The sequence below is a fragment of the Saccharopolyspora karakumensis genome (assembly GCF_004349225.1).
Classification (GTDB): Bacteria; Actinomycetota; Actinomycetes; order Mycobacteriales; family Pseudonocardiaceae; genus Saccharopolyspora; species Saccharopolyspora endophytica.
On sequence record NZ_SMLA01000018.1, the window covers coordinates 1 to 57,671 of the forward strand.

At 69.9% G+C, this 57,671-nt stretch carries 51 protein-coding genes (1 of these 51 running past the window's edge); 30 read left to right on the forward strand and 21 right to left on the reverse strand.

What is annotated here, in order from left to right:
• Positions 1-144: 144 nt before the first annotated feature.
• A complete protein-coding gene (locus E1202_RS14230) occupies positions 145-1,002 on the reverse strand; it encodes an ABC transporter permease subunit (protein WP_132683613.1) in 858 nt (285 codons plus the stop codon).
• A 65-nt stretch (positions 1,003-1,067) separates the two neighbouring features.
• On the reverse strand, positions 1,068-3,692 hold the full coding sequence (locus tag E1202_RS14235; protein ID WP_235878376.1) for an alpha/beta fold hydrolase: 2,625 nt from the start codon (positions 3,690-3,692) through the stop codon (positions 1,068-1,070).
• Positions 3,693-4,368: 676 nt separating this feature from the next.
• On the opposite strand from E1202_RS14235, the gene E1202_RS14240 reads away from it, so the two are divergent.
• Entirely contained in the window at positions 4,369-5,334 is a 966-nt protein-coding gene (locus E1202_RS14240; protein WP_207918633.1) for a TerC family protein, read from the forward strand.
• Between the two features lie 65 nt (positions 5,335-5,399).
• Here the strand turns inward: E1202_RS14240 and E1202_RS14245 are convergent, their stop codons facing one another.
• Together E1202_RS14245 and E1202_RS14250 are read right to left on the reverse strand one after the other, a co-directional pair.
• A complete protein-coding gene (locus tag E1202_RS14245; RefSeq protein WP_207918630.1) occupies positions 5,400-6,056 on the reverse strand; it encodes an RES family NAD+ phosphorylase in 657 nt (218 codons plus the stop codon).
• A gap of 32 nt (positions 6,057-6,088) precedes the next feature.
• Positions 6,089-6,673, reverse strand: a complete 585-nt coding sequence (locus tag E1202_RS14250) for a DNA-binding protein (protein WP_132683537.1) — start codon at positions 6,671-6,673, stop codon at positions 6,089-6,091.
• A 269-nt stretch (positions 6,674-6,942) separates the two neighbouring features.
• Between E1202_RS14250 and E1202_RS14255 the strand changes: the two genes are divergently transcribed.
• The 5 genes from E1202_RS14255 to E1202_RS14275 all read left to right on the forward strand — a co-directional run bounded on the left by E1202_RS14255 (position 6,943) and on the right by E1202_RS14275 (position 12,459).
• Positions 6,943-8,634, forward strand: a complete 1,692-nt coding sequence (locus E1202_RS14255) for a class I adenylate-forming enzyme family protein (protein ID WP_235878355.1) — start codon at positions 6,943-6,945, stop codon at positions 8,632-8,634.
• On the forward strand, positions 8,631-9,383 hold the full coding sequence (locus E1202_RS14260; protein ID WP_132683538.1) for an SDR family oxidoreductase: 753 nt from the start codon (positions 8,631-8,633) through the stop codon (positions 9,381-9,383). Before E1202_RS14255 ends, E1202_RS14260 begins: the two co-directional genes overlap by 4 nt.
• A gap of 61 nt (positions 9,384-9,444) precedes the next feature.
• Complete coding sequence (locus tag E1202_RS14265; protein ID WP_132683616.1) at positions 9,445-10,149, forward strand: SDR family oxidoreductase; 705 nt, start codon at positions 9,445-9,447, stop codon at positions 10,147-10,149.
• 47 nt (positions 10,150-10,196) lie between these two features.
• Entirely contained in the window at positions 10,197-10,808 is a 612-nt protein-coding gene (locus E1202_RS14270; RefSeq protein ID WP_132683539.1) for a TetR/AcrR family transcriptional regulator, read from the forward strand.
• Positions 10,809-10,899: 91 nt separating this feature from the next.
• Positions 10,900-12,459, forward strand: coding sequence for an AbgT family transporter (locus E1202_RS14275; RefSeq protein ID WP_207918631.1), 1,560 nt, complete (start codon positions 10,900-10,902; stop codon positions 12,457-12,459).
• 61 nt (positions 12,460-12,520) lie between these two features.
• Here E1202_RS14275 and E1202_RS14280 read toward each other — a convergent pair whose 3' ends face one another.
• The 7 genes from E1202_RS14280 to E1202_RS14310 all read right to left on the reverse strand — a co-directional run bounded on the left by E1202_RS14280 (position 12,521) and on the right by E1202_RS14310 (position 19,065).
• On the reverse strand, positions 12,521-12,973 hold the full coding sequence (locus E1202_RS14280; RefSeq protein WP_132683541.1) for a MaoC family dehydratase: 453 nt from the start codon (positions 12,971-12,973) through the stop codon (positions 12,521-12,523).
• Positions 12,970-14,067, reverse strand: coding sequence for an acyl-CoA dehydrogenase family protein (locus E1202_RS14285; RefSeq protein WP_132683542.1), 1,098 nt, complete (start codon positions 14,065-14,067; stop codon positions 12,970-12,972). The genes E1202_RS14280 and E1202_RS14285 overlap by 4 nt, the downstream gene beginning before the upstream one ends.
• Positions 14,064-15,251 (reverse strand): acyl-CoA dehydrogenase family protein, encoded by a 1,188-nt coding sequence (locus tag E1202_RS14290; protein WP_235878357.1) that lies wholly within the window; start codon positions 15,249-15,251, stop codon positions 14,064-14,066. The genes E1202_RS14285 and E1202_RS14290 overlap by 4 nt, the downstream gene beginning before the upstream one ends.
• A complete protein-coding gene (fabG, locus tag E1202_RS14295) occupies positions 15,248-16,003 on the reverse strand; it encodes a 3-oxoacyl-ACP reductase FabG (protein WP_235878360.1) in 756 nt (251 codons plus the stop codon). The genes E1202_RS14290 and fabG overlap by 4 nt, the downstream gene beginning before the upstream one ends.
• Before the next feature lie 123 nt (positions 16,004-16,126).
• Positions 16,127-17,344 (reverse strand): acyl-CoA dehydrogenase family protein, encoded by a 1,218-nt coding sequence (locus E1202_RS14300; protein WP_132683544.1) that lies wholly within the window; start codon positions 17,342-17,344, stop codon positions 16,127-16,129.
• A 3-nt stretch (positions 17,345-17,347) separates the two neighbouring features.
• Positions 17,348-18,385, reverse strand: coding sequence for a phosphotransferase family protein (locus E1202_RS14305; RefSeq protein WP_456238808.1), 1,038 nt, complete (start codon positions 18,383-18,385; stop codon positions 17,348-17,350).
• Positions 18,382-19,065 (reverse strand): HAD family hydrolase, encoded by a 684-nt coding sequence (locus E1202_RS14310; protein ID WP_132683545.1) that lies wholly within the window; start codon positions 19,063-19,065, stop codon positions 18,382-18,384. The genes E1202_RS14305 and E1202_RS14310 overlap by 4 nt, the downstream gene beginning before the upstream one ends.
• Before the next feature lie 347 nt (positions 19,066-19,412).
• Here E1202_RS14310 and E1202_RS14315 point away from each other — a divergent pair, with 347 nt between their 5' ends.
• Entirely contained in the window at positions 19,413-20,048 is a 636-nt protein-coding gene (locus tag E1202_RS14315; protein ID WP_132683546.1) for a cyclase, read from the forward strand.
• Between the two features lie 35 nt (positions 20,049-20,083).
• Here the strand turns inward: E1202_RS14315 and E1202_RS14320 are convergent, their stop codons facing one another.
• A complete protein-coding gene (locus E1202_RS14320; RefSeq protein WP_132683547.1) occupies positions 20,084-21,250 on the reverse strand; it encodes a benzoate/H(+) symporter BenE family transporter in 1,167 nt (388 codons plus the stop codon).
• Positions 21,251-21,301: 51 nt separating this feature from the next.
• Between E1202_RS14320 and E1202_RS14325 the strand changes: the two genes are divergently transcribed.
• Positions 21,302-21,859, forward strand: a complete 558-nt coding sequence (locus E1202_RS14325; protein WP_132683548.1) for a helix-turn-helix domain-containing protein — start codon at positions 21,302-21,304, stop codon at positions 21,857-21,859.
• A 182-nt stretch (positions 21,860-22,041) separates the two neighbouring features.
• On the opposite strand, the gene E1202_RS14330 is transcribed toward E1202_RS14325, so the two are convergent.
• The 3 genes from E1202_RS14330 to E1202_RS14340 form a co-directional block, all read right to left on the reverse strand.
• Positions 22,042-23,595, reverse strand: coding sequence for a GMC family oxidoreductase (locus E1202_RS14330; protein ID WP_132683549.1), 1,554 nt, complete (start codon positions 23,593-23,595; stop codon positions 22,042-22,044).
• Positions 23,596-23,613: 18 nt separating this feature from the next.
• Complete coding sequence (locus E1202_RS14335; protein ID WP_132683550.1) at positions 23,614-25,158, reverse strand: APC family permease; 1,545 nt, start codon at positions 25,156-25,158, stop codon at positions 23,614-23,616.
• Between the two features lie 156 nt (positions 25,159-25,314).
• Complete coding sequence (locus E1202_RS14340; RefSeq protein ID WP_132683551.1) at positions 25,315-26,808, reverse strand: aldehyde dehydrogenase family protein; 1,494 nt, start codon at positions 26,806-26,808, stop codon at positions 25,315-25,317.
• A 526-nt stretch (positions 26,809-27,334) separates the two neighbouring features.
• On the opposite strand from E1202_RS14340, the gene E1202_RS14345 reads away from it, so the two are divergent.
• The 4 genes from E1202_RS14345 (at position 27,335) to E1202_RS14355 (ending at position 30,629) form a co-directional block, all read left to right on the forward strand.
• Complete coding sequence (locus tag E1202_RS14345; RefSeq protein ID WP_132683552.1) at positions 27,335-27,910, forward strand: TetR/AcrR family transcriptional regulator; 576 nt, start codon at positions 27,335-27,337, stop codon at positions 27,908-27,910.
• 31 nt (positions 27,911-27,941) lie between these two features.
• On the forward strand, positions 27,942-28,100 hold the full coding sequence (locus E1202_RS31445) for a hypothetical protein (protein WP_165943857.1): 159 nt from the start codon (positions 27,942-27,944) through the stop codon (positions 28,098-28,100).
• Positions 28,101-28,182: 82 nt separating this feature from the next.
• Positions 28,183-29,118: a coiled-coil domain-containing protein gene (locus tag E1202_RS14350; protein ID WP_132683553.1), complete on the forward strand. Its 936-nt coding sequence runs from the start codon at positions 28,183-28,185 to the stop codon at positions 29,116-29,118.
• A gap of 149 nt (positions 29,119-29,267) precedes the next feature.
• Entirely contained in the window at positions 29,268-30,629 is a 1,362-nt protein-coding gene (locus E1202_RS14355; protein WP_132683554.1) for a S28 family serine protease, read from the forward strand.
• On the opposite strand, the gene E1202_RS14360 is transcribed toward E1202_RS14355, so the two are convergent.
• Positions 30,617-31,723, reverse strand: coding sequence for an acyltransferase family protein (locus E1202_RS14360; protein WP_132683555.1), 1,107 nt, complete (start codon positions 31,721-31,723; stop codon positions 30,617-30,619). The two genes, E1202_RS14355 and E1202_RS14360, sit on opposite strands and share 13 nt — an antisense overlap.
• 67 nt (positions 31,724-31,790) lie before the next feature.
• Positions 31,791-32,612, reverse strand: a complete 822-nt coding sequence (locus E1202_RS14365) for an SAM-dependent methyltransferase (protein ID WP_132683556.1) — start codon at positions 32,610-32,612, stop codon at positions 31,791-31,793.
• A 385-nt stretch (positions 32,613-32,997) separates the two neighbouring features.
• Between E1202_RS14365 and E1202_RS14370 the strand changes: the two genes are divergently transcribed.
• From E1202_RS14370 to E1202_RS14390, 5 genes are all read left to right on the forward strand, one after another.
• Entirely contained in the window at positions 32,998-34,335 is a 1,338-nt protein-coding gene (locus E1202_RS14370) for an ATP-binding protein (protein WP_132683557.1), read from the forward strand.
• 67 nt (positions 34,336-34,402) lie between these two features.
• Positions 34,403-34,807 carry a roadblock/LC7 domain-containing protein gene (locus E1202_RS14375; RefSeq protein WP_132683558.1) on the forward strand — a complete coding sequence of 135 codons (405 nt, stop codon included), beginning with the start codon at positions 34,403-34,405 and terminating at the stop codon, positions 34,805-34,807.
• On the forward strand, positions 34,804-35,163 hold the full coding sequence (locus E1202_RS14380; protein ID WP_132683559.1) for a DUF742 domain-containing protein: 360 nt from the start codon (positions 34,804-34,806) through the stop codon (positions 35,161-35,163). The genes E1202_RS14375 and E1202_RS14380 overlap by 4 nt, the downstream gene beginning before the upstream one ends.
• Before the next feature lie 10 nt (positions 35,164-35,173).
• The gene (locus tag E1202_RS14385) at positions 35,174-35,737 is read left to right on the forward strand and encodes a GTP-binding protein (RefSeq protein WP_235878364.1); all 564 of its coding nucleotides are present in this window, start codon (positions 35,174-35,176) and stop codon (positions 35,735-35,737) included.
• Between the two features lie 11 nt (positions 35,738-35,748).
• The gene (locus E1202_RS14390) at positions 35,749-36,939 is read left to right on the forward strand and encodes a cytochrome P450 (RefSeq protein WP_235878366.1); all 1,191 of its coding nucleotides are present in this window, start codon (positions 35,749-35,751) and stop codon (positions 36,937-36,939) included.
• A gap of 133 nt (positions 36,940-37,072) precedes the next feature.
• Here E1202_RS14390 and E1202_RS14395 read toward each other — a convergent pair whose 3' ends face one another.
• On the reverse strand, positions 37,073-37,756 hold the full coding sequence (locus E1202_RS14395; protein ID WP_132683562.1) for a response regulator: 684 nt from the start codon (positions 37,754-37,756) through the stop codon (positions 37,073-37,075).
• Positions 37,753-39,315 carry a sensor histidine kinase gene (locus tag E1202_RS14400; protein ID WP_408006442.1) on the reverse strand — a complete coding sequence of 521 codons (1,563 nt, stop codon included), beginning with the start codon at positions 39,313-39,315 and terminating at the stop codon, positions 37,753-37,755. Before E1202_RS14400 ends, E1202_RS14395 begins: the two co-directional genes overlap by 4 nt.
• A 290-nt stretch (positions 39,316-39,605) precedes the next feature.
• Here E1202_RS14400 and E1202_RS14405 point away from each other — a divergent pair, with 290 nt between their 5' ends.
• The 5 genes from E1202_RS14405 (at position 39,606) to E1202_RS14425 (ending at position 44,085) form a co-directional block, all read left to right on the forward strand.
• On the forward strand, positions 39,606-40,592 hold the full coding sequence (locus E1202_RS14405) for a Bug family tripartite tricarboxylate transporter substrate binding protein (protein ID WP_132683563.1): 987 nt from the start codon (positions 39,606-39,608) through the stop codon (positions 40,590-40,592).
• Positions 40,589-41,125, forward strand: coding sequence for a tripartite tricarboxylate transporter TctB family protein (locus tag E1202_RS14410; protein WP_132683564.1), 537 nt, complete (start codon positions 40,589-40,591; stop codon positions 41,123-41,125). Before E1202_RS14405 ends, E1202_RS14410 begins: the two co-directional genes overlap by 4 nt.
• Before the next feature lie 3 nt (positions 41,126-41,128).
• Entirely contained in the window at positions 41,129-42,655 is a 1,527-nt protein-coding gene (locus E1202_RS14415; protein WP_132683565.1) for a tripartite tricarboxylate transporter permease, read from the forward strand.
• Positions 42,656-42,902: 247 nt separating this feature from the next.
• The gene (locus E1202_RS14420) at positions 42,903-43,664 is read left to right on the forward strand and encodes a MerR family transcriptional regulator (protein ID WP_132683566.1); all 762 of its coding nucleotides are present in this window, start codon (positions 42,903-42,905) and stop codon (positions 43,662-43,664) included.
• Positions 43,665-43,890: 226 nt separating this feature from the next.
• Entirely contained in the window at positions 43,891-44,085 is a 195-nt protein-coding gene (locus E1202_RS14425; RefSeq protein WP_132683567.1) for a DUF397 domain-containing protein, read from the forward strand.
• 55 nt (positions 44,086-44,140) lie between these two features.
• On the opposite strand, the gene E1202_RS14430 is transcribed toward E1202_RS14425, so the two are convergent.
• Positions 44,141-46,546: a Tex family protein gene (locus E1202_RS14430; protein ID WP_132683568.1), complete on the reverse strand. Its 2,406-nt coding sequence runs from the start codon at positions 46,544-46,546 to the stop codon at positions 44,141-44,143.
• A 227-nt stretch (positions 46,547-46,773) separates the two neighbouring features.
• On the opposite strand from E1202_RS14430, the gene E1202_RS14435 reads away from it, so the two are divergent.
• From E1202_RS14435 to E1202_RS14455, 5 genes are all read left to right on the forward strand, one after another.
• Entirely contained in the window at positions 46,774-47,772 is a 999-nt protein-coding gene (locus E1202_RS14435; protein ID WP_132683569.1) for a tripartite tricarboxylate transporter substrate binding protein, read from the forward strand.
• Between the two features lie 5 nt (positions 47,773-47,777).
• Complete coding sequence (locus E1202_RS14440; protein ID WP_165943858.1) at positions 47,778-48,239, forward strand: tripartite tricarboxylate transporter TctB family protein; 462 nt, start codon at positions 47,778-47,780, stop codon at positions 48,237-48,239.
• Complete coding sequence (locus tag E1202_RS14445) at positions 48,239-49,735, forward strand: tripartite tricarboxylate transporter permease (protein ID WP_165943859.1); 1,497 nt, start codon at positions 48,239-48,241, stop codon at positions 49,733-49,735. Before E1202_RS14440 ends, E1202_RS14445 begins: the two co-directional genes overlap by 1 nt.
• 184 nt (positions 49,736-49,919) lie before the next feature.
• Complete coding sequence (locus E1202_RS14450; RefSeq protein WP_235878369.1) at positions 49,920-51,005, forward strand: lysozyme; 1,086 nt, start codon at positions 49,920-49,922, stop codon at positions 51,003-51,005.
• 192 nt (positions 51,006-51,197) lie between these two features.
• The gene (locus E1202_RS14455) at positions 51,198-55,208 is read left to right on the forward strand and encodes a tetratricopeptide repeat protein (protein WP_165943860.1); all 4,011 of its coding nucleotides are present in this window, start codon (positions 51,198-51,200) and stop codon (positions 55,206-55,208) included.
• 13 nt (positions 55,209-55,221) lie between these two features.
• On the opposite strand, the gene E1202_RS14460 is transcribed toward E1202_RS14455, so the two are convergent.
• On the reverse strand, positions 55,222-55,536 hold the full coding sequence (locus E1202_RS14460) for a hypothetical protein (RefSeq protein ID WP_132683573.1): 315 nt from the start codon (positions 55,534-55,536) through the stop codon (positions 55,222-55,224).
• Between the two features lie 224 nt (positions 55,537-55,760).
• Between E1202_RS14460 and E1202_RS14465 the strand changes: the two genes are divergently transcribed.
• From E1202_RS14465 to E1202_RS14475, 3 genes are all read left to right on the forward strand, one after another.
• The gene (locus E1202_RS14465; RefSeq protein ID WP_132683574.1) at positions 55,761-56,921 is read left to right on the forward strand and encodes an acetyl-CoA C-acetyltransferase; all 1,161 of its coding nucleotides are present in this window, start codon (positions 55,761-55,763) and stop codon (positions 56,919-56,921) included.
• 63 nt (positions 56,922-56,984) lie between these two features.
• Positions 56,985-57,446, forward strand: coding sequence for a MaoC family dehydratase N-terminal domain-containing protein (locus E1202_RS14470; protein WP_132683575.1), 462 nt, complete (start codon positions 56,985-56,987; stop codon positions 57,444-57,446).
• Positions 57,447-57,448: 2 nt separating this feature from the next.
• Positions 57,449-57,671 carry the 5' portion of a MaoC family dehydratase gene (locus E1202_RS14475; protein ID WP_132683576.1) on the forward strand. 206 nt of this gene lie beyond the right edge of the window, so only the first 223 of its 429 coding nucleotides appear in the window; the start codon lies at positions 57,449-57,451; its stop codon lies beyond the right edge, outside the window.

A 57,671-nucleotide genomic window follows, 5' to 3' on the forward strand; every position in this document is an offset into this window, starting at 1 on the left:
CCACCCCGTCGCACTCCCACCCAGGTGCCGTCCCCGACCGCAGAAACCCCGATCTCAGTGGAAATCAGGTTCTGAGTTCCACTGAAATCGGGTTCGGGTTCCCACTGAAATCCGGCAGGCCGTCTGGGCGGGTCGCGCGAGCGGCTAGCTGGTGATGTCCTTTCGGTTGAAGCGCCAGATGGCGAGGGTGGTGAAGACCGCGGCGTAGGACAGGGCCGAGAAGCAGCCTGTGATCATCGACGAGGGGTCGATGTCCTCGCTGAGCAGGTCCGAGTACGCCGTGGAGAAGTGGGTGGGCAGGTAGTTGCGGAGATCGCCCAGGGCGGAGATCTGGTCGATGATCTCCGAGAGGATGGAGATCAGGACCGCTCCACCCACTGCACCCAGCGGAGCGTCGGTGTTGACGCTGAGGAACAGGGCGAGCCCGGCGATCCAGCTGAGGTGGACCGCGACGTAGAGCGTCGCGGCGGCCAGGCTCAGCACTCCGCGCGGGAAGGTCAGGGCTTCGCCGGTGGTGCTGATGAGGTCGCCGGTTCCGAACCAGAGCACGCCCACCGCCAGCGCCACCCCGACCAGCAGGACCACGCCGAGGACCGACAGCAGCGCGGCGACCTTCGCCTTCTGCCGCAGCAGCCGCATCCGCGGAACCGGGGCGGCGAGCAGGTATTTCAGGCTCGACCAGGACGCCTCGCTGGCCACGGTGTCGCCGAAGAACAACGCCACCACCACGACCAGCAGGAACCCGGTCGAGGCGAACAGCGTGAACACCGCGAAGTTCAGACCGCTGGCGGTGGCCATGTCGGCGAAGCTCCGCCCGCCGCGCGAGTCGTCCTCGCCGAGCTCGAACGCGGCGAGCAGCAGCAGCGGCAGCAGCACCAGGAACGTCAGGGTCAGCCGGGTGCGCGCCCGCCGCAGCTGGCGCGCCAGCTCCACCCGCAGCGGCAGCGTGCGCTTGGCCGAGTAGCCCTCCGCGGCGCCGTCGGCCTGCGGGACTCCCAGCATCGGCGCGCGCACCAGAGCGGTCTCCGCCTTCGGTACCGCGACCTCGGTCGGGGTTTCGTCGTCGCTCACCGCTGTTCCTCTCCGACGAGCTGCAGGAAGGCGTCCTCCAGGCGGCGTCTCGGACCCACCTGGTGCACCGAGACACCCGATGCGACCAGCACGTTCACCGCGACCGCCGCCTTGTGCCCGGCGAGGTCGGCGTGCACCAGGTCGTCTTCGATCTCGACCAGGCCCAGCCCCTCGATGGTGCGCAGCGCCTCGGCGGCCTCCTCCGGGTCGTCGACCCGGAAGGTCGCCTCCCCGTTGACGGCCATGATGTCGGCGACGCTGCCCTCGGCCACGAGCGTGCCGTTCTGCATGACGATCACGTGCGTGCAGGTCTGCTCGACCTCGGCGAGCAGGTGGCTGGAGACCAGCACCGCGCGGCCGGTGGCGGCGTAGCGGCGCAGGATCTCGCGCATCTGGTGGATCTGCGGCGGGTCGAGACCGTTGGTCGGTTCGTCGAGCACCAGCAGCTCCGGCAGGCCGAGCATCGCCTGGGCGATCGCCAGCCGCTGCTTCATGCCCTGGCTGTAGGTGCGCACCTTGCGCTTCGCGGAGTTCTCCAGGCCGGAGATCTGCAGCACCTCGTCCAGGTGCGCGCGCAGCATCGGACGGCCCGTCGCCGCCCAGTAGTGCCGCAGGTTGTCCAGGCCGGACAGGTGCGGCAGGAAGCCGGGTGACTCCACCAGCGCACCCACCCGCGACAGCACCGGAGCACCGGCCTCCAGCCGGTGGCCGAAGACGCGGACCTCGCCGCGACTCGGCCGCAGCAGACCCAGGAGCATCCGCAGCGTCGTGGTCTTGCCCGCCCCGTTGGGTCCCAGCAGACCGACGATCTGACCGCGCTCCACCTGGAAGCTCAGGTCGTCCACCGCGGCCTTCTTGCCCGGGTAGGACTTCGTCAGCCCGGAGATCACCAGCGGCGTCTCCGCCAGCCGCGGGTCCGGGTCGTCGTTGAACTTGCGGCGGATCGCCGAGATCACCCACAGCAGCAGGGCCAGCACGAACACCAGCCCGATGCCCACCAGCGGGCCGACCGGGACCGAACCGGCGCTGGAGGACGCCGCGCGCACCGACGGGATCGACACCGCCCGGTCGCCGGACAGCGCCACCAGGTGCGCCGACGGTTCCCTCGGCAGCGCGTACGCCTGGTCGGTGGTGGCGACCGCGAGCTCGATGCGGTGACCCGTCTCGATCGGGTGCACGACACCGGGCAGCGCGACGTCGAACTCGATCGGGCTGCCGTCCGCGGGCACGTCCCTGATGTGCAGCGGCGACACGGCGTTGCCGAGCAGCTGGCGCTGGCCGTCGGGGCCGACGTCGTAGAGCTTGGCGAACAGCACCGCGTCGGTGGGCTGCGGTTGGCCCGGCACCGCGGCGATCGCCAGCCGCGTGCGCGGCGTGCCGGAGATCAGCGTCTGCTCCTCCAGCGGCTGGGTGCGGAACACCGCCACCTGGCCGGGCAGGTCCCGGGCCAGGGACTGGCCGAGGCTGCCCGCCGCGTCGAGCACCTGGCCCGCGCCGGGCAGCGCGCTCGTGGCCGCCGGGGACCCGCCGGGCGGGTTGATCACCGGCGTGACCGGGCCGTCCAGCGGAAGCGAGTAGCGCGGCGTCCGGGAGTCCCGCAGCCCCGGGTAGGACGGCGCGGTCATGGTGCGCACCGGGATGTCGCCGTCGCGCTGCGGACGCCCGGCGATGTCGAACTGGAAACCGGTGCCGGGGTCGGGAACCGGTGGCACGCCGCCCAGGTGGAAGGCGAACCAGTCGGCGATGCGCCCGCGCACCTCGGGGCCGGGCGGATTGCCGTCGTGGCCTCCGGCGAACCAGATGGTCTTGACCTCGCCGCCGGCGGCGGAGATCTGCCGCGCGTTGGCGTCGGACTGGTCGAGCCCGAACAGGGTGTCGCGCTCGCCCTGCACCAGCAGCGTCGGCTGGGTGACCCGCGAGTTGTAGGTCTTGGGGGAGGACTTCGCCAGCAGGTCCAGCGTCTGCTGGCTCGCGCGTCCGTGCTGGGCGACCTCGGAGTAGGCCGCGCACACGGCGGGGATGAAATTCCCGCAGGTCAGCGGCGTTCCCGCTGTGGGGCGGGGTGCGCCTCCGGCGGAGAACAGCAGCCCGGTCCACGCTTGCTTGAACACGCCCTCGGGGTTGAACGAGCCGCCTGCCGGGGTGGCTCCGCCGATGCGGACCTGGCTGGCGTTGTTGGGCAGCAGCGCCTGCCCGAGGTCGTTGTAGGTCATCACCGGCGAGATGGCGTCCACGCGCGGATCGGTGCCGGCCAGCATCAGCGCCAGCGCGCCGCCGTAGGAGGCGCCGGTGACGCCGACGCGCGGATCACCGTCGCGGTCGCGCTGCACCTCCGGCTGGCGGGCCATCCAGTCCAGCAGCTGCCGGGCGTCGGCGACCTCGTAGTCCGGGGAGTTCAGCGCGATCTGCCCGGTGCTGCGGCCGAACCCGCGCGCCGAGTAGGTCAGCACCGTGAAGCCGCGTCGGACGAGTTCCCGCGCCTGCTCGTCGGTGTCGGCCTTGCTGCCGCCGAAACCGTGGGCCAGCAGGATCGCCGGAGCCGGGGTGTCGACGGGGGAGTGGAGCGTGACGTCGATCTGCACTCTCTCGGTGCCGCCGGGGCCGTCGAGGACGTCGACCATGGCCTCTCGGGGGGCCGGGGGCTGCGCCGCCGGTTGCAGCGGTTGCACCTGGCCGGACCACAGGAACGCCCCCAGAACCACTAAGAGGACGCAGGGCAGGGCGAGCAGGTACAGGCCGGTTCGGCGACGGGGGGAGGCGGACACGCCATTGACAGTAGGTGAACGGAGCGGCACCGGTTTCATCCAGACGCGGAGGGAAGGCAAGACGCTATGAACCAGAGACCAAAGCGCAATCGGACACCTCGTCGTGCCCGTCGTCGTGTGGTCTTGGCCGCATCCCCGCGTGCGGTGCCCGAGTGATCAGGCCGACGCGATACTAGCGATCATCGGTGTGAACGCAATGCCCCCGGAACGGGGAGCGTGCGCCACCCGCATTGCCCCGTTCAGCGGTCCCACTTAGGTTCGATCCGTGACTTGCGTTGCAAGTGGTCACCCCACCTGGTGCGGGGACCCCGGCATAAGTGACAATCTTGACGAGTGGTGGAGGGGAGTATTCCTTCGCGACGGTGTCGTCATCACGGAACTTGCCTGGTCAAGCCCGGTGCCGTCGACCGATAAAGCAGATCGGTGGAAGAGACCTCCGGTCCCGGACGTGTTCGCCCTGAACCGGAGGTGATTGATGGGTGCCGACCTGATGTTGCGCGCGGCCCCTGCGCAGCAGCCCGCAGTCGACACTATGCACGTGCACTGGTGGGTGTGGGCAGCCACGCTCGGCGGGCTCGCCCTGCTGTTGCTGCTCGACCTGGTGATCGTCGACCGCAAGCCGCACGAAGTGACCACCGCCGAAGCGGCGAAGTGGGTCACCTTCTACATCGGCTGCGCGATCCTGTTCGGCATCGGTGTGTGGATCTTCGGCGATCAGCACTTCGCCATCGAGTTCTTCACCGGTTACATCACCGAGTACTCGCTGAGCGTGGACAACCTGTTCATCTTCATGGTGATCATGTCCAGCTTCGCGGTGCCGTCGATCCACCAGCACAAGGTGCTGCTGATCGGCATCCTGCTCGCGCTGCTCATGCGCGGCATCTTCATCGCCGTCGGCGCTGCGCTGATCGCGCAGTTCGTCTGGGTGTTCTTCATCTTCGGCGCCTTCCTCATCTGGACCGCCTTCAGCATGGTCCGCAAGAAGGACGAGGAAGAGGAGTACAAGGAGAACGCGCTCGTCCGCTGGGTTCGCAAGATGTTCCCGGTGACCGACGACTACCACGAGGCAAAGTCGACGGTGAAGATCGACGGCAAGCGGTACCTGACGCCGATGTTCGTGGTCATCGTGGCCATCGGCAGTGCCGACCTGCTGTTCGCGGTGGACTCGATCCCGGCGATCTTCGGCATCACCCAGGACCCGTTCCTGGTGTTCACCGCCAACGCCTTCGCGCTGATGGGCCTGCGGCAGCTGTACTTCCTGCTCGGCGGCCTGGTGGACAAGCTGGTCTACCTGTCGGTCGGCCTGGCGGTCATCCTCGGCTTCATCGGCCTGAAGCTGATCCTGCACGCCTTCCACGAGTACCACCTGGTGCCGGAGTGGGCGGAGATCAACAACTGGATGTCGCTGGGCTTCATCGTGCTGACCCTCGCGATCACCACGTGGGCCAGCCTCGCCAAGTCCAAGCGGGACGCGGCGGCCGAGGCCAACCAGAGCTGACGCTCGAGCGGCAAGACCAGGAGATCCCCTTCGGACACCGTCCGGAGGGGATCTTCTCGTTCGCGTCAGTCCAGCAGGGTGTAGCTGAGCTCCTGGCAGACGCGTCCCAGCGGGACGTCGAGACCGGGATGGCTCAACGGGAGCAGGACATCCGGGTCGTCCGGGAGCGCGGTGTCCGCGGGCGGGTCCCAGAGGCAGACCGAGGGCTTGCCGGAGTCCATCGCGGACCGGTACCAGAGGCCGTCGAGCTCCGGGTAGGACGCGCGGATCGCGCGGGCCCACGCCTGGGTGCGGGATTTCGGCCCACTGCTGATGGCCTGCGAGGCGCCGGCCCTGGTGGGCCAGAGCCCGGTGAGGTCGAGCAGCCGCAGCGTCCGGCGTGGACGGAACAGCACCAGGTGCGGGCTGCGGGTGCGCCGGTCCACGGTGGACGTCGCCTGGTACACCTCCGCGATGCAGGTCTGCACCGACAGCGAGAAGTACAGGACGCCGTGCTCGCGGGTGATCGTCGGCCCGCCTTGGGAGTTCGGCAGGTGCGGATCGAACCGCGCGTGCGGCAGCGGTCCGGCGTAGCGGAAGCTGTTCCACTGCTGCGGGTGGTTGCCGCCGGAGGTGAACACGCGCGTGAGCCTGGTGCCCGAGGGCACCGCGATCACGTCCTCTGTTCGGCGGAGGATCGCCTGCAGCGCTGCAGGAGCAGGCGGCTGGGGTAGCCGTGCCAATGTGTGGTCCCAGGTGGTCGCGGTGGGGCTGGTCAGGCGGGGGTGCCGATGGCGGCGGCGAGCTCGGCGACCCGGTGCGGATCGCCGCCGGCCAGCAGCCACTCTCGCGGACTCACCGGTCTGTCGTGGATCTCCAGATCCTCCTGGGGTGTGGTCATGAAGTTCGCCAGCACGAGCGCGGGTTGGTCCGCGGGCATCCACGCGAGCACGACGTCCAGGCCGGGCAGCGCGTCGGAGTCGGTGAACTGCCACGCGGGCAGGCGCCAGCCGCCGCGATCCTTCCAGCCGATCAGGCGGCGCTCGCCGATGCGGTGGCGGATCCGGCTGGTGTCGACCCCGATCCGCGCGGCGGCCTGACCGACCGACAGCGCGGTGTCGCGCAGCACCGTCTGCTCGGCGACGGTGCGGGCCCGCGGGTCGACCTCGGTGTCGCCCAGCGGCGACAGGTCCAGTCCGGTGGCCGCGAGCGCGGCGCGCTCCGAGTCGGTGAAGTGCGCGGCTGGGTCGACCTGCGGCGAGGTGAGCTTTCGGGCTGCGTCCTCGACGAGGGTGAGGAATTCGTTGGCGGTGACCTTCAAACCGGCCCTGGCCAACACGGTCTCCAGCGCGGCTGACATATGCCGAGGATACCGCAGAGCGCACGAAATGCGTGCGCGAACGTGCGCGGCCCCACCTGAACGTCACCGCCGGTGTCACCGATGTTGCAGATGGTGACGGTGTGGTTGCTCTGACCGGATTTCCCGGGCTGCGGCGTCCGTGTGCTCGATCGCCCGGCAGGAGGGGGGTCGCCGACTGCGGACTGTCGGCGGATCGCCTCTTGACGGGAGCGCCGAAGGATCGTTGACTGGCCGTACCGACTGGTCGGTCTCACAGTGGAGGTGGCGCGTTGGGCAGCGTGTACGACGAACGACCGTGGTTGGAGCTCTTCGACGACGATCTCCCCGCGGAGATCGAGCCCGAGCACGCCACGATGCTCGACCTGCTCGCCGACACGGTCCGGGAGCACCCCGACGAGGTCGCGCTCACCTACTTCGACGGGCTGCTGACCTTCGCCGAGCTCGACGAGCTCAGCGACGGACTCGCCTGCCACCTCGTCGAACGCGGGGCCGCCCCAGGCGACCGGGTCGCGGTCTACCTGCAGAACGTCCCGCAGTTCGCCATCGCCGTGCTCGCCGGGTGGAAAGCCGGGGCCATCGTCGTCCCGCTCAACCCGATGTACCGGACGCACGAGCTCACCAAGATCCTCGGCGACTCCCGGCCGACCGCCGTGATCTCCTCCGAGCAGGGCTGGCACGAGGTCGTCGGCGGAGTCGCGACCGCGCTGGAGATCGGCATCGCGGTCACCACCAGCGAACTGGACCTGCAGACCCGCGACGACCAGCGGCTGTTCGCCAAGTCGCAGCGCGCACCCGCCGAGGGCTGCGCCGACCTGCTGGCCGTCGCCCGCTCCTACGCCGGCCGGCGCCCGCCGGCGGTCTCGCCGTCCGCATCGGACATCGCGCTGCTGGTGTACACCTCGGGCACCAGCGGAGTCCCCAAGGGAGCCACCAACACCCACGGCAACGTCGTGTTCAACGCCGAGGGCACCGCGCTGCGGCTGGACGAGGACACCCCGGGCGGGATCTTCGCGCTCGCCCCGCTGTTCCACATCACCGGCCTGGTCGTGCAGTTCGCCGCCGCCCTGGCTGCCGGGCGGCAGCTCGACCTGGCCTACCGCTTCGAACCCGGAGTCGTGCTCGACGCCCTCGCCGAGCACGCACCCGCGTTCATGGTCGGTCCGTCCACGGCCTACATGGCGCTGATGAACCACCCCGAGGTCTCGCCGGAGCACTTCGCCTCGCTGAAGATGGTGCACTCCGGTGGAGCTCCGCTGCCCTCGGCGGTCGTCGAGGCGTTCCGCGAGCGCTTCGGGCTCTACATCCGCAACGGTTACGGCCTCACCGAGACCACCGCCACCGCCACCTCCGTCCCGCTGGGCAAGGAAGCGCCGGTCGACGCCGCGTCCGGGACGCTCGCGGTCGGCGTGCCCACCTACAACACCGTGCTGCGGGTGGTCGGCGAGGACGGAGCCGACCTGCCCGTCGGCGAGGTCGGTGAGATCGTCATCGAGGGCCCGATGGTGGTCCCGGCCTACTGGAACAAGCCCGAGGAGACCGCGGCGAGCATCCGGGACGGCCGGCTGCACACCGGCGACGTCGGGTTCATGGACGAGCAGGGCTGGTTCTACGTCGTGGACCGGAAGAAGGACATGATCAACGCCTCCGGCTTCAAGGTGTGGCCGCGCGAGGTCGAGGACGTCCTCTACGGACACCCGGCCGTGCGGGAAGCAGCGGTCGTCGGCGTTCCCGACGCCTACCGCGGCGAGACCGTCAAGGCCTTCATCAGCCTCTCCCACGGCAGCACCGCCACCGGCGAGGAGCTCGTCGAGCACTGCAAGCGGCAGCTGGCCGCCTACAAGTACCCCCGGAGCGTCGACATCCTCGACGAACTCCCGAAGACCGCAACCGGGAAGATCCTGCGCCGACAACTGCGCGACACGGCGCGCGCGGGCGAGCAACACGGAAGGAACGAACAGTGAGCAAGCGTTTCGACGGTCGAGTGGCGATCGTGACCGGAGCCAGCCGCGGAATCGGGCTGGCCATCGCCGAGCGCCTGGTCGCCGAGGGTGCCAAGGTCACCATCACCGCGCGCAAGCCCGAACCGCTGGCCGAAGCCGTCGAGAGCCTCGGCGAGGGCAACGCGCTGGGCATCGCGGGCAAGGCCGACGACCTGGAGCACCAGGCCGAGGCCGTGGCCAAGACCGCGGAGGCCTTCGGCCGGGTGGACCTGCTGGTCAACAACACCGGCATCAACCCCGCCTACGGCCCGATGATCGACCTCGACCACGGCGTCGCGCAGAAGACCTTCCAGGTCAACGTGCTCGCCGCGCTGTCGTGGACCCAGCAGGTCTTCCGCGCCGGGATGGGCGAGCACGGCGGATCGGTGCTCAACGTGTCCTCGGTGGCCGGTCTCAACCCCGCGCCCGGCATCGGCTTCTACGGCGCCACCAAGGCGATGCTGGCGCACATGACCCAGGAGCTGGCCGTGGAGCTCGCGCCGAAGGTGCGCGTCAACGCGATCGCGCCGGCCGTGGTCAAGACGAAGTTCGCCACCGCGCTCTACGCGGACAACGAGGCCGAGGTCGCCGCCGGATACCCGTTGGGGCGCTTGGGAATCCCGTCGGACATCTCCGGCGCGGCGGCGTTCCTGCTCTCCGACGAGGCGTCCTGGATCACCGGTCAGATCCTCGTGCTCGACGGCGGTTCGACCCTGAAGGGCGGTATGTGACGTGCAGTTCGCCGATTCGGTCGTGATCATCACCGGCGCCGGCAACGGCATCGGTGCCGCGATGGCCCGCAAGTTCGCCGCGCTCGGCGCGAGAACGGTTCTCGGTGACCTCGACGCGGACGCCGTCCGCGCGGTCGCGGGCGAGGTCGGTGGCATCGCCGTGCCCGGTGACGCCGCCAGCGAGCAGGGCGTGGCCGAGCTCGTCGACGCCGCGATGGGAGAGCACGGCCGGATCGACGTCTTCTGCGCCAACGCGGGCATCGGCCGCAACGGCGGACCGGAGGCCGACGAGGAGGCATGGGCCGCGTCGTGGGAGGTCAACGTGATGTCCCACGTGCGCGCGGCCCGCGCGGTGCTGCCGCACTGGCTGGAGCGCGGCGAGGGCCACTTCCTGGGCACCGCCTCGGCCGCCGGGCTGCTCACGATGCTCGGGTCCGCGCCGTACTCGGTGACCAAGCACGCCGCGGTCGCCTTCGCCGAGTACCTCAACATCACCTACGCCGACAAGGGCGTCACGGCGCAGGCGCTGTGCCCGCAGGGCGTGCGCACCCAGCTGCTGGAGGCCACCGGCGAGACCGGGCGGATCCTGATGGGCGCCACCGCCATCGAGGCCACCGACGTCGCCGAGATGGTGGCCGAGAAGCTGGGCGGGGAGGAGTTCCTGATCCTGCCGCACCCGGAGGTCGCCGACTACTACGCGTTGCGGGCGGGCCAGCCGGAGCGCTGGCAGGCGGGCATGCGCAAGCTGCAGCGAAAGGTCGAGTAGCGGCCCGACTAGGCTTGCCCGAGGGCATCGACAAGGGGAGGAACGAGATGGCGCGGTCGGCCAACGCACGCACGGGCACGGAGGCGGGCACCGAGCCGGTTCCGCAACGATTGCTGGCCGTAGCCACCCGGCTGTTCGCCGAGCAGGGCTTCGAAGCCACCTCGGTGCAGCAGATCGTCGATGCCGCGGGCGTCACCAAGGGCGCGATGTACCACTACTTCGGCTCCAAGGACGACCTGCTCTACGAGATCTACGCCCGCGTGCTGCGCGATCAGCAGGCGCGGCTGGAGAGCGCGGCCGACAGCGACTCGCCGGTCAAGGAGCGGCTGCACGCCGCGGCTTCGGACGTCGTGGCCACCACGACGGCCAACCTGGAAGACACGATCATCTTCTTCCGGTCGATGCACCTGCTGCACGCCGACAAGCAGGCCGAGGTGCGCGCCGAGCGCCGCCGCTACCACGAGCGCGTGCGCGGCCTGATCGAAGAGGGCCAGAAGACCGGGGTGTTCCGCACCGACAAGTCGGCGGACCTGGTGGTGGACTTCTTCTTCGGCGCCGTGCACCACCTGGGCACCTGGTTCCGCGAGGACGGCAAGCTCACCGGTCAGGAGGTCGGCGAGCACTTCGCCGACCTGCTGCTGGACTCGCTGAGACCGTAGTTCTCGGTCGTGTTTCGTTCCGCCTGCGGGCCTTGTGGCTCCGCTGTGCGGAGGGGTTGGCTGACGCCGGCATGTCGCGAGGCCGACGGGAGTGACCTTGACCGAGACCGAAGCGGCGCGCTCACCGCGCCTGGACCGCGTGCTCAACCTGATCGAGCGGATCGGCAACAAGCTGCCCGACCCGTTCATCCTCTTCGGATCGCTGTTCCTGCTGGTCGCGGTGGTGTCCACGGCGATATCGGCGTTCGGGGTCTCGGTCACCATCCCCGGTTCCGACGAGGCGACGCCGGTGCGCGGAGCCTTCACCGGCGACGGCCTGGAGTTCCTGTTCACGACGATGGCGGAGAACTTCATCGGGTTCCCGCCGCTGGAAACGGTCGTCACGATCATGCTCGCGGTCGGGCTGGCCGAGCGCACCGGCATGCTGACCGCCCTGATCAGGTCGTCCTTCGGCAACGCCCGGCGTTCGGTCCTGCCGTACGCGGTGGGCCTGGTCGGGGTCAGCGCGAGCGTGATGGCCGACACCTCGATGATCATCGTCCCGCCGCTGGCAGCACTGGTGTTCAAGGCCGCCGGCCGCCACCCGGTGGCCGGTCTGCTGGGCGGGTTCGCCGCCACCGGCGCCGGGTACTCGACGTCGATCGTGGTCACCAGCCTGGACGCGCTGTTCTCCGGGATCAGCAACAAGGTCGCCGAGACGCTGCCGAACCCGGGAACGCTCGTCACCCCGGTGTCGAACTACTACTTCAACGCCGTCTCGGCGGTGCTGCTCGGGCTGCTGGCCGGGTTCCTCATCGACCGGCTCATCGAACCGCGCCTGATCCGCAACGGCGTTCCCACCGAGGTTTCCGACGGCGAGGAGTCCGACCTCAAGGTCGCGCTGGAGCCCGCCGAGCGCCGCGGCCTGCTGTGGGCCGGGGCGTCGTTGCTCATCGCGGCCGCGCTGGTGCTGGTGCTGGTGTTCTGGCCGGACTCACCGCTGGCCAACGCCGACGGCGGGTTCCTGCCGGACTCCCCGCTGATGGACTCGGTGACCACGCTGATCTTCCTCGGCTTCGCCGTCCCGGCGATCGCCTACGGCGCCAAGGCCGGGTCCATCACCCGGGCCGCGGACGTGCCGCGGCTGATGGCGCTCGCGCTGCGCGACCTGACCGGGTTCCTGGTGCTGGCGTTCATGCTCGGGCAGTTCATCGCGCTGTTCAACTGGACGAACCTCGGTTCGCTGGTGGCGGTCTCGGGCGCGGACCTGCTGCAGTCGATGCACCTGGACGGGTATCCGGCGTTCCTCGGGTTCATGCTGCTGGCCTCGCTGCTGAACCTGTTCATCATCTCCGGGTCGAGCCTGTGGACGCTGATGGCGGCGGTGTTCGTGCCGATGTTCGCGCTGCTGGGCTTCGAACCCGGCTTCGCCCAGGCGGCGTTCCGGGTCGGTGACTCGGCCACGCAGATCATGACGCCGCTGAACCCGTACATGATCATCATCCTGGGCTACCTGCGCCGCTACGAACCGAGCGCGGGCATCGGCACCCTGGTCGCCCGCATGGTGCCCTTCGTCGTCCCGTTCTGGCTGCTGTGGGCGTTGGTCATGACGGTCTTCTACTTCGCCGACCTCCCGCTGGGCCCCGGCATGGACATCCACATCCAGCCGTGAGGCCGAAACGAGAAGTGGGGAGGTTTCCGCGGAAACCTCCCCACATTCCCCAGAACCGCCGCTAGAGCAGGACGCGGGAGAGGAACTCCGCGACGCAGGCGGGCTTGTCGGCGCCCTCGATCTCCACCGTGGCCTTGACCGCCAGCTGGAGGCCGCCCTCGATCTCGGTGGCGCTGATCAGCTCGGTCGTCGCGCGCACCCGTGCGCCGATCGGGACGGGGGAGGGGAACCGGACCTTGTTCAGGCCGTAGTTGATGCCCATCTTGACGTTGTCGACCCGGAAGGTCTCCGAGTTCAGCTTCGGCAGCAGGCTCAGCGTCAGGAAGCCGTGCGCGATCGGCGTGCCGAACGGTCCCTGCTTCGCCTTCTCGACGTCGACGTGGATCCACTGGTGGTCGTGGGTCGCGTCGGCGAAGGTGTTGACCTGCTCCTGGGTGATGGTCAGCCACTCGCTGGTGCCCAGCTGCTCGCCCTGGGCGGCGAGGATCTCTTCCTTGCTGGTGAAAACCTTCATGCGCTTCCTCCGGGAAGGTCGACGAGTTCGGCGATGCGGGCCCGGTGGGCCTCGGCGATGCCGAAGGTGAGCTGGGAGCTCTTCGCGCGCCCCAGGTACAGGTGCGCGGGGTGCTCCCAGGTCATGCCGATGCCGCCGTGCAGCTGGAGGTGCTCCTCCGCCGCGTGGACCACCAGGTCGGAGACGTAGGCCTGCGCCATCGCCACCGCCAGCTCCTCGTCGGTGCCCGAGGCCAGCGCGTCGGAGGCGTTGCGGGACACCGCACGCGCCATGCTGATCTTGGTCCACAGGTCGGCCAGCCGGTGCTTGATCGCTTGGAAGGAACCGATCTGCCTGCCGAACTGGTAGCGGGTCTTGCCGTACTCCACGGTGGTGTCCAGGCAGTGCTGGGCGAGCCCGACCTGCTCGGCCGCCAGCATCCCCGCCGCCGTGAGCAGCGCGTGGCGCAGCACCCGTTCCGCCTCCGCACCGGAACCGATGCGCTCGCCCGCGGTGCCGTCGAGGACGAGCGTGCCGAAGCGGCGGGTCAGGTCCAGCGGCGTCGCCGGCGTGCGGGTGGCCGCCGAGGTCTCCACCAGGTACAGCGCCGAACCGTCGGTGTCGACGGCCGGAACCACCGCGTAGTCGGCCACTTCCAGGTCCACCACGGCCGACACCGCGCCGGTCAGCGCCGAGTCCTCGGCCTTCACCGACTGCGGGAACGACGCGTGCGGAAGGGTCGTCAGGCCGACCGCGAGGGTGCCCACCTTCGAACCGTCCACCAGCTGCGGCAGCGCGGTCCTCTCCGCGCAGCCCGCCAGCGCCGCGGTGGCCAGCACGGTGCTCAGGAAGGGCACCGGAGCGACCGCGCGGCCGATCTCCTCGGCCACCACCGACAGCTCCCGAGCGGTGGCGCCGGAACCGCCGATCTCCTCGGGCACCAGCAGTCCCGCCAGGCCCATCTCACCGGCCAGCGACCGCCACAGGTCCAGGTCGTAGGGCTCGTCGGTCTCGACGCGGGCCAGGACGGCCGTCCAGTCGCAGCGGTCCCGCAGCACCCGGCGCACGCCGGAGCGCAGGTCCTCCTCGACCTCGGTGTAGAGCAGGTCCGTCATCGCGGCAGCTCCTTCCACGGCTTGTCCTTGTCGGTGCGGATCTCCGGCGGCAGCCCGAGGATCCGCTCGGCGATGACGTTGCGCAGGATCTCGGTCGTGCCGCCCTCGATCGTGTTGCCCTTGGCCCGCAGGTAGCGGAAACCGGGCCCGCGCTTGGTGAAGTCGGTGAACTCCGGCTGGCGGAACGTCCAGTCGTCGTACTCCAGGCCCTCCTCGCCCAGCAGCTCCAGCTGGTAGCCGGTGAGCCGCTGGTTGAGCTCGGCGAAGGCCGACTTGATCGCCGAACCCTCCGGTCCCGGCTCGCCGACGGCCATCTGCTGCCGCAGGCGGATGCTGGCCAGCCGCAGCGCCTCGGCCTCCACCCACAGCTCCAGCAGCCGGTCGTGCAGGCCCGGCGTGCGCTTCTCCGGGTGGCTCCGCCACTGCTCGGCCGCGGCACCGATCAGGCCGCTCTCGCGCGGGGGCGTGCGCCCGCCGATGGCGACGCGCTCGTTCATCAGCGTGCCCAGCGCCACCGACCAGCCCTGGCCGACCTCGCCGAGCCGCTGCGAGTCGGGGATGCGCACACCGGTCAAGAAGACCTCGTTGAACTCGGCCTCGCCGGTGATCTGCCGCAGCGGGCGGACTTCCACGCCCGGCGCGGTCATGTCGCAGATGAAGTAGGTCAGGCCCTTGTGCTTGGGCTGGTCCGGATCGGAGCGGGTCACCAGGATCGCCCACCGGGCCTGGTGCGCCAGCGACGTCCACACCTTCTGCCCGTCGACGACCCAGTCGTCCCCGTCGCGCACGGCCCTGGTGGACAGCGCCGCCAGGTCCGAGCCCGCGCCCGGTTCGCTGAAGAGCTGGCACCAGATCTCCTCGCCGGTCCACAGCGGACGGAGGAAGCGCTCGCGCTGCTCGTCGTCGCCGAAGCGCAGGATCGTCGGGGCCGCCATGCCCAGGCCGATGACGTTCATGTGCGGTTCGTTGTCCGGCGCGCCCGCCTCGGCGAACGCGGCGTCGACGTCGGCCTGCAACTCGCGGGCCGCGCCCAGCCCGCCCAGTCCCTCCGGGAAGTGCACCCACGCCAGCCCGGCGTCGAACCGGGCGCGCAGGAACTCCAGCCGGTCGGTGCTCTTCGGGTCGTGCGCGGCCAGGAACTCCTGGACCCGGCCGCGCAGCTCGGTGGCGTCCACGGTGCTCACGCCTTCGGTCCGCCGGCAACGTAGATGACCTGGCCGGAGACGAATCCGGACCGCTCGTCGGCGAAGAACGAGACGGTGTTGGCGATGTCCTCGGGCTTGCCCGCCCGCGCGACCGGGATCTGCGAGATCGCGGCGGTGGTGAAGTCCTCGAAGGACATGCCGACGCGCTCGGCCGTCGCCTTGGTCATGTCGGTGGCGATGAATCCCGGGGCGATCGCGTTCGCGGTGATGCCGAACTTGCCCAGCTCGATCGCCAGCGTCTTCGTCAGGCCCTGCAGGCCGGCCTTGGCCGTGGAGTAGTTGGCCTGGCCGCGGTTGCCCAGCGCCGAGGTCGACGACAGGTTCACGATCCGGCCCCACTTGGCCTCGACCATGTGCTTCTGCACCGCGCGGGCCATCAGGAACGAGCCGCGCAGGTGCACGTTCATCACGGTGTCCCAGTCGTCCTCGGACATCTTGAACAGCATGTTGTCGCGGAGCACGCCGGCGTTGTTGACCAGCACGGTCGGTGCGCCCAGCTCGGCGGCGACCCGGTCGACGGCGGCCTGCACCTGCTCCGCGTCGGCGACGTCGGCCCCGATGGCCAGCGCCTTGCCGCCGCCGGACTCGATCGCCGAAACGGTGTCACCGCAGGACTTCTCGTCGAGGTCGATGACGCCGACGGCGAACCCGTCTTCGGCCAGCCTCTTCGCGGTGGCGGCGCCGATCCCGCGAGCGGCACCCGTGACGATCGCGACACGACTCTCAACCATGGACAACTCCTCGCTGCTCTGTGCGTTTCCAACCCCGCCCCGCCGACCCCCGGACTTCCACTGAAATCCGGTACCAGGTTTCCACTGGAGTCAGGTACCCGATTTCCACTGAAATCCGGTGGGTTACTTCTTCTTGTACTTGCCGAGCTCGCGGCGAGCCAGGGAGCGGCGGTGGACCTCGTCGGGACCGTCGACCAGGTGGAGGGTCCGGGCGTGCGCGTAGAGCGCCGCCAGGGGGAATTCCTGGGAGACGCCGCCCCCGCCGTGGGCCTGGATGGCGCGGTCGACGACCCAGGTGGCCACCTCGGGAACGGCGACCTTGATGGACTGGATCTCGGTGTGCGCGCCCTGGTTGCCGACGGTGTCCATCAGCCACGCGGTCTTGAGCACCAGCAGCCGGGCCTGCTCGATCTTCACCCGGGACTCGGCGATCCAGTGCTGCACCACGCCCTGCTCGGCCAGCGGCTTGCCGAACGCGACGCGCTCGGAGGTGCGCCGGCACATCAGCTCCAGCGCCCGCTCGGCCATGCCGAGGGCGCGCATGCAGTGGTGGATGCGGCCGGGCCCGAGTCGGGCCTGCGCGATCGCGAAGCCCTCGCCCTCGCCGGAGATGACGTTGTCCACCGGCACGCGGACGTCGTTGAACACGATCTCGGCGTGACCGCCGTGGTCGGCGTCGTCGTAGCCGAAGACGTGCATGCCGCGCTTGACCTCGACGCCCGGGGTGTCCTTGGGCACCAGCACCTGGCTCTGCTGGCGGTGCCGCTCGGCGTCCGGGTCGGTCTTGCCCATCACGATCAGGATCTTGCAGCGCGGGCTCATCGCACCGGAGGAGAACCACTTGCGCCCGTTGATGACGTAGTGGTCGCCGTCGCGGGTGATGCGGGTGCCGATGTTGGTGGCGTCGGAGGAGGCGACGTCGGGCTCGGTCATGCAGAACGCCGAGCGGATCTCGCCGTCGAGCAGCGGCTGGAGCCATTGCTTGCGCTGCGCGTCGGTGCCGAACTGCGCCAGCACCTCCATGTTCCCGGTGTCCGGCGCGGCGCAGTTGGTGGCCTCCGGCGCCAGCTGACCGGAGCGGCCCATGATCTCCGCCAGCGGCGCGTACTGCAGGTTGGTCAACCCCGCACCGTGCTCACCGGGCAGGAAGAGGTTCCACAGGCCGCGCTTGCGCGCTTCGGCCTTGAGCTCCTCCATGATCGGAGGGTGCGCCGACCAGCGGTCCGGTCCTTCGTTCATCTGCTCGGCAAACACCGGCTCGGCCGGGTAGATGTGCGAGTCCATGAACTCCAGCAGCTGACCGCGCAGCTCCTCGGTTCGTGCGTCGAACGCGAAATCCATCTCTCATGCCTCCTTGAGGGTCGCCAGGCCCTGCGCGACGAGCGGAGCGACCAGGCCACCGACGTGCTCGAAGCCCTCGCCGACGGTCTGGTCGTGGATGAAGCGGTAGTGGATGCCTTCCAGGATCACCGCGATCTTGAAGTAGCCGAACGCCAGGTACCAGTCCACAACGGACAGATCCAGTTCGCTGCGCTCGGCGTACCGGGCGAAGAGCTGCTTGGCGCTGGGGAATCCGTGCTCCGGCCCGACGCCCTTGGTGATCGGGTTGTTCTCCAGACCGCTGAAGCCCTCCCAGTACACCGCCAGCAGCCCGAGGTCGGTGAGCGGATCGCCGATGGTGGCCATCTCCCAGTCCAGGACGGCCTTGATCCGCTGGTCGTCGCCGACGATGACGTTGTCCAGCCGGTAGTCGCCGTGCACGATGCCCACGCGCCCGCTGGTCGGCACCGAGTCCGCCAGCCGCTGGGAGAGCTCGTCGATGCCCTCGACCTCGCGGCTGTGGGAGGCCTTGAGCTGCTTGGTCCACCGGCGCACCTGGCGTTCCAAGAAGCCCTCCGGCCGGCCGAACTCGGCCAGCCCCACCGAGGTGGGGTCGAGGGAGTGCAGGTCGGCGAGCACGTCCATCAGCTGGAAGGACAGGTCCTGGCGCTGCTGCTCGCCGAGCGTCTCGGTCTGCTCAGCGGTGCGGAAGACGGTGCCGCGCACGTACTCCATGACGTAGAACGGGGCGCCCAGCACCTCCTCGTCCTGGCACAGCAGCTCGGTGCGCGGCACCGGCACGCTGGTGTCGGCCAGGGCGGTGAGCATCCGGTGCTCGCGGCTCATGTCGTGCGCGGTGGCCAGCACGTGCCCCAGCGGTGGGCGGCGCACGACCCACTCGCGGGTGCCGTCGCCGACGATGTAGGTCAGGTTCGAGCGGCCGCCCTGCACCAGCTCGCCGGTGAGTTCGCCGGTGACCATGCCGGGCATCTCGACGTCGAGGTACGCCCGCAGCCTGTGCAGGTCGAGGCCGGGCAGCTCGTCGGGCTCGGGTGCGTTCACCTGGTCTCCTCGTCTTGCGGTACGGATCCGGTCGGCAGCAGTTCCGCCAGCCGGGTTCGGGTCTCCGCCGGGCCGGTGTGCAGCACGGCGTGCATGCCCAGGGCGCGGGCGGCGTCGACGTTGGGCGCGCCGTCGTCGACGAAGGCGGTCTGCTCGGCGGGCAGGCCGAGCTCGTCCAGGCTCATCCGGTAGATGCTCGGGTCGGGTTTGCGCAGCCCGACCTGGCCGGAGAGGACGGTGGACTCGAACAGCCCCGTCAGCTGCTCCCACGGGTAGGCGTCGATGTTCCCCCAGCTGTTGGACAGCAGTGCGGTGCGGATTCCGCGCTCGCGCAGTCCTCGCACCAGATCAAGCATGGCCGGTTCCGGGCGCACCCGCGCGAAGAGGCGTCCGAGCAGGTCATCGGGTGCGACGGGCTGATCGTCGAGGGTCCGCAGCCGGGCCGCCATGGCCTTGTTGAAGCCGTCGGCGTCGAGCTCCCCGGTCTCCAGCAGGTGCACGGGCGTCCCCGCGGGCGCGTCGCGGGAGAGCCACTCCTTGAGCGCGGCGGAGAACAGCTCCGGGCGGATCTGCTCCTCGGTCAACCAGGCGTTGATCGAGTCGCGGGTGGGTGTGGTCAGCACACCTCCGTAGTCGAAGACGACCGCGCGGACGGTCGGGCCGACAGCACTGGAACCCATGGACAGGACCGTACCGACTAGACGGTATGTCGCGCTAGCCCCAGTTCGGAGGGGGCGGTCGGGCGGTGCGCGGGGGGTGATGTCGGGGTCGCCCGGTCGGAGGTCGTGCGATCACGGCGGGTCAGCGGGCGTCCGTTTCCTCCCGGTCGAACGGGGCTGGTCAGGCCAGTCGCGCTCGTCGAGGTGGCGGTTGCGGGCACTCGTTTCGCCCAATTCGGTGACCCTGGGTCAAAGGTGGTAAGTCCGGCAAAAACGCCGTCGTTGACCTGGTATTTACTCGTGGGTAGGTTACGAATTCGCCGCGCGGACAGCACTTTTCGACTCCACCGAACGTGCAGGAGAGGCCAATGAAGTCCGTCCTCAGTGGAAAGCGCGCCGCGATCGCGGCCGCCTTCGCCGCAACCGCAGCCCTCGCCGTCGCCCCGCAGGCGGTGGCGGCCCCCTTCGACATCAACTTCGACTGCAACGGTGATGCTCCGACGGGAGCCCAGCAGTTCGCCCTGCAGCAGAGCACCGACGTCTCCGCTCCCGAGACCGTCGCTCCCGGAGCGGCTTTCGACGTCGTCGTCGACCCGGCCGTGAACACCATCCCGGGCGAGGTCAACGGCAACACCGTCAAGGAGGTCGGCGGTTTCGACCTGAGGCTCCCGATCCCGGCGAACTCCACCTACGTCTCGGCCGAACTGGCCGGTGGCTCGAACCTGGGCCCGAACCCGCCGACCATCAACGTCGAGAACGGCGTCGCCACGGTGCACCTCGACGGCCCGATCGCCGGTGGCAGCGAGTTCGAGCTCCCCACCATCACCGTGCACCTCACCGCGGGTGAGTCCGGCACGATCGAGACCAAGCTGGCGGGGACCAGCTACGAAGACCCGGGCCTGACGTTCACGGCGGTCGTGTCCTCGATCATCGGCGACGTCGACGTCCCGTCGGCGTGCTTCCCGAACCCCAACCCGACGCTGACCACGACGACCATCGGCTGATGCCGGGAGTGGCGGGGCGCGACGGTGTCCCGCCACTACTTCCGGGTGATCAGGTGCGCGCCGATCCCGGCGATCAGGCCCCAGAAGACCGAGGCGATGCCGAACGCCGTGACGCCCGAGGCGGTCACCAGGAAGGCGATCAGCGCGGCGGTGCGGCTCCCGGTGTCGGCGGTGGCCTTGGCCATCGAGCCGCCGATCGTGTCCAGCAGGCCGATGCCGGCCAGCGCGGCGATCAACGCGCCGGGGAACGCCGCGATGAGGCTCGCCAACGTCGCACCGAACACCGCGATGACCAGGTAGAGCGCCCCCGAGGTGATCGCGGCCTTGTAGCGCTGGCCGGGATCGGAGTGGACCTCCTCGCCCATGGCCAGCGCGGCGGTGATCGCCGCCAGGTTGATGCCGAAGCACCCCAGCGGCGCCAGCAGCACGTTGACCGCTCCGGTCCACGACAGCACCGGCGAGATCGGCGTGGTGTAGCCGTGGGTCCGCAGCGTCACGACACCGGGCAGGTTCTGCGAGGTCATGGTGATCACGAACAGCGGGATCGCGATGCCGACCACCGAGTGCACCGAGAAGTCCGGCCACGTCCAGACCGGAGTCGCCAGCGCCAGGTCGACCTCACCGGCCCGCAGGCCACCTCCGAACGCGGTCCCGGCCACGCCGATGACCAGCGCGATCAGCACGGAGTGGGGCGGTAGGAAGCGCTTGCCCAGCAGGTAGCCCACGAGCATCGCCGCGATCAGCGCGAACTGCTCGCGCATCGTGGTGAACAGGTCGATGCCGAACCGCAGCAGCACACCGCCCAGCAGGGCGGCGGCGATCGCCGGCGGGATCAGGTTCACCGCCCGCTCGAACAGCCCGGTCACGCCCACCAGCAGCGACAGCGCCGCGGCCAGCAGGAACGCGCCGACGGCCTCGGGCATCGACAGCCCGTGCCCGCTCGCCGCCAGCAGCGCCGCGCCGGGCGTGGACCAGGCGAGCACGATCGGCGCGCGGGTGCGCAGCGACAGTGCGATCGAGGTGACGCCGATGCCGATGCCCAGCGCCAGGATCCACGAGGAGATCTCGGCCGGTGTGGCTCCCAGCGTGCGCGCGGCCTCGAAGACGATGGCGGCCGAGCTCACCACCCCGACCAAGGTGGTGATGGCCCCGGCGACCAAGGTGGAGACCGGTGCGGCGGAGATCCGCTGACGCAACTGCACGAGACCCGTCCGTTCTGTATATGGAACGATCGGGGATGGTAGGAGGTGCCCGTGGAACCGGTCAAGCTCGTCGGGGAGAACCTGCGCGCGGCCCGCACCCGCCGCGGCCTGTCGCTGTCGGAGGTCGCCAGGCAGGCCGGGATCGGCAAGGGCACGCTCTCCGAGCTCGAAGCGGGCAACCGCAACCCGACCCTGGAAACCCTCTACGCCCTCGCCGCGGTGCTCGGCCTGCCCCTCGGCAGGCTCCTGGCCGCCGAGCCCGAGCCGCGAGACGGGGGAGCGCTCCTCGTCCACCGCTCGGCCGGGCCCGAGATCTCCGGCCACGCCGCCGACGTCGAGCTGCTGGACAGCGTCGACGACGGCCGGACTCGCCTGGAGGTCTACCGGCTGCACGTCCGCGCGGGCACCCGCTACACCTCCCCGGCGCACCACCCCAGGGTCATCGAGCAGCTGCACGTCCACACCGGAACCCTCGTCACCGGACCGGAATCGGACCCGCAGACCCTCGGCCCCGGCGACTACATCCGCTTCGACGCCACGGTCCCGCACGTCTACGAAGCCCCCGACGACGCCACCACGGCCACCCTCGTCATGCGCTACCCGGCCTGAGGTGTTCGAACGCCCCCACGCGGTCGGGTGCGTTGTGCCCAGGCTGTGGGGCAGGAAAGCGAAAGTCCCTCCGGGACGGGGGACCGGAGGGACTTCCAGGGGGTGAGCACCTGGCCGTGTCGGGGCGGTTCAGGGGCCCGGGTGCGGGTGCGCTCGCCGGAGAGCACCCGCGTCGTGCGTGCTCAGGCGTTGTCCTGCTTGAGCATGTCGGAGCACTTCTCGCCGATGGCCATGGTGGTGATGTTGGGGTTCACCGCCACCAGGAACGGCATCACCGAGGCGTCGGCGACGCGCAGGCCCTGCACGCCCTTGACGCGCAGGCGCGGGTCCAGCGGCTTCGAGTTGTCGTCCACCGCGCCCATCTTCACCGAACCGGCGGGGTGGTAGACGGTGTTGTGGGTGCGCTTGATGTAGTCGGCGATCTCGTCGTCGGTCTGTACGTCCTCGCCCGGGAACAGCTCCTGACCGGCCCACTCCTGCATCGCCGACTGCGCGACGATCTTGCGGGCCAGCTTGATGCCCTCGGTCATGACGCGGATGTCGTGACCGTCCGGGTCGGTGAAGTACTTCGGGTCCACCTTGGCCTTGTCCCGGAAGTCCTTGCTGCGCAACCGGACCGTGCCGGTGGAGCGCGCGCGGGTGACGTTCGGCGTCAGGCAGAAGGAGTTCTCGGAGGTCGGGTAGCCTTGCCGCACGGTGTGCATGTCGAACGGCACCGAACCGTAGTGGAACATCAGGTCCGGCCGGTCCAGGCCGTCCTCGGTCCGGGTGAAGATGCCGATCTCCCACCACTGGGTGGAGTCCTCCACCATCGGCTTCTTGGCCTCCCAGCTGATCACGCCCTCGGGGTGGTCCTCCAGGGTGGAGCCGACGCCGGGGGAGTCGACCAGCACGTCGATGCCGAACTCGCGCAGGTGCTCGGCCGGTCCGATGCCCGAGAGCATCAGCAGCTTCGGCGTGTCGATCGCGCCGGTGGACAGCACGACCTCCTTGCGGGCGGTGATCGTCCGCGAGTGGATGAGGTCGTCGCTGAGGTACTCCACACCGGTGGCGCGGGTGCCGTCGAAGGTGACCTTCTTGGCCCAGGCGTTGGTGCGGATCTCCAGGTTCGGCCGGTCCATGATCGGGTGCAGGTAGGACACCGACGAGGAGGAGCGGGTGCCGTCCTGCTTGGCGTTGATCTGGAACCAGTTGGCGCCGTGGGTGACGGTCTTGCCGGAGTTGAACTCGGTGGTCGGAATCCCCTGCTGCTCGCAGGCTTCCAGCAGCGCTGTGCCGGTGGGGTCCTTCGGCGGGACCGAGCGGATGGTCACCGGGCCGGTGCGGCCGTGGTGGTCGCCCGGTCCGTCGTTGGTCTCCAGCCGCTTGTACAGCGGGAACATGTCCGCCGAGCCCCAGCCCGGCAGGCCCATCGACTCCCACTCGTCGAGGTCCTCGGCGGGCGCCCAGAACGCGATGCAGGAGTTGTGCGAGGAGCAGCCGCCCAGCACGCGGGCACGGGCGTGCCGCATGAAGGAGTTGCCGTTCTCCTGCGGCTCGATCAGGTAGTCCCAGTCGTAACCGGACTCCAGCAGCGCCATCCACTTCTTGAGCTCGAGGATGTTGCTGTCGCCGACGTCGGACGGGCCGGCTTCGAGCAGGCACACGGTGGTGTCGGGGTCCTCCGACAGCCGCGCGGCGACCGCCGCGCCCGCGCTACCGCCGCCCACCACGACGTAGTCGAACTGATCGGTCATGGTCATTCCTTTCAGAACTCAGACGAGGGAGGTCTTCTCGCTGCCTTCGGCGTCCTTCTCGGACGCCGCGTGGTCGGCGAGCACACCCACCTTGTGCCGCTGGATGAACCAGTAGTAGGCGAATCCGCCCACGGCCGCGATCCCGACGAACAGCACCGAGCTGTACTGCAGGTACCAGTGGTACGGGGGTTCGGCGTTGTAGACGTCCTTGCGCGGCCACGCGAGGTTGATCGACATCCCGAGGCCCCACAGCACGGCCAGGACGTTGATCGGCAGCCCGAGCTTGCCGAGGCTGAAGCGGCCCTCCTCCTTGGTCGACTTCCACTTGCCGCGCAGGCGCGCGACCAGCATCGGGACCGTCACCAGCAGGTAGGAGATGTAGATGAGGATGATCGCCAGCGAGGTGATGGCGGTGAAGATCTGCGGCTGACCGATGTTGACCAGCAGCAGCACGACCGCGACGACACCGATGAACACCGCGGGGGCGACCGGCGTCTGGAACCGCGGGCTCACCCGGGCCAGCAGCTTGCCGGCGGGCAGCGCGTTGTCGCGGGCCATGGCGAACATGATGCGGATCGCGGCGGTGTGCACGGCCAGCACGCACACGGTGATCGCCACGAAGATCGCCAGCAGGAACAGCCGGCCGACGAACGGGCCGAGCGCGTCGCTGAGGACGAACTGCAGGCCGGATTCGGCCAGTTCCGGCGCGCTGAAGTCGCGGGTGGCCATCATGCCGAACAGCAGGATCAGGCCGCCGAGGACGAACGAGGCGATCAGCGCCCGCAGGATGGCGCGCGGCGCGTTCTTGTGCGGGTCGATCGACTCCTCGCCGAGCGAGGCGGCGGTGTCGAAGCCGTACATGACGTAGGACGAGGCGATGCCGGCGACCAGGAAGGCGCTCAGGTAGCTGCCGCCGTAGGCGGCCTCGGTGCCGTTGGTGTCGAGGATGACCGTCGGCGGGTTCACCACGACCAGCGCCAGCGCGATGATCAGCAGCACCGCCGCGGCCAGCTCGATGAACACACCGGTGGAGTTGATCTGCGCCATCAGCTTCACGCCGTAGGCGTTGACCAGCGTGGTGAACAGGATCAGCACCAGCGCCAGCAGCACCGCGTTGACCGCGGAGTCGGTGGCGTCGGACCCGTCACCGACCAGCTGGAAACCGGCCCAGATCTGCGGCAGCGTGTTCTGGTAGGCCAGCGCGGTGGCCGAGATCGACACGATCGACGCCAGCAGCATCATCCACCCGGCCAGCCAGCCGACGTGGGGACCACCGAGCTTCTTGGCCCAGTTGTAGATGGAACCGGCGATCGGGTAACGCGATGCCAGCTCGGCGAAACTCAACGCCACCAGCAACTGCCCCAGGAACACGATCGGCCAGGACCACACGTAGGCGGGTCCGCCGAAACCGATGCCGAAGTACGACAGTTGGAAGGCGCCGGTGAGCACCGAGATGTAGCTGATGCCTGCGGCGAAGGTGTGGAAACCGCCCAGGCTTCTCTTCAGCTTGTTGGTGTAGCCGAACTCGTTGAGCTCGGCGTCGTGATTGGTGGGCGCGCTCATGCCCCGAACTCCTTCCCCGGCCGACCTCTCCCGCCGGATGGCAGGAGCGGCGACGCGGGTTGGTTGTTTGCGTAGCGCGAAATCCCGCTTCCCGCAGTCGGTCTGCGGGCGGTGCGGCGGCGCGTCCGGCCGCCGCACCGGCACAAGATTCCTTCCTTACTTCGAGGAGAACCAGTTCTGCGGACCGGGCCGCAGGTTCTGGTAGACGTGCTTGGCCTCCTGGTACTCGCCGAGCCCTGCCCGGCCGAGTTCGCGTCCGATGCCGGACTGCTTGAACCCACCCCACTCGGCCTGCGGGAGGTAGGGGTGGAAGTCGTTGATCCACACGGTGCCGTGCCGCAGCCGGTTGGCCACCCGCTGCGCCTTGGCCGGGTCGCCGGTGAACACCGCGCCCGCCAGGCCGTAGTGGGTGTCGTTGGCGACGCGGATCGCGTCGTCCTCGTCGGTGAACCGCTCCACGGTCAGCACCGGCCCGAACGATTCCTCGTTGACCGCGTGGGTTCCCTGCTTCACCTCGTCGAGAACCGTGGGCAGGTAGTAGTGCCCGTTGGCGTAGCGCTCGCCCTCGGGGCGCTTGCCGCCGGTGCGCAGCACCGCGCCCTCGGCGACCGACTTGGTGACGTAGTCGTCGACCTTCTGCAGGTGCGCGGCGGAGATCAGCGGGCCGGTCTCGGCGTCGTCGTCGAACGGGCCGCCGATGCGGATCTGCTCGGCGCGGCGCACGATCTCGTCGACCAGCGCGTCGTGCAGCTCGTCCTGCACGATCAGCCGGGCGCCCGCGGAGCAGACCTGGCCGGAGTGCAGGAAGATCGCGGTCAGCGCGAAGTCCACGGCGGTGTCGAAGTCGGCGTCGGCGAAGACCACGTTGGGGTTCTTGCCGCCGAGCTCCAGGGCGACCTTCTTGACGGTCGGAGCCGCCATCGCGGAGATCTTGCGGCCGGTGTGCAGACCGCCGGTGAACGAGATCAGGTCGACGTCGGGGTGCTCGGCCAGCACGGAACCGACCTCGGCACCGGCGCCCAGCACCAGGTTCCCGACGCCGGCGGGCAGCCCGGCTTCCTCCAGGGCGCGCATCAGCAGGATCGCGGTGGCCGGGGTCAGCTCGCTGGGCTTGAGGATGAAGGTGTCGCCCGCGGCGATGGCCGGCGCGACCTTCCAGGCGACCTGCAGCAGCGGGAAGTTCCAGGGGGTGATCATGCCGCAGACGCCGACGGGCTCGTACTGCACGCGGCTGATGGCGTCCGGGGTACCGGTGTCGACGAGGCTGCCCGCGTCGGTGCCCGCGATCTTGCCGAAGTAGCGGAAGCACGCGGCGATGTCGTCCATGTCGTACTCGCTCTCCACCAGGCGCTTGCCGGTGTCGAGCGATTCGGCGCGGGCGAACTCGTCCTTGTCGCGGACGAGGATGTCGGCGACGCGCAGCAGCAGATCACCCCGGTCCCAGGCCGAGCTGGTCGACCAGACGCCCTCGTCGAAGACCCGGCGGGCGGCGGCGATGGCCTGCTCGGCCTCGGCGCGGCCGCCCTCGGAGACGGTGGCGACCAGTGTTCCGTCGGCGGGGCAGTGGATCTGCCGGGTGCGGCCGTCGGCGGCCGGGACCCACTTGCCGTCGATGAACAGCGTGGCTGCCGAATTGTCTGCTTGCGGCATGGCTTTTCCCCGTTTGTCGCTCGTTTGTCCGCGTTCGCGGCCATCGTGAACAAGCCTCGCGAGAGGCGGCTGGTTCACAATGCGGCGGACGCCGATTCATCGCCACACGAATCCGCACCGGATGATGCGGAGCAATTCGCCGAATTGTGCCTCCCATCGGCACGATTCGGTCTCCGAATTCACCTCCTGGTGGTCCATTCGGTGGCTTTCTGGCGCGTTTCTCGTCCAATTCGCACGACGCATTTGCCCGTCGCGCACGTCCATTGGCTGCGGTGCCGGGAGAAGACACTAACACCAGGCATGTACATCTGTACATCATCAGATGTTCAGCATCGGTCGAGCCCGTGGAAAAATGTGCGTTGAACTGGTCAAACGCGTGGCCGGTGACGTGGACCGCATCGCGTTCGGGGCGGACGTGGCAAGCTGGATCTCCGGATGCCGGGCCGACCACCCCACCCCGAATCGGTTCGCCACCCGGATGCCGGAGAACGTTCACGCGCTGTGACAGGGGAGGAACACCGAGCGCATGTCGAGCACCCAGCCCGCGTCGCCCGCTCGCCGCAAGGACCCCGATCGTCGCGAGCGCATCGCCCGCGCCGCGATCGAGGTGGTCGCCGAGCGCGGCGTCGAGAAGCTCACGCACCGCAGCGTGGCGGCTGCCGCGGGTGTCCCGCTCGGGTCCACCACCTACTACTTCGCGACCCTCGATGACCTGCTCGCCAGCGCTCTGCGGCAGGCCGCCGAGGACGACGTCGAGCACATGCGGAAGTGGGCCGCCGGCCTGGAGCCGGGCAACGACCTCGCCCAGGCGCTGACCGACCTGGTGCTGCACTACCTCGGGCCCGCCCGCGCGCAGACGGCCGTGGAGCACCAGCTCTACATCGCCGCGCTGCACAAGCCGGCCTTGCGCCAGGTCAGCCAGGAGTGGGACACGTGGTTGGCCGAGCTGTTCGCCTCCTACACCGACGAGGCGACCGGCCGGGCCCTGTCGGTGCTGTTCTGCGGTTGGCAGCTGCAGGGGATCGTCCGGGAATCGGTGCCGAGCCGAGACGAAATCGAGATGACTTTTCGGCGGATGCTGGAACCGGACGCGAAAACCTGATTTCAACAGGCATTTCAGGGCGGGTGTCCGGGTGGTCAACATCGGATGTCCGTTGGATTGCACTGGAATCAGGGCAGTTGATCTCAATGCTGTCTGCGAGGAAGATGTAGGCATAGCGATCCGTGGCATCGGTGTCGGTGATGTCGTCGAAGTCGTCGGTTTTTGGCCCGGCGGGCGCATCAACGGATGAATCACCGGTGCGAGCACGGACTTGCCGCGTCGGGGCGTGGCTCGCTCCCAGCAAATTTGATCAACTCAGGTGGGGTGAGACCGTGGGGCACATCGAAGACCGCGAACTGGTACCGCTGAAGGCAGATTTCGACACCGTCTGGTACGGATACCGTCGCTCGCAGGTGAAGTTCTACATCCAGCAGACCGAGGCCGAGCTGCGCCTGGTCACCGAGGACAGGGATTCGGCGTTAAGCCAGGTCAACGAACTGTCCGCGCAGCTCGACCAGGCTCGCGCCCAGGTCGAGGAGCTCAAGCAGGAGCTCGACGCGCAGGCGCAGGAACCGATTTCGCTGGACGCGCTGTCCGACCGGATGCGCCGCATGGTCCGGCTGGCCCAGGACGAGGCCAAGGAGATCGTGGCCAGCGCTCAGGCGGCCTCCGAGCACGAGTGGGCCCGCTCCGAGCAGGCCGCGGCCGAGCTGCGCAACCGCTACGAGAAGCTGGTCGCCGAGGCCGATGAGTGGCGCCGCCAGTCCGAGCAGCAGCGCAACGAGCTGATCGCGCGCACCCGTGCCGAGGTGCAGGCCATGGCGAAGGAGGCCGAGCAGCAGCGCAGGCATCTCGACGCCGAGGCCGAAGAGCGCCGCGTCCAGGTCGAGCACGACTTCGAGACCTCCATGTCCGCCCGCCGCGACGAGGCCATGCGGATCCTCGCCGAGCGCGAGCAGGCCAGCCGCGAGGAAGCGCAGCGCCGCGTCCGCGAGGCCACGGCCGAGAGCGAGCGCCGGATCCTGCGCGCCGACGAGTACTCGGCGACGATGCACAAGACCCGCCAGCAGCTGGCTGAGCAGGTGCGCAACGCGCAGCGGATCCTGGGCAACGCCGAGCCGTTCCTGGTGGCCACCGAGAGCGGTTCGGACACCGAGGCTTCGGACGCGTACGTGGCCGAGACCGTCCACAGTGGAGACGCGGACGTCGAGGTGCCCAAGCAGCGCGACGAGGAGACGGTGCCGCAGGAGGCGGACGCCACCGTCTGATCGACCGGCGTCAGCACTCGGGCCGCCCGTCCGTCGGCGGGCGGCCCGCTGCTGCGTCCGGGGGACGTGTCGAGAACTCGCCTCGCGCTTCCCGGTGCTCCGCTCGGCTGGCTAGATTGCCCCGACCGTTGTGCTCACCGGGAGGTCGGATGAACTGGCGCGGATGGGGAACCATCGCCGTGGCCTGCGCGATGGTGCTGGTCGGGACGCCCGCGGGAGCGGCACCGCCGGACGACCTCGCGCAGCGGCTGGAGGATGTGCCGGGGATGACGGTGGTCGGGGAGCGGCCGACCGAACCGGGCTTCCGGCTGTTCGACCTGACCTTCACCCAGCCGGCCGATCACCGGCACCCGGACGCCGGTGCCTTCGAGCAGCGCCTCACCCTGCTGCACCGCGACGTCAGCCGGCCGACGGTCCTCCACACCACCGGCTACGGGCTTCCCACCAGCGCCAACCGCACCGAGCCGACCCAGCTGGTCGACGGCAACCAGGTGAACCTGGAGCACCGCTTCTTCACCCCGTCGCGCCCGGAACCCGCCGACTGGAACGATCTCGACATCTGGCAGGCCGCCACCGATGAGCACGAGGTGATCTCGGCGCTGCGCGGGATCTACGACCGTCAGTGGATCACCACCGGTGCGAGCAAGGGCGGCATGACGGCGGTGTACCACCGCCACTTCTACCCGGACGACGTGGACGGAACCGTTGCGTACGTCGCACCGAACGATGCGCACAACGATCGGGACGCCTACGACCGGTTCCTCTCTTCAGTCGGTACCGATCCAGCCTGCCGGGAGGCGCTGACCGCCGTTCAGCGCGAGGCCCTGATCCGCAGGCCCGAGATGATCGCCAGGTTCCGGTCGTTCGCCGACTCGCAGGGGATGACCTTCGACCGGATCATCGGTGACATCGATCGGGGCCTGGAGCTGGTCGTGCTCGACGCGCCGTGGAGCTTCTGGCAGTACCGCGGTCAGCAGGACTGCGGGCAGGTCCCGGCGCCGACCGCGAGCACCGACGAGATCTACCGGTTCCTGGACGAGACCGTCGAGTTCGCCTTCTACACCGATCAGGGCATGGAGCCCTACACGCCGTACTACTACCAGGCGGGCACCCAGCTGGGCTGGCCCGGCGTCTCCGACGAACCGCTGGCAGACCTGCTGCACCACCGCGACCTCAGCCGGCCCCGCAACCTGGTGCCTCGCGAGATCCCCATGGAGTTCGAGCCCGGCGTGATGCGCGAGGTCGACACCTGGGTCCGCAGCCAGGGCTCAGAGCTGATGTTCGTCAACGGCCAGAACGACCCGTGGAGCGCCGAGCCCTTCGAACCGGGCCGCGACGACTCGCACGCCTACCTGGTCCCGGGCGCCAACCACGGCGCCAAGATCGCCGGACTGCCCGCTGACCAGCGCGCGGAGGCCGAGGCCACCGTCCGCCGCTGGGCAGGGGTCGACGTCCCGGCGCTGCGCAGCACCCGCATCGACCACCAGCCGCTGGAGCGTCACCCGCTCTGACGGGCGGCCGTCCGGTCGTAGAAGCGCATCAGGAAGTCGTGTGCCGGGCGTTCGACCGCTCTGGTCAGCGCCCAGCCCACGGCCGTGCCGGTGGCCAGCATGGCCGGCGTCTGCAGCAGCGGCGGCACGCCGTTGGTGTCGAGGTAGTGCAGCAGGACGTAGCCGATGGTCTGGTGGCTGAGGAACACGCCGTAGGAGATGCCGGCGAACCAGGTCACGCCACGCGCGAGCGCCGGTGGCAGCTTCCAGTCCGGGCCGCAGGCGACCAGGGTCAGCACCAGCAGTCCGGTCCACACGCCGAGGGTGGAGCCCCAGTCGCAGTCGAGCTGCCCGTCGGGCAGGCGGATGTAGTTGTGCATGGCCTGGGCGAACATGCAGGCGGCCAGCAGCAGCGCGAAGTGCCCGCGCGAGAGGCGCCCGGTGGAGACCATCCAGATCGCCACCCCGGCCACGAACAGGTGCCAGCGGTGCGCGCCGAAACCGTCCACGAGCATCCGGTAGGTCTCCGGTGCCCCGGAGATGCGGATGTGCCACTGCGCCAGCGGCAGCAGCACCGCCGTCCACAGCACCCAGGGGATCTTGTTGCCGTGGCCCAGTTTGGTGGCGTAGAGCACCGCGGCGAAGGTGAATCCCAGCAGCTGCAGCGGGACCGTCCAATGTGAACCGTCCAGGAAGGCGTAGACGGACGGCTTCCAGTTCCACAGCATCAGCAGGTGTCCGACCAGGTCCTGCCCGTTCGGCTCCACCCAGGCGGGTGGGCGCAGGAAGCGCAGGACCAGCCAGATCAGCACCACCGCGCCGACGAAGGGCGGCAGGAGGCGCGCCATCCGCTTCCACCAGTAGCGACGCAGGCTGCCGCGCCCGATGGTGGCCGCCGCGAAGTAGGCCGAGATGACCAGCAGCATGCTCGCGCCGACCTGGTACGGGAAGACCAACGTGCGCGGGGAGAGCTCGGGATGGGTCACGCGGCTCATGTGGGTCGCGTGGTAGATCATCACCAGCACCACGCATCCGGTGCGCACAGCGTCCCAGCTGACTTTCCGGGTACTCCGCTGCGGGGCGGCGCCCGCGCGCGTAGCGGTCAGTTCGTGCACGCTTGCTACCTCAAGGTCGGTCCGTCCGGAATCTCAGCTGGTAGAAGTGTGATTCTGGGCGAACAGTCTAGATGCCTGAGCTGTTCGGGTGAGGTGGGGGCGTGGGTGCGGTGCGGGCCAGCAGCGCGAAGCTCAGCGGCTCGGGCGAGCGCAGGTCGGCGTCGCCCGGTTCGGGCCGCCAGTCGGCGACCGGCACCGCTCCGGGCTCCAGCGGTTCGGCGTCGCCGAGGTAGGACAGCACGGTGGCGCGGTCGCGCATGGCCGGCGGCGGGCAGTCGGGCAGCACCGCGAGGATGTCGTGCGCCGGCTTGGGCGCGAACTCGTCGGTGAAGTGCGACAGCGCCAGCAGCGAGCCGGGGGCCAGCGCGTCGGTGTAGTGGCGGATCACCTCGGCCGGCTGGTGGTGCTCGCCGAACTGGTGCAGCACGCCGAGCAGGAGCACGGCCACCGGCTGGTCGAAGTCCAGCAGCCGCCGCGTCTCCTCGGCGGCCAGGACGGATTCCGGATCGCGGACGTCGGCGTGCAGCATCACCGCGGTTTCGCTCCCGGCGAGCAGCAGCGTGCCCTGGGTGGCGGCGATCTGCTCGTTGTCGACGTAGACCACCCGCGCGGCGGGGTCGGCCTCGGCGGCGATCTCGTGCGGGCTGCCGGCGATGGGGATGCCCGAGCCGAGGTCCAGGAACTGCCGGACGCCCTGGTCGAGGCAGGTGCGCATCATGCGCCGCAGGCAGTTGCGCGCGGCCAGGGCCTCCAGCCTGGCGTAGGGCGCCTGGGCGAGGATGCGCCGGGCCAGCGCGCGGTCGGCGGCGAAGTTGCTGCCGCCGCCGAGCATGTAGTCGTGCACACGAGCGTCGCTCGGACGGTCCAGGTCGAGGGTCCTGGTGATCATCGGTCGGTCCGCCAATGTGTCTGCGAGTGACTTTGCTGATGCGTAGCGTAGTGATCAGCGGCCGCCCTGATCAGGTGAAAAATCCGCAGCGTAGTGACGCAGCGTCACCTCTATGGAGTAGCGCGAAAGATCTGCGAATGGCGAGGACCGAGTTCCCGGACGCGATGAAAAAGCGTCTCCACTTTTGTGAAAAAACCGAAAGAACTACGCGCTTAACCGGCGGTACCGGCTCCGGATGAAGATCGAATGCGGAGCTGGTTGCCACAGTGAGGCAAGTATCACCCAAAAGAGAGTCATCGGCTGTATGCTCTCCGTTACTATCTGCGTCGCGTACCAACGTGCCCAAAGCGAGCCCGACCCCGCATCCGGCGATGAGGAACCGTTGATGTCGACCGACACCCAGCTGCAACCGCGCGGAGAGTTCCCCTACCGGTTTCCGGCTGTCGTCGCGTTCGTGCTCACCCTCATCATCTCCGGCGCGATCCTCCTCTGGGCGGTTCTCCAAGTCCCCGCAGGCGCGGGTTCCGTCGCCGTGATCGGAGCGCTGCTCGTCCTCGCCCTGTCGGTCGCCGTCGCCGGAACCGTGCGCGGCGTGCAGATGACCCGGCACTACCGCCTCGCCGCAGCCAGCATGAACAGCGACATGGTGCGGCTGGCCGGTGAGGCCCTGCCCGGCGTTGCCCGGCAGCTGCGTGCCGGAGCCACCGCCGAGGAAGCGGTCAAGGAGCACAAGCAGGACTTCAGCGTTCCGCACCGGCGCGTCATCAAGGCCATGACCAGAGAGCTGGCCACCAGCGAGAAGATGCGCGCCGCCGCGCTGGCGACGTGCGCCAACGCGGCAGGGCGGGTTCAGGCGCTGGCCACCGGGATGCTCGCCGACCTCCGCGAGATGGAGGGCAAGCACGACTCCGACGACGTCCTCGCCGACCTGCTCAAGCTCGACCACAGCACTGCGCAGGCCGGTCGGCTCGCCGACAGCATCGCGGTGCTCACCGGAGCGCGCAGCGGCAGGCGCTGGACCAAGCCGATCGTGATGGAGGGCGTCCTGCGCGGCGCGATGGGCCGGATCAGCTCGTACCAGCGAATCCGGTTGCACTCCACCAGCACCGTCGCGGTCGTCGGCTACGCGGCCGAGGGCGTGATGCACGCGCTGGCCGAGATCATGGACAACGCCACCAAGTTCTCGCCGCCCACCGAGGAGGTGCACGTCTACGTCGAGGAGGTGCACAGCGGCGTGGTCGTCACCGTCGAGGACAGCGGACTGGCGATGAGCGACACCGCGCTGGCCCGCGCGGAGCAGGCGGTGTCCGACACCCCGATGGACCTCGCCGAGATCTCCGGCAGCCGGCTCGGCCTGGCCGTGGTCGGATGCCTGGCACGCAAGCACGAGCTGTCGGTGTCCTTCCGCGCCTCGGCGCGCGGCGGGACCGGTGTGGTCGTGATGATCCCGCAGAAGCTGATCACCCAGCCGCGCCAGGACGCCGAGCCCCCCGCCGAGGAACCGGCCAAGCCGACCCTCGACGTCCACGCCGACACCGAGACCGAATCGACCGAACCCGGCGAGCTCCCCAAGCGCCGCCGGGGACGAACCCTCGCCTCAGCGCGCTCGGCCCCCGCCGCCAGGCAGGCCGAGGGCAAGCGGTCGGACGCGGGTGCGCGCTTCGGCGCGTTCTCCAAGTCCCGCCGCGACGACTCGTCCACTTCGGACGAACAACCCCGATGATGCCCCCGAAGACCTCGATTGGAGGTGTGGGACGGCGGGTCACCCCGCCCGCCGTCCCGCAACCGCGATGACCATCGACACCCGCGAACTCGACTGGATGCTGGAGAACCTGCTGCAGAACACCCCCGGCAGCAGACACGCGCTGGTGCTGTCCAAGGACGGCCTCAAGCTCTGCCACACCGCCGGTCTGAGCGCCGACCAGGCCGATCAGCTCTCGGCCATCGCCTCGGGGATCCAGAGCCTGTCCTACGGCGCGTCGGTGGAGTTCGGCGACGGCAGCGGGGGAGTGCGCCAGTCCATGACCGAGTTCTACGGCGGCGTCCTGTGCATCGTCGAGGCCGGGTTCGGCGCGCACCTGGCGGTGCTGGCCTCCGACGAGACCGATGTGGGCATCGTCGGCCACAACATGAACGAGCTCGTCGAGCAGATCGGCGAGCACCTGCGGAGTCCCAGCCGGGTCGAGGTCTCATGACCAGGCGGCTGCTCGACGACGAGAACCCGGACCGGCTCTACATCGTCACCGGCGGCCGCACCCGTCCCGCCGACGACGTCTTCGACTCGGTGACCCTGGTGGTCGCCGAGGGCGAGGCGACCCCGGGCATGCAGTCGGAGCACGCCGCCATCCTGCGGCTCAGCCGCGAACCGATCTCGGTGGTCGAGCTCTCCGCCGAGCTCCGCCTCCCGGTGAGCGTCGTGCGCATCCTGCTCGGTGATCTCCACGCGATGGGCAAGATCACCGCGCGACACCCCTCCGCCCGGCGCGACCCGTCGGAGATCCCGACTCCCGATTTCCTCAAGCAGGTGCTCGTTGGACTTCGCAACATCTGACCGAACACCGTTGCGGCGCACCGCATCCGACGGATTGAAGATCGTCATCATCGGCGGCTTCGCGGTCGGCAAGACCACCATGGTGCGCTCGGTCAGCGAGATCCGGCCGCTGACCACCGAGGAGACCATGACCACCGCCAGCGTCGGCGTGGACTCCACCGCCGGCGTGGGCACCAAGACCACCACGACGGTGGCCTTCGACTTCGGCCGCATCACGCTCAACGAGCGGATGGTGCTGTACCTGTTCGGCGCGCCGGGCCAGGAGCGGTTCTGGTTCATCTGGGACCAGCTGTTCAGCGGATGCCTCGGCGCGGTCGTGCTGGTGGACTCCCGACGCATCGCCGACTGCTGGTACGCCATCGACCGGCTGGAGGAGCAGGGCACGCCGTTCGTGGTGGCGCGCAACAACTTCGGCGTTCCCAAGCACGGGCTGGAGCAGGTGCGCGACGCGCTGGACCTGCCCGGCGAGGTGCCGATGATCGACTGCGACGCCCGGGACCGGGAGTCCAGCAAGGAGGTGCTGGTGCGACTGGTGGAGCACCTGCACGCGATGTCGCTGGCCCGGGGCCTGTGATGGACCCGCACGTGAGCACGACTCCCTTCTACGGCGCGCGTTTCCACCACGATCCGGCCGCGGTGTACCGGCACCTGCGGCGCGACCACGGCCCGGTGGCGCCCGTGCAGCTGGAGGGCGGCGTCCCGGCCTGGTGCGTGCTCGGCTACCGCGAACTGCACTACGTGGTGGGCAACCCCGAGCTGTTCGGCCGTGACCCGCGACGCTGGAACCGCTGGCACATCGTCCCGGAGAACTGGTCGCTGCGCGCCTACGTCGAACCTCGGCCGTCGGCGTTGCTGGCCGACGTCGAGGAGCACCGCACGCGCGGCTCCGTCGTGCGCGAAGCACTGGACACAGTGGACTCGTTCGAGCTCTCCGCCGCGGTGGAACGGATTTGCGACACGCTGATCGACCGGTTCGCCGGTCGTGGCTTCGCCGACCTCGTCGTGGAGTACACCCACCAGATCCCGCTGCTGGCGATGGCCAAGGTCTACGGGCTCGCCGACGACGAGGCGCCGATGCTCACCCACGACGTCGCGCTGTCCGGGCAGGAGGGCGAGGAAGCGGTGCGCGCGCACGAGCGCACGGTCGCCCGGATGCTGCGGCTGGTCCGCGAGCGGCGCGCGAGACCCACCGGCGACCTGGTGTCCCACCTGGTGAAGCACCCGATCGGCTTCACCGAGGACGAGATCGCCGCAGACCTGTTCATCACCCTCGGCAAGGCGCATCTGACCACATCGGACTGGATGGGCAACGCGCTGCGCCTGATGCTCACCGAACCCCGCTTCGCCGTCGACCTCGCGGGTGGGCGCAGCAGCGTCGGGCACGCGCTCAACGAGGTCCTCTGGGAGGACACCCCGATCCAGAACCACGTGGGCCGCTGGGCGACTCAGGACGTCCAGCTCGGCGGGAAGCCCATCCGGGAGGGAGATCTGCTGGTCCTCGGCCTGGCGGCGGCCAACGCCGATCCGCAGGTCCGGCCGCACGGTCACGAGGGCGCCACCGGCAACCACGCGCACCTGTCGTTCAGCCACGGCGAGTACGGCTGCCCCTACCCGGCTCAGGAGATCGCCCGGACCATCACCACCACGGGGATCGGGGTCCTCCTCGACCGCCTCCCGGACACGAACCTGGGCATTCACCCGGAAGACCTCACCTGGCGCCCCTCAGTCCTGATGCGAGGCCTCACCTCCCTCCCCGTGACCTTCTCCCCGCACTAGACGAAACCCGTCCCCGACCGGAGTTCCCGATTTCAGAGGAAATCCGACACCCGATTTCAGTGGAAGTCGGGTACCGGGTTTCAGGGGATATCTGGGACCGGATCTCCCTGAAATCGGAGACCTCGGCGGGGTGTCAGACCCAGCGGTAGCGGCGTTCCGGGCGTCCGGTTCCTCCGTAGCGGAGGCGGACTTCGGCGCGGCCGGACTCCACGAAGTGCTCCAGGTACTTGCGGGCGCTGACCCTGGAGATCTCGGTGGCCTCGGCGCACTCGGTCGCGGAGAGGTCGCCGCCGCCGGCGGAGCGCTCGCGGAGGATGTCCTCGACCACGCGCGCCGTTTCGGAGGAGAGCCCCTTCGGGGGCGTGGCGCTCCGGGTGCGGGTGCCGAAGAGGCGGTCGACGTCCTGCTGGGCGGCGGGCGCGTCGCCGGGGAGGTCGGCGAGGGTGCGGTGCAGCGACCGGAAGCTCTCCAGGCGTTCCCGCAGCGCCTCGTAGCTGAACGGCTTGATCAGGTAGTGCAGCGCGCCGCCGTGGATCGCGCCCCGGACGGTGTCCAGGTCGCGCGCCGCGGTGATCACGATGACGTCCGGGTCGGCCGACGGGCGCCCGCGCAGCTGGCGCAGCACCGACATGCCGTCGATGTCGGGCAGGTAGATGTCCAGCAGCACCAGGTCCGGGCGCAGTTCGTCGGCGGCGACGACCGCGTCGGCCCCGGTGTGCGCGACGCCGACGACCTCGAAGCCGTCCACCCGCGAGACGTACCCGCTGTGGACCTTGGCGACCATGAAGTCGTCGTCGACCACCAGAACTCTGATCATGCTCCCTCCCACGGCAGCCGCGCGGTGAACACCGCGCCGTCGGCGTTGTGCACCTCCACCGATCCGCCGCGCCTGCGGCAGATCTGCCTGGTCAGCGCCAGGCCCAGCCCGCGCTCACCACCGCGCGCGGCCTTGGTGGTGAAGCCGTGCCGGAACACCTCCTCGACGATCTCCGGTGCCACGCCCGGACCGGAATCGCGCACCACGACGGTGATCTCGTCGCTCTGCCGCAGCTCGACCTCGATCCACGCGTCGCGGGTGGACTCCAGGGCGTCGAGTGCGTTGTCGATGAAGTTGCCGAGCACGGTCACCACGTCGGCCGACAGCTCCTCGTCGATCTCACCGAGGAAGCCGCCCTCGTTGAGCCGCAGCCCCACGCCGCGCTCCGCGGCCAGGCTCGACTTGGCGATCAGCAGCGCGGCCGTGGCCGGATCCTGCACGCGGGCGGTGACCTCGGCGTGCCACTGCTCGCTGTGGTGGCTGATGCGCTGCACGTAGCGCTGCAGCTCGTCGTACTCGCCGAGCTCCACCAGCCCGGAGATGGTGTGCAGGCGGTTGGAGAACTCGTGGGCCTGGGCGCGCAGCGTGTCGGTGGTGTCGCGGTGGACCGCGAGCTCGCGCTGCAGGTCGACCAGCTCGGTGCGGTCGCGCATGGTCACCACCGCGCCGACGGTGGAGATCGGCATCCGGTTGAGCACCACGACCCGGCCCTTGCGCAGCACGATCTGGTCCACGCCGTCGGACCGCCCGGTGAGCACGTCGCGGGCGCGGTCGCCGAGTTCGAGCGAGTCGATGTCGTGGCCGAGGCAGTCCTGCGGCAGCGACAGCAGGCGCAGCGCCTGGTCGTTGACCAGCGTGATCCGGTTCTGCTCGTCCACGCCGACCACGCCTTCGCGCACCCCGTGCAGCAGCGCTTCGCGGTGCTCGACGAGCCGGGTGATCTCCTGCGGCTCCAGCCCCAGCGTCTGGCGCTTGACCCGCCGGGCCAGCAGCACCGACCCGGCGATGCCCAGGAACGCGGCGAAGGCCAGCAGGGCGAGGGGGTTCTCCGGGGCTTCGCGCAGTCCCTGCAGCAGGTCGGGGGTGTTGCGGCCGGCGGCGATGACGCCGACGAGCCGCGCGTCGTTGGCGATGACCGGAACGTGCGCCACGAGCGTGTCGGTGCCGTCCGCCGAGATCTCGCCGACCCACGCCGAACCGCGCAGCACGCTCGACTCGCCCAACGGCAGCGGCTGCCCGCGCTGACCCGGATCGGGCGAGGTCAGCACCTTGCCCCGGGCGTCGGCGATGATCACCTGATCGGCCCCGGACAGGCTGCGCGCGCTCTCGGCGAGGATCGGGAGCGCGTCCCGCCGGTAGGGGTCGGCCAGGCTCGCCCGGACGGTCTCGGTGGCCGCCAGGTCCTCGGCGACCGAGAGCATCTTGCGCCCCTCGCTGGCCCGGAACGCGACGTCGCTCTGGGCGACGGAGTACACGGCGACGGTGCCGAGCAGCACGAGGATGATCAGCAACTGCCAGCTCAGCAGCTGCCGGGACAAGCTCCCCTGCACACGCAACACCGCGCACCTCCTCGCCGGGAACGTTAACCGCTCGCAACCCCACCCCCGCAAAGAACCTGCCCGAAACGCCCGTTCCTCCGGGCGTGGAGGGAAGTGGATCAAGGTTCGGGAGGGCCGGGCTGGTGGGCGGGATATTTCAGCGCGTTCTGCTCGATGCTCGTGTTCTTCACTCGGCCGGGTTACAGAAGTTCCGGAAGTGTCGTTACGTGGCTAAGCGAGACACGGCGGCGTGCGGGCGTGCAGCATGAGCCGGCTCACGTTCCGACCACAATGGAGAGGCGGGATTGCCCGTGCGGCTACGCAGCGCGCTGGCTGCCATCGCAGCCGTGCTGCTGGTGCTCCTGGTGCCGCCACTGATCAGCACCAGCGGTGACAGCAGCGCCGAAGCACAGATCCGGGGCCTGCGAGTGCTGGTGCCCAACTCGCCCGGCGGCGGGTACGACATCACAGCCCGGACCGCGGTCAAGGCGATGGAAGACGCCGGCTTGCAGAGCAACACCGAGGTGTTCAACCTCCCCGGCGCCGGCGGCACCGTCGGCCTGGGACGCGTCGTCAACGAGCGCGGCAACGGCAAGCTCGCCATGTCGATGGGGTTGGGCGTGGTCGGCAGCGTCTACACCAACCACTCGCCGGTGTCGTTGCAGGACACCACCCCGATCGCCAAGCTCGTCGAGGAATCCGACGTGATCGTGGTCGGCAAGGACTCGAAGTACCAGAACCTCGACCAGCTCATCGACGACTGGAAGGCCCGCCCCGGCGAGGTCCCGGTCGGCGGCGGTTCGTCCCCGGGCGGGCCGGACCACCTGGCGCCGATGCTCATGGCGAAGGCCATCGGCCTGGACCCCAAGCAGGTCAACTACGTGCCCTTCGACGGCGGTGGCGAGCTGCTGGCCTCGGTGCTCGGCGGCAAGGTCGCCTTCGGCGTCTCCGGCATCGGCGAGTACCGCGACCAGATCGAAGCCGGCGAACTGCGCGTGCTGGCGGTGACCGGCCCGGAGCGCCTGCCCGGCGTCGACGCGCCGACGCTCCTGGAGTCCGGTGTGGACGTCAACTTCACCAACTGGCGCGGCGTCGTCGCCCCGCCGGGGATGAACGAGCGCGACCGCGCCAAGCTCGTGTCGCTGTTCGAGCGCCTCAACGCGACCCCCGAGTGGAAGGAAGCGCTGCAGCGCAACGGCTGGACCGAGGCGTACCAGCCGGGACCGCAGTTCGGTGAGTTCCTGGCGCAGGAGAACGACCGGGTGGCCACGGTGCTCAAGGAGTTGGGGCTGGCATGACCGAAACCGCGACCAAGACCCCCGAAACCGAAGGCTCCAAGCGGAATTGGCTGCGCGAGCACTCCGAGCTGGGCATCTGCGTGCTGCTGGCGCTGCTGGGCGTGCTGGTGCTCTCCGACGCCGCGTCGATCTCGACCGACTTCACCCAGCGCGGACCCGTCGGGCCCAAGACCGTGCCGTTCCTCATCGGCGGCCTGCTGCTGCTCGTCTCGGTGCTGCTGGCCCGCGACGTGCTGCGGGGCGGGCACGGCGAGTCCGAAACCGGTGAGGACGTGGACCTCTCGGCGCCCAGCGACTGGCGGACCGTCCTGCTGCTGTCGGCGTCGTTCCTGGCCAACGCGGTGCTGATCAACATCATCGGCTTCCCGCTGTCCGGGATGATCCTGTTCTGGGGCTGCGCGTACGCGCTGGGCAGCCGCAACGCGGTGCGGGACCCGCTGCTGGCGGCCGTGCTGTCGGTGGTGACCTACTTCGCGTTCAACAACCTGCTCGGTGTCCCCCTGCCCGGCGGCCCGCTGATGGGGGTGCTGTAACAGATGGAATCGCTGAACCTGCTGCTCGACGGTTTCGCCACCGCGCTGACCCCGATGAACCTGGTGTGGGCGGCGCTCGGCGTGCTGCTGGGCACCGCGATCGGGGTCCTGCCCGGCATCGGGCCGGCGATGGCGGTGGCGCTGCTGCTGCCCGTCACCTACGCGCTGGAGCCGACGAGCGCGTTCATCATGTTCGCCGGCATCTACTTCGGCGGCATGTTCGGCGGGTCGACGACGTCGATCCTGCTGAACACGCCGGGGGAGAGCTTCTCGGTGATCGCGGCGCTGGAGGGAAACCCGATGGCCCGCAAGGGTCGTGGCGCGCAGGCGCTGGCGACCGCGGCCGTCGGGCACTTCATCGGTGCGATCGTCGGGCTGACCCTGCTGGTGCTGTTGGCGCCGACCGTGGCCTCGCTGGCGGTGGACATCGGTGCGCCGGACTACCTGGCGATCACCGTGCTGGCGTTCATCGCGATCACCTCGGTGCTGGGCAAGTCCCGGATCCGCGGTTTCGCGTCGCTGCTGATCGGTCTGACGATCGGGATCATCGGCCTGGACGAGATGACCGGCCAGCAGCGGCTGACCTTCGGTCTGCTGCACCTGTCCGACGGCATCGACGTCGTCATCGTCGCGGTCGGCCTGTTCGCCATCGGTGAGTCGCTGTGGGTCGCCGCGCACCTGCGCCGCAGCAACGCCGCGCCGATCCCCGTCGGCCGCGCCCTGCTGTCCGGTTCGGACGTGCGGCGCACGTGGAAGCCGTGGCTGCGCGGGCCGTTCATCGGGTTCCCGTTCGGCGCGATTCCGGCCGGTGGCGCGGAGATCCCGACGTTCCTGTCCTATGTGGCCGAACGGCGGCTGTCCAAGCACCGCGAGGAGTTCGGCAAGGGCGCGATCGAGGGCGTGGCCGGTCCGGAGGCCGCGGCGAGCGCGTCGGCGGCGGGCACCATGGTCTCGATGCTGACGCTGGGCCTGCCGACCACGGCGGTGGCCGCGGTGATGCTGGCGGCCTTCCAGCAGTACGGCATCCAGCCCGGTCCGCTGCTGTTCGCGCGCGAGTCCGAGCTCGTCTGGGCGCTGATCGCGAGCATGTTCATCGGCTCGGTGCTGCTGCTGGTGCTGAACCTGCCGCTGGCACCTGTCTGGGCGAAGCTGCTGCAGATCCCGCGGCCGTACCTGTACGCGGGCATCCTGTTCTTCGCCAGCGTCGGTGCGTACGCGGTCGGCGGTGAGCCGATGGACCTGCTGCTGCTGTTCGTGATCGGCCTGATCGGCTTCGCCATGCGCCGCTACGGCCTGCCGGTCCTGCCCGCGATCATCGCGGTGATCCTCGGACCGACGTCGGAGCAGCAGATGCGGCGGGCGCTGCAGATCAGCGACGGGAGCCTCAGCGGCCTGGTCAACACGCCGTTCTCGATCACCGTCTACTGCATCGTCGCGCTGATCCTGGTCTGGCCGTTGCTGGCTCGCCTCCTGCCCAAGCGCGAGGCGAACCTCGAGGAACCCCGGGAGGGGGAGAAGGTGGACGTCTAACCCCCGAAGACGCCACCTCCTCCGTGGCCCGGTCGAACGCGAGCGTTCGGCCGGGCCACTTCGCGATGTCGCTGCTGGGAGGCGGTATCGAGCGCTGCGGTCACCGTCGCGGGAACGTGCTCGCTCCAATCCGGCCGCACAACCCGGAAGGCACGATCGCCGCAGCGGTATTTTTCCGCTGTGCGGCCGAATGTGCGCAGGGCACGGGCATCGGCGCGCCTTGCGCGGAGTTACTACACTGTGCGAGGTGGTGGACTATCGGATCGACGACCTCGCCCGGACCGCGGGAACGACGGTGCGCAACGTGCGCGTCTACCAGGACCGCGATCTCCTGCCGCCGCCGCGCAAGGAGGGGCGCACGGCGATCTACTCCGATGCGCACCTGACCCGGCTCAAGCTGATCATCAGCATGCTGGAGCGCGGGTACGCGTTCGCCCAGATCAAGGAGATGCTCGGCGCCTGGGAGTCCGGCCGCAGCCTCGGCGAGGTGCTCGGTCTGGAGGAGGCCGTCGCCGACCGCACCTGGGCGGTGGAGGAACCGCGATCGGTGACGCTGGGCGAGCTGCGCAAGAAGTTCGGCGCGCAGATCACCCCGAGCGCGATCAAGCGCGTCATCGCCCTGGGGATCCTGGAGCGGCGCGGACGCGGTTTCGTCACCACGAGTCCGCTGCTCTACGACGCGGCCGCGGAGATGGTGGCCCTCGGCATTCCGCTCGATGAAACGCTGATGATCGCCGAGGACATGCTCAAGAAGGTCGACGGGCTCGGCGACCACCTCGCCGACCTGGTCCGCAGCCACGTCGTGACGCGCGTGACGACCGTGGAGGAGGCGACGCCCTTCTACAGCGACGTCATCGACCGGCTCCGGCCGCTGGTGTTCAACGCGCTGCAGGCGGCGGCGATCCGTTCCGCTGAACGGCTGATCCCGGCCGTCGTCGGCGAGCGCATGGCCGATGTCATGGCCCAGGGCAACGTCCCGGAGGGCAGCCGGGAGGCGGCGAAGAGCTGAGCGGCCCGGATGCCGCTCGCACTCCCCGTTTTCCGCTCCAGTGTGGACGTATCCTGCGTCACAAGATCGGTTCAGTGCGCGGTCCGGAGGGCCCGCGACGTCCTTCGGCCACGAGGAAGTGGCGATCTGCGGGAACCCGACGTCTACCCTTCTTGGACTGGTGATCGGTCCGTGTGAGACAACGGATTTTGGTCGCGATCCTCGATGAGCTGGAAGGCGCGAGAACATGACAGCGAACCCGGCCGGTTGGCGAGCTTCGTCGCGGTCTCAGAACGTGAGTTCCCGCGTCGAGGTCGGTACTTCGAGATTCGGTGTTGCCGTGCGGAGTTCGGCGCACCGCCAGGACGACCCCCTCACCGCTTCGGCCGAGCAGTGGAGATCGTTCGTGACGGCGGTCAAGGCCGGGCGTTTCGACCGGTGACGTGCGAAGGGGCCCCTCCGAAGCGATTCGGAGGGGCCCCTTCGGGATCGCGGCTTCAGTTCTTGCCGAAACCCGCCTTGCGCAGGGCGTCTGCCATCGCGCCGCTGGGGGCGTCGTTGCGCTGACGGCCTCCGCCACCGCGGTTCTGCTTGCCGCCGCCGTTGCGGTTGCCACCGCCACCGCCGCGGTTGCCGCCTCCGCCGTTCCCGCCGCCGTTGCGCTGGGCGTTGCCCCGGCCGCCGCCGTTGCGCGCGCCCTGCTCGGCGCGCTCGGGCTTGCCGCCCTTGCCCGGCTCGTCGTCGAGGCGCAGCGTCAGCGAGATCCGCTTGCGCGGGATGTCGACGTCGAGGACCTTCACGCGGACGATGTCGCCGGACTTGACCACGTCGTGCGGGTCGTTGACGAAGTTCTTCGACATCGCCGAGACGTGCACCAGACCGTCCTGGTGCACACCGACGTCCACGAACGCGCCGAACGCGGCGACGTTGGTCACCACGCCTTCCAGCGTCATGCCCTGCTGGAGGTCGGCGATCTTCTCCACGCCCTCGGCGAACGTCGCGGTCTTGAACTCCGGACGCGGGTCGCGGCCCGGTTTGTCGAGCTCGGAGAGGATGTCGCTGACCGTCGGCAGACCGAACTGCTCGTCCACGAAGTCCTGCGGGCTCAGCTGCCCCAGCAGCTTCGCGTTGCCGATCAGCCCGTCGATCTCGCTCCGGGTGCGCTCCAGGATCCGGTGCACGACCGGGTACGCCTCGGGGTGCACCGCGGAGGAGTCCAGCGGGTCGTCGCCGTCGGGGATCCGCAGGAAGCCGGCGCACTGCTCGAACGCCTTCGGCCCCAGCCGGGCGACGTCCTTGAGCGCCTTGCGGTTGCGGAACGGGCCGTTGCCGTCGCGGTGACCGACGATGTTCTCCGCGAGCGTCTCGCTGATGCCGGAGACCCGGGTCAGCAGCGGGGCCGACGCGGTGTTGACGTCCACGCCGACGGCGTTCACGCAGTCCTCGACCACCGCGTCCAGCGAGCGCGACAGCTTCGACTCCGAGACGTCGTGCTGGTACTGGCCGACGCCGATCGACTTCGGGTCGATCTTGACCAGCTCCGCCAGCGGGTCCTGCAACCGGCGGGCGATCGAGACCGCGCCGCGCAGCGACACGTCCATGTCCGGCAGCTCCCGCGAGGCGTAGGCGGAGGCCGAGTAGACCGACGCACCGGCCTCGGAGACCGAGACCTTGCTGAGCCCCAGCTCCGGGTGCTTGCCGATCAGCTCAACGGCCAGCTTGTCGGTCTCGCGCGAAGCAGTGCCGTTGCCGATGGCGATCAGGTCGACGTCGTGCTGCTGGGCGAGGGCGGCCAGCTTGGCCAGCGCCTGGTCCCACTGCCGCTGCGGCTGGTGCGGGAAGATCGTGTCGGTGGCCACGACCTTGCCGGTGCCGTCGACGATCGCGACCTTGACGCCGGTGCGGTAGCCCGGGTCCAGGCCCATCGTGGCGCGGGAACCGGCCGGGGCGGCCAGCAGCAGGTCGCGCAGGTTCGCCGCGAAGACCCGCACCGCCTCGTCCTCGGCGTGCTGGCGCAGCCGCAACCGCAGGTCCACGCTCAGCCGGGTCAGGACCCGCGTGCGCCAAGCCCAGCGGACCACATCGGACAGCCACTTGTCGGCCGGGCGTCCCTGTGCGGAGATGCCGAACTGCTGGGCGATCCGCAGCTCGTAGGAGGTCGGGCCCTCGACGGGCGTGCCGTCGTCGGGCTCCAGCGAGAGCTCCAGCACGTCCTCGTTCTCACCGCGGAACAGCGCCAGGATGCGGTGCGAGGGCAGCGCGGTGAAGGGCTCGTCGAACTCGAAGTAGTCGGCGAACTTCGCGCCCTCTTCCTCCTTGCCCTCGCGGACCTTGGAGACGACCCGCCCGCGCGTCCAGACCTGCTCGCGCAGCTCACCGATCAGGTCGGCGTCCTCGGAGAAGCGCTCCACGAGGATCGAGCGGGCGCCGTCCAGCGCGGCCTGGGGGTCGGCGACGCCCTTGTCGGCGTCCACGAAACCCTCGGCGGTGGCCTGCGGGTCGTTGTTCGGGTCCGCCAGCAGCTGGTCGGCGAGGGGCTCCAGGCCCGCCTCGATGGCGATCTGGGCCTTGGTGCGCCGCTTGGGCTTGTAGGGGAGGTAGATGTCCTCCAGCCGCGCCTTGGAATCGGCGGCGTTGATCTGGGTTTCGAGCTCGTCGCTGAGCTTGCCCTGCGAGCGGATCGACTCCAGCACCGTGGCGCGCCGCTCTTCGAGCTCGCGCAGGTAGCGCAGCCGTTCTTCGAGCGTGCGCAGCTGGGCGTCGTCGAGCGCCCCGGTCACTTCCTTCCGGTAGCGCGCGATGAAGGGCACGGTCGACCCGCCGTCGAGCAACTCGACAGCAGAGGCCACCTGGCCTTCGCGGACCCCGAGCTCCTCGGCGATCTTCTGATGAACAGTCGTCACGTTTCCTGGTTCCGCCTTCTCTGCGATCTTCGCCAGATCCGATCGAGCATTGTGCCCGAAGGGACACCAGCGCAACCGTGCCACTCGACTCGGCGTGTCGGGTCGGCCGGGGTGCTCCGGCGATCCGTTGAGACGTGCCGATTTCGAGATCCTGTGACCCTTGTCTCAGGCGAGTGCGGGACTGTATACAGTTGTCGACAGTCCGCTCGGCGTTGAACGAGGCGAACATGCGGCACTCTCCGACGAAGGTGATCCCGTGGGTGGTGGCGGTGCTGCTCACGGGGGCGGTGGTCGCCACCGCCCCAGCCGAGCAGCGGCACGGCAGCCCCGTGGCGCAGGTGCTCGGCGATCGGCAGTTGCGGTTGATGGCGCCTGCCGCGCCCGGCGGCGGCTGGGACCAGACGGCGCGCGAGATGCAGAGCTCCTTGCAGGACAGCGTCGGTCGCACCGAGGTCTACAACGTCACCGGCGCGGGCGGGACGATCGGGCTCAGCCAGTTCGTCCGCTACCAGGCCGATCCGGCACAGCTGCTGGTGACGGGGCTGATCATGGTCGGCGCCGTCAAGGCCAACGACTCACCGGTCTCGCTCGACGACACCACACCGCTGATCCGGCTGACCACCGACGCCGAAGTCATCGCGGTGCCGAAGGATTCGCCGATCCGGTCGCTGTCGGACCTCACCACCCGGATGCAGGGCGACCTGCGCGCGGTGTCCATCGCGGGCGGATCGGCCGGGGGAGCCGAGCACATCCTCGCCGGCCTGCTCGCGCAGGCCGTCGGAGCCGATCCGGCGCAGCTGTCCTACGTCGCGCACTCCGGTGGCGGTGAACTGCTCAGCACCGCGCTGTCCGGGCGGGCCACCGTCGCGATCTCCGGCGTCTCCGAGCTCGAACCGCAGATCACCTCCGGGCAGATGCGGGCCCTGGCGGTCTCCAGCGCGCAGCGGGCGCCGACGCTGCCCGACGTGCCGACGCTCAAGGAGCGCGGCCTGGACGTGGAGCTGGACAACTGGCGCGGAGTCGTCGCGCCGAAGGGCATTTCCGCTGAGCAGGAACGGGCTTTGGAGCAGGCGCTGCTGGAGATGACCCGGTCGCCGAAGTGGCGCGAGACGCTGGCCGAAGAGGGCTGGGGCGACGCGACCCTCGGCGGCCCGGAGTTCGAGACCTTCCTCCGCGCCGAGCAGGACCGGGTGTCCGACGTGCTCGACAAGATCGGGTTGGGGTGATGGCCGTGCAGGACCGTCGAACCGCGCTCTCCACCGGGCTGTTCGGTGCGCTGATGCTGCTGGGCGCGGTGGTGATCATCGTCGACTCGATGCGGCTGCCGGACGAGAACTCGGCGATGGGACCGGCCGTGATGCCGGTGATGGTCGCGGTGCTGCTCGGCGCGGTCGGCATCGGCCTGCTGGTGCAGGCCGGGATCCGGCTTCCCGGAGCCGCGCGTGCGGAGCTCCCCGGCGCCTGGTGGCGGGTGGTCGCGCTGGTCGCGGTGCTGCTCGCGTTCGCGCTGCTGCTGCCGCTGGCCGGATACGTGCTCACCGCGGCGGGGCTGTTCGTGGGTGCCGCGCTGCTGCTCGGTGCTCCGCGCCGCTGGGTGCTGCTCGCCTACGGGTGGGCGCTGGCCGCGGCCGTCTTCCTCGTCTTCGACCGGCTCATCGGGTTGAGCCTGCCCAGCGGACCTTGGGGCTTCTAGTGGAACAGATCGGACTGCTTCTCAACGGATTCGCCAACGCCCTCACCCCGGGCCACCTGCTGTGGGCGCTGGTGGGCGTGACCATCGGCACGGCCGTGGGAGTGCTGCCCGGCATCGGCCCGGCGCTGACCGTGGCTCTGCTGCTGCCGATCACCTTCCGTCTGGAGGCCTCCAGCGCGCTCATCCTGTTCGCCGGGATCTACTACGGCGGCATGTACGGCGGGTCGACGACCTCGATCCTGCTCAACACCCCCGGTGAGAGCGCTTCGATGGTCTCCGCGCTGGAGGGCAACAAGATGGCGCGCGCCGGACGCGCCGCCTCCGCGTTGGCCACCGCCGCCCTCGGCAGCTTCGTGGCCGGGACCATCGGCACGCTCGGGCTGACGTTCGTGGCCCCCGTGGTCGCCGGGTTCGCCACCAGCTTCGGGCCACCGGAGTACGTGGCGCTGATGGCGGTGGCGTTCGTGACCGTCAGCGCGCTGCTCGGTCCCGACCTGCTCAAAGGGGTCGCGAGCCTGCTGGTCGGGGTGGCGGTCGGCCTGGTGGGCATCGACTCGCAGACCGGGCAGCCCCGGCTGACCTTCGGCGTGGACTCGCTGCTGGACGGCATCGACGTCGTCATCGTGGTGATCGCGCTGTTCGCGCTCAGCGAGTCCTTCGGGCACCTGATCAGCGGGACCGGTTCCTCGACGGTGCAGCCGCTGCGCGACCGCGTCGTGCTGTCGCGCTCCGACCTGCGGCGGTCCTGGCCGGCGTGGCTGCGCGGGACGGCGCTGGGCTTCCCGATCGGCAGCCTGCCCGCCGGGGGAGCGGAGGTTCCGACGTTCTTGAGCTACAGCGTGGAGAAGCGGCTGACCAAGCACCCGGAGGAGTTCGGGCACGGTGCGATCGAGGGAGTGGCCGGGCCGGAGGCGGCCAACAACGCCGCCTCGGCGGGCGTGCTGGTGCCGCTGCTGACCATCGGGCTGCCGACCTCGGCGACGGCGGCGGTCATCCTCACCGCGTTCCAGTCCTACGGGCTGCAACCGGGGCCGGAGCTGTTCGAGGAGTCCGGGCCGCTGGTGTGGACGCTCATCGCCAGCCTCTACATCGGGAACCTGATGCTGCTGGTGCTCAACCTCCCGCTGGTGCGGATGTGGGCGAAGCTGCTGACGATCCCGGCCTACGGCATCTACGCCGGGGTGCTGGTCTTCGCCGCGCTGGGCACGTACGCGGCCGGTGGCACGACGGTGGACCTGGTGGTCCTGTGCGCGCTGGGGCTGCTGGGGCTCCTGATGCGCCAGGCCGGCATCCCGGTCGCCCCGGCGGTGGTCGGCCTGATCTTGGGGCCGATCGCCGAACAGCAGCTGCGCCGCGCGCTGACCATCTCGGAGGGCGACCTGTCGATCCTGGTCTCGGGTCCGATCGCCATCACGCTCTGGGGCGTGGCGGTGCTGGCCCTGCTCGTCGCGATCGGGGCTCCGCTGCGCCGCGCGGTCACGCGCGGTGCCCGGTGACGGAGCGCGCCCGGGGGCCTGCCGGAGCGGCGTGGTGCTGCGGTTAGGATTCCGCCACGCCCTGGGCGCATCTGACGGTGCGTAACCGAATATGTGGCATTAGTACCCGATGGGGTGAAACTAGGTAGTCGTCTAGGTATAAACCTCGATGGCAGACCACTCTCCGTCGCGGAGTGTGGGGCTCGTGAAACCCGAGACCCCCGACCACAGCAAATCCCCCGAAAGCAACGACCACGCCTCGACCCCGAAGCACGAGGCGAACGAGCGAGGGTGGCACGCCAAGGCTGAGGGAGCCGACAACGCTCTGCTCCAGCGCGTGCTGGACGCACCCGCCGTGCGGCGCCTCCGGGAGAGGGTTGCTCCGCACGTCCCCGAGTCCGTCAAGAACGCTTCCCGGCAGCGCTCCATGCAGGTGGGCGCCGGTATCGCCGCCGTGGGCATCGTCGGTCTGATCATCGGCGGCGTCGCCGGTGGTGATGATGGGCGCGACGTCGAAGAGGCCGCAGTGGCCGCCCCGATGGCGCAAGCGGCCCCGCAGCCCGCGGAGCAGAAGAAGGCCGACCCGCCGCAGACCCGCGCGGAGACCAAGTCCGAGGCTCAGCAGTCCGGTGAGGTCAAGCAGGACGCCCCGCTGGGCCCGCCGGTCGAAGGCATCGACGTTTCCAACCACAACGGGAACATCGACTGGAAGAAGGTCGCGGCCGACAACAAGAAGTTCACCTTCGTGCTCGCCAGCGACGGCACCGACTTCACCAACCCGAAGTACTCCGAGCAGTACCACGGTGCCAAGGACGCGGGCCTGATCGCGGGTGCCTACCACTTCGCGCGGCCTGACGACTCCGACGGTGCGACCCAGGCCAACCGCTTCCTGGACATCATCGACTACAAGAACGACGGCAAGACCCTGCCTCCGGTGCTCGACCTCGAGGTCGACCCCAACGGCGGGAGCTGCTACGGCAAGAGCGTCGACCAGATGCACCAGTGGACCAAGTCGTTCAACGACACGGTCAAGCAGCGCACCGGCAAGGACCCGATCGTCTACGCGAACCCGTCCTTCTGGAAGCAGTGCATGGGCAGCACCGACACCTTCAAGGACCACGACCTGTGGCTGGCCGCCTACGAGGTCGACAGCCCCACGGTGCCCAAGGGCTTCCAGGACTGGGACTTCTGGCAGTACACCGACAAGGGCAAGGTCGCCGGAATCAGCGGCAACACCGACATCAACCAGTACAAGGAAGGCTTCGAGCGCCTCAAGCAGCTCGCCAGCTGACCGAGAGCGCAGTTCCTGGGAGCGGGTCGTCCATCGCATGGGCGGCCCGCTCCTTTCGCGCGTGCGGGGGAAAGGTGGCCGCGGCCGGTCTGCACGCGCCCCAAGGGCGATATTCTCGTGCTCGGCGATCACCCGATCGGAGGGCGCGGCGGAATGTCACGGTGGGAGCAAGAGGTCACGCGAGCGAGGCAGTTGCTGCTCGACAGTGATCACGACGCCGCTGCGCAGGCGTTACGCACCGTGCTGGAGGAAGGCGACTACGAAGCGGCCGCTCAAGCCGGCCTGATGCTCGGGGCGATCCTCACCGAGAACGACGCCCTCACCGCCGCCCGCGACGTCTACCAGCGAGTGATCGACTCCGGTCATCCCGTGCACGCCCAGGCCGCCGCCCTCGCCCTCGGGCACCTGCTGCTCAACACCGGGGAACTGCCCACCGCCCAGGTGCTGCTGCGCTTCGCCACCGAAGGTGCCGAACCCGACGAGGCCGGCCGCGCCGACGTCCTGCTTGCCCAGGTCCTCCAGCAGCTCGGTGACATCGCCGGCGCCCGCGAGGCCCGCACCCGCGCGCTGTCCTGCGGCGATCCCGCCGTCGTCGAAGCCGCCCAGCAGCTCAACCTCCCGCCCGAGCGCACCGAGGGGACCGAGTTCCTGCAGATCGCCTACCAGCGCGCGCTGGCGATGCTGGAGCAGGGACGCGACCACGACGCCGAGCCGCTGCTGCGCAAGCTGCTCGACAGCGGTCACCCGCACTACGGCTCGCTCGGCGCGGGCAAGCTCTACGCGTTGCACGTCGACGACACCGACGTCACCCGGCGGCTCGCCGAGCAGATCATCGAGCTCGGCCACCCCGAACACCTCGCCTGGGGCCACGTGCTGCGCGGCGGTGTGCTGGTCGCGCTCGATGACCCGGCCGGAGCCGTGCGGGCCTACGAGCGCGCCGCGCAGGACCCGCGCCCCAGCGTCCGGCTGCGGGCGCTGATCCAGCTGAGCCTGCAACTGCGCCGGACGGATCGGATCCCGCAGGCCCGCGAGGTGCTGCAACGCGTCATCGACAGCCGTCACCCGCGCTACGGCCTGGAGGCGCTGGGCGTGCTGGCCGAGCTGCAGCGCGACACCGGCGAGGTCGAGGCCGCGATCGAGACGTTCGGCAAGGTCGTGGCCTCCGGGCACCCGGACAAGGCGCCGCGCGCCGCCTACCACGTCGGCGTGCTGCGGTACGACCAGGGAGACGAGGCAGCCGCGGCGGAGGCGTTCCGGTTGGCCGCCGAGGCCGAGGACACCACCGTCGCGCACGAAGCCGCGCTGGCGCTGTCCATGATGGACGCCGAAGAGCCGGACGTGGCCGACACCGCGCAGCTGGTCATCCCGCCGATCGACCCCGAGCCGGCCGAGCCGGTCGACCCCGCCGAGCTGGAACGGCGCGCGCGGCAGGCCGCCGCCTCCGGTGACATCACCGCCGCGCGCGAGGCCTACCAGCTCCTCGTCGACGGCGGCTCCGAAAACGCTTCGCGCGCGCAGGTTTCGCTGGCCATCGCCGAAGCCGCGCTGGGCGATCCCGGCCGCGCCCGGGACCTGCTGCGCCGCCTCGCAGCCACCGGCACAGGTGCGGACGCGCGGCACGCCGCGTTCATCGACGCGCTGCTGAACGAACCCGCCGCCCGAGGCGCGCTCCCCGTGCTGCTCCGCCTGGAGCGCGACGACGAGTCCGAAGTGGACGCTCTGCTCGCAGGTGCGGAACCGGCGGTGCGCGAGCTCGCCGAAGCCGCCCGCGCCGAACGCGGCGAGGACACCCCGCTGGAGGACCTCACGCGGCTCGCCGAGTCGCCGAACAAGCTGTGCGCCACCGCCGCGCGCTACGCGCTGGCCGAGGACCTGCTGCTCGGCGACGACCAGGAGCAGGCCCGCCGGTTGCTGCAACGCGTCGTCGACGAGGGCCACCCCGCGCTGCGGCCGTGGGCCGCCAGCAGGCTGGGCGAGCTGCTCATGGAGCAGGGAGACCCGGACGGCACCATCGCCGCGTTCGAAACCGCGCTGGCCACCAGGCATCCGGCGATCCTCGGCGACGTGTTCGGCAAGCTGTCGCTGATCTACCGGACGCTGGAGCGCCACGAGGCGCTGATCGACCTCTACCAGCGCACCGCCGCCAGCGGGCACTCCGAGTTCGGGCCGCGCGCGGCGTTCCTGCTCGGCGAGCACCACGTCGACAACGACCGCCTGGACCTGGCGCTGGAGATGTTCACCCGGGCCGCGGGATCGTCGTCGACGGTGGCCCCGGCGTCGGTGTTCGCGATGCGCGCGCTGCGCCAGGAGCTCGAACCGGCGCGCGCGAGCTTCATGTGGCTCGCCGACGAGGACGAACCGCACTTCACCGTCAGCCAGCTGTGCCTCGACCTCGCGCACTGCTACCTGCGGCGCGGCGTTCCGGAGTTCACCGACTGGGCGCTGCGGCTGATCGCCGAGTCCGGGCACGTCGAACTGCGGCAGCGCGCCCTGCTCCTCCTCGGTGCGATGCGCGAGGAGAAGGGTGACGCCGACGGCGCGCTGGACGCCTGGCGCCGGGCGGCCAACGGCTCGGACCCGGAGGAAGCCGCGGTCGCGAAGGTCAGCATGGCCGATCTGCTGCAGGGCGGCGGGAAGCCCGAGCACGCGGCCGAACTGCTCGCCGAGGTCGCCGCCGCCGGAGTCGGCAGGTCCGAGGAAGCCGCCGCGCGCCTCACCGAGATCCGGGCCACCCTCCCGGAGCCGGAAACCACTGCCGGCGAAGAAGAATCCGCTGAGGAGCGCGCGCACCGGCTGCTGCGCGAGGGCGAGGTGGACGCCGCGCGCAGCGCGGTGGCCGAGCACTACGGCTCCGAGCCGGTCGCCGACTTCTGGTGCGCGGCCTGGACCGATCTGGCCGCCGCGGCCCGCGTCCTCGCCAACGCCGCCGACGAGGACGCGCGCACCTGCTCCGAACTGGGCCTGGACTTCGGCCGCCGGTCGCAGGCGGCGGGAGGCTCGGACGCGCCCGCCTTCTTCCGCCTGGTCGCCGACCACGGCCACCGCACCGCGCTGCCCAAGGCGCACATAGCGCTGGGCAAGCTCGCCGACGAGCGGGGCGAGAACGCCATCGCGCTGAGCTGGTACCGCCGCGCGATCCGCACCGGTGAGCCCGCCGCCATAGCGCGCGCCGGGGTGCTCATGGCCCAGCTGCTGATCCGCGTGCACGACCTCAACGGCGCGATCGCCGTCGCCCGTCACGCCAAGACCGAAGGAGCCGGGACCGCGGCGGTGGAGGCCGGTGTGCTGCTGGGCCACCTGCAGCACCGGGTCGGCGAGGCCGCGGAGGCCAAGCGGACCTGGGACGAGACCGAGCGCGATGCCGAGTCGCCGGAGATCTTCGGCATGGCGCTGCAGCGCCGCATCCGCGCCGTCGGCGAATCCGCTCCGGAATCAGCGGAGATGCTGCTGCGCGCCGCCGAATCGGAGGACCCGTCCACCGCGGTCCTGTCGCACCTGCTGCTCGCCGACCGCGCCGAGGAGAGGTCCGAGACCCTGCGGTGGCTGGAACGCGCGGTGGCGCTGGGAGTTCCGGTGCACTCCGACTCCGCTCGCAGCCGCCTCGGCGAACTGCTGCTGGAGGACGGCGACCGGGACGGGGCGCAGCACCACTTCGAGCGCATCAGCAACTGCGAGGACCCGGAACTGGCCGCGCGCGGCGATTTCGGCATCGGCCTGATCCGGTACGAGACCGGTGACCTGCCGGGCGCGGTGCACGCGTTCGTCAGGGCCGCGACGCACGTGCCCGAGGCGGAGCTGGGGGAGGACGCGTTGAACAACGTGCGCGTCGTCCTCGACGAGCAGCGCGGCCACGGCGACCACCTGGAGGCCGCCGACACGCTGCGGCGGATGACCGCGGTGGTGCCCGAAGCCCACGTGGCGGAATGGGCGCAGGAGACGGGTTCGGCGCTGCTGGCCGACGACGACCCGGACTCGGCGCTGGTCTACCTGCGCTGCGCGGTCGAGATCGGCGCCCCGGAGCCGGCGCCGGAGGCGGTGCTGAGCCTGGGAGAGGCGCTGCACCGGCGCGGCGACCTGGCCGGAGCGCGCCAAGCCTACGAGCGGGTCCTCGGCGCGGGCGAGCACCTCGCGGCGCAGGCCAACTACCGCCTCAACGAACTGCTGGCGGCGGAAACCCCGGTGGGCAGCCGCGAAGCCCGCTAGCGATCCGGGTTCCTCAGGCCCGGATCAGCGGTTTCGGCAGGGACAGCACCTGGTCGACGACGTCGACGACGTCGCCGGTCGTGCGCCAGCAGGCCGCGTTGTCGTCGGTGCGGATCTCGCCGCGGCGCGGTACTCGCGCGGCGCGGACGTGGTCTTCGGCCAGGACCTCGACGATGTCGATGACGTCACCGTGCGGGCGCACGTAGATCAGCGCCTCGAGTTCGCCGGTGCCGTCGCGGACCGGTGGCATGAGTTGAAACCCCCGCAGCACCAACTGGCGCAACCACATGCTCGGGTCGGGTTCGCCGACCTGTTCTGACGAAGGCATCTGAAGCCCCCAGATCGTTCGTCGCAGCTCGTCTGCACGTGCACGCGCAATTCGCCAGACTTTAACACAGCGGAGAGCTACCAGTCGATCACGGAAAGTGATTGCAGGGGCCGTTCGCAGGGCGAACGCGAGCGGGTGCGGTGCAACCAAACGCTTGCTTGTTTTTCTCGCCTCGCCGAGACTACTCTCGAGCTGGCCACTGGTGCCGACGAAAGGGACTCCTCATGGCGGAGGCTTACATCATCGACGCGGTTCGCACGCCGGTCGGCAAGCGCGGCGGCGGACTCAGCGGGGTTCACCCGGCGGACCTGTCCGCGCACGTGCTGCAGAACCTCGTGGACCGCACCGGGATCGACCCCGCGGGGGTCGACGACGTGATCTGGGGCTGCGTCGACACCGTCGGTGCGCAGGCGGGCAACATCGGCCGCACCGGGTGGCTCGCGGCCGGCTACCCCGAGCACGTCCCCGGCGTCACCGTGGACCGCCAGTGCGGTTCCTCGCAGCAGGCGGTGCACTTCGCCGCCCAGGCGGTGATGTCCGGTGTCAACGACCTGGTGGTCGCGGGCGGCGTGCAGAACATGACCGCCATCCCGATCGGCAGCTCGCTGCGCGGGTCCGACCAGCTCGGATTCCCCCGCGCCTACGGGCCGGACTGCGGATCGGAGGGCTGGGCCAAGCGCTACGGCGACGAGGTCGTCACCCAGTTCCGGGGCGCCGAGCTCATCGCCGAGCAGTGGGACATCTCCCGCGAGGAGATGGAGGAGTTCGCGCTGCGCAGCCACCTCCGCGCCATCGCGGCCATCGACGGCGGGCACTTCGACGGCGAGACCGCACCGCTGGCCGGCGTCGAGCGCGACGAGGGACCGCGGCGCGACACCGACAAGGACAAGCTCGCCGGGCTCAAGACCCTCACCGACGGCGGCCGCCTCACCGCCGGTGTGGCCAGCCAGATCTCGGACGGTTCCGCGGCGCTGCTGGTGGCTTCCGAGCAGGCCGTCCACGACCACGGGCTGACCCCGCGCGCCCGCATCCGGCACATGAGCGTGCGCGGCGACGACCCGGTGAAGATGCTGACCGCGCCGATCCCGGCCACCGAGCACGCGCTGGACAAGGCCGGCATCGCGGCATCGGAGATCGACGTGGTGGAGATCAACGAGGCCTTCGCCAGCGTCGTCCTGGCCTGGCAGAAGGAGATTGACATCGATCCCGCCAAGGTCAACCCCAACGGCGGCGCCATCGCGCTCGGCCACCCGCTCGGCGCCACCGGCGCGAAGCTGATGACCACCATGCTCAACGAGCTGGAGCGCACCGGCGGGAAGTACGGCCTGCAGACCATGTGCGAGGGCGGGGGAACCGCCAACGTCACCATCATCGAGCGGCTGTGAAGCCCTCCCGGGGAAGCGCTGTGCCCGGCGGGGCGAGCCGCTCCGGTGGTGAGAGGAGGAAGTGTGGCGATCAACAGGGACTACATCGGGTTCGAGTTCGCCTCCGATGAGGCCTACGAGGTCACCCGCGGCAAGATCCGCGAGTTCGCCGACGCGATCGGTGACCCCAACCCGGCCTACCGGGATCAGGCGGCGGCTCGCGCGCTCGGGCATCCGGACGTGATCGCGCCGCCGACCTTCGGCATCGTGGCCACGGGCGCGGCGTCGGAGAAGAACCCGATCCTGCGCCCGGACTTCGGGCTGAACTACCGGATGGTCGTGCACGGCGAGCAGAAGTTCAGCTACCGGCGCCCCATCCGGGCCGGTGACGTCCTCAGCACGAAGGGCCGGATCGTGGAGATCCGCGACGCCGGCAGCAACGAGCTGGTGCGCATCGAGACCGACATCATCGACGTCCACGGCGACGTGGTCGGAACCGCGGTCAACACGATCATCTCTCGTGGAACCGCAGAGGGAGGGCGGTGAACGTGGCTGCGAGCGTGGCTTTCGACCAGGTCGAGGTCGGCACGGAGATCCCTGCGCAGCGCTATCCCATCCAGAGGGTGACGCTCGTGCGCTACTGCGGTGCCTCGGGCGATTTCAACACCATCCACTGGAACGAGCGGATCGCCAAGTCGGCCGGGCTGCCGGACGTCATCGCGCACGGGATGCTCACGATGGCCGAGGCCGCCCGGCTGGTCACCGACTGGG

Coding starts and splice junctions, on each gene's coding strand:
- E1202_RS14230 (WP_132683613.1), bottom strand. CDS start 1,002: ATGCTGGGAGTCCCGCAGGCCGACGGCGCCGCGGAGGGCTACTCGGCC.
- E1202_RS14235 (WP_235878376.1), bottom strand. CDS start 3,692: ATGGTCGACGTCCTCGACGGCCCCGGCGGCACCGAGAGAGTGCAGATC.
- E1202_RS14240 (WP_207918633.1), top strand. CDS start 4,369: ATGCACGTGCACTGGTGGGTGTGGGCAGCCACGCTCGGCGGGCTCGCC.
- E1202_RS14250 (WP_132683537.1), bottom strand. CDS start 6,673: ATGTCAGCCGCGCTGGAGACCGTGTTGGCCAGGGCCGGTTTGAAGGTC.
- E1202_RS14265 (WP_132683616.1), top strand. CDS start 9,445: ATGGCCCGCAAGTTCGCCGCGCTCGGCGCGAGAACGGTTCTCGGTGAC.
- E1202_RS14270 (WP_132683539.1), top strand. CDS start 10,197: ATGGCGCGGTCGGCCAACGCACGCACGGGCACGGAGGCGGGCACCGAG.
- E1202_RS14280 (WP_132683541.1), bottom strand. CDS start 12,973: ATGAAGGTTTTCACCAGCAAGGAAGAGATCCTCGCCGCCCAGGGCGAG.
- E1202_RS14285 (WP_132683542.1), bottom strand. CDS start 14,067: ATGACGGACCTGCTCTACACCGAGGTCGAGGAGGACCTGCGCTCCGGC.
- fabG (WP_235878360.1), bottom strand. CDS start 16,003: ATGGTTGAGAGTCGTGTCGCGATCGTCACGGGTGCCGCTCGCGGGATC.
- E1202_RS14300 (WP_132683544.1), bottom strand. CDS start 17,344: ATGGATTTCGCGTTCGACGCACGAACCGAGGAGCTGCGCGGTCAGCTG.
- E1202_RS14310 (WP_132683545.1), bottom strand. CDS start 19,065: ATGGGTTCCAGTGCTGTCGGCCCGACCGTCCGCGCGGTCGTCTTCGAC.
- E1202_RS14315 (WP_132683546.1), top strand. CDS start 19,413: ATGAAGTCCGTCCTCAGTGGAAAGCGCGCCGCGATCGCGGCCGCCTTC.
- E1202_RS14330 (WP_132683549.1), bottom strand. CDS start 23,595: ATGACCGATCAGTTCGACTACGTCGTGGTGGGCGGCGGTAGCGCGGGC.
- E1202_RS14335 (WP_132683550.1), bottom strand. CDS start 25,158: ATGAGCGCGCCCACCAATCACGACGCCGAGCTCAACGAGTTCGGCTAC.
- E1202_RS14340 (WP_132683551.1), bottom strand. CDS start 26,808: ATGCCGCAAGCAGACAATTCGGCAGCCACGCTGTTCATCGACGGCAAG.
- E1202_RS14345 (WP_132683552.1), top strand. CDS start 27,335: ATGTCGAGCACCCAGCCCGCGTCGCCCGCTCGCCGCAAGGACCCCGAT.
- E1202_RS14355 (WP_132683554.1), top strand. CDS start 29,268: ATGAACTGGCGCGGATGGGGAACCATCGCCGTGGCCTGCGCGATGGTG.
- E1202_RS14365 (WP_132683556.1), bottom strand. CDS start 32,612: ATGATCACCAGGACCCTCGACCTGGACCGTCCGAGCGACGCTCGTGTG.
- E1202_RS14370 (WP_132683557.1), top strand. CDS start 32,998: ATGTCGACCGACACCCAGCTGCAACCGCGCGGAGAGTTCCCCTACCGG.
- E1202_RS14375 (WP_132683558.1), top strand. CDS start 34,403: ATGACCATCGACACCCGCGAACTCGACTGGATGCTGGAGAACCTGCTG.
- E1202_RS14380 (WP_132683559.1), top strand. CDS start 34,804: ATGACCAGGCGGCTGCTCGACGACGAGAACCCGGACCGGCTCTACATC.
- E1202_RS14395 (WP_132683562.1), bottom strand. CDS start 37,756: ATGATCAGAGTTCTGGTGGTCGACGACGACTTCATGGTCGCCAAGGTC.
- E1202_RS14410 (WP_132683564.1), top strand. CDS start 40,589: ATGACCGAAACCGCGACCAAGACCCCCGAAACCGAAGGCTCCAAGCGG.
- E1202_RS14415 (WP_132683565.1), top strand. CDS start 41,129: ATGGAATCGCTGAACCTGCTGCTCGACGGTTTCGCCACCGCGCTGACC.
- E1202_RS14425 (WP_132683567.1), top strand. CDS start 43,891: ATGACAGCGAACCCGGCCGGTTGGCGAGCTTCGTCGCGGTCTCAGAAC.
- E1202_RS14435 (WP_132683569.1), top strand. CDS start 46,774: ATGCGGCACTCTCCGACGAAGGTGATCCCGTGGGTGGTGGCGGTGCTG.
- E1202_RS14460 (WP_132683573.1), bottom strand. CDS start 55,536: ATGCCTTCGTCAGAACAGGTCGGCGAACCCGACCCGAGCATGTGGTTG.
- E1202_RS14465 (WP_132683574.1), top strand. CDS start 55,761: ATGGCGGAGGCTTACATCATCGACGCGGTTCGCACGCCGGTCGGCAAG.